Source organism: Cryptosporangium minutisporangium, from assembly GCF_039536245.1.
In the GTDB taxonomy this organism is placed as follows: Bacteria; Actinomycetota; Actinomycetes; order Mycobacteriales; family Cryptosporangiaceae; genus Cryptosporangium; species Cryptosporangium minutisporangium.
Genome location: NZ_BAAAYN010000044.1, coordinates 56,365 through 114,035 on the forward strand (window position 1 = coordinate 56,365; position 57,671 = coordinate 114,035).

Here is a 57,671-nt window from a genome sequence, read left to right on the forward strand (position 1 = left end):
ACCGCGGCGTAGCGGGGCGAACGGGCGACCAGCAGTTCGTCGATGAACCGACGACGCTCGGCCGGGTCGCCACGCACGAGTGCGAGGTCTTCGGGGGCGAACAGCACGGTCCGCAGCGCCCCGAGAACGTCCCGTGGCCGGGCGACCGGCGATCGATTGAGACGGGCGCGGTTGGCCTTGCCCGGCACGATCTCCAGCTCGACGAGCAGCTCGCGGGCGTCCCGGACGACGGCCGCGCGGATCACCGCCCGGGTGGCGCCCGCCCGCACCAGCGGTGCGTCCGTCGCCACCCGGTGACTCCCCAGGGTCGAGACGTAGCCGATCGCCTCGACCAGGTTGGTCTTGCCTTGGCCGTTCGGGCCGACGAACACGTTCGGGCCGGGCTCGAGATCGACCGACACCGCGGGATAGCTGCGGTAGTCGACCAGAGACAGGTGGCGGACGTGGGTGCCGCCCAACCGGTGGGGGTCCCCGGCCCGATCCGTGTTCATTTCCCCTTCATACAGTGAGAACGGCCGGTGCGATCAGGAGTCGACGGTTCCGCCAGGGCCACCGGCGCCGGCCTCGGCCGCCACCTTGGCCGCCTTGGTGACCGCGTGGCCACCGAACTGGTTCCGCAGCGCCGCGACGGCCTTCATCGCCGGCGAGTCGTCCTGCCGGGAGCTGAACCGAGCGAACAGCGCGGCGGTGATCACGGGCATCGGCACCGAGTGGTTGATCGCCTCTTCGACGGTCCACCGTCCCTCGCCGGAGTCGTTGACGTAGCCCTTGATCTCGTCGAGGTCGGGGTCTTCCTCCAGCGCGTTGACCAGCAGGTCGAGCAGCCAGGAGCGGACCACGGTGCCCTGCGTCCAGCTCTTCAGCACGCCCGGCACGTCCTCGACGACGTCGGTGGCGGCCAGCAGCTCGTAGCCCTCCGCGTAGGCCTGCATCATGCCGTACTCGATGCCGTTGTGAACCATCTTCGAGAAGTGGCCTGCACCGATCGGGCCGGCGTGCACGAACCCCGATTCGCCCTCCGGCTTGAGCGCATCGAAGAACGGCTGGACGACCGCGACGTGCTCGGCGGAGCCGCCGACCATCAGTGCGTAGCCGTTCTGCAGGCCCCAGACACCGCCGGAGACGCCGGCGTCGACGTAGCCGATGCCCTTCTCGGCGAGCAGGTCGGCATTGATCTTGTCGTCGGTGAAGCGGGAGTTACCACCGTCGACGACCACGTCACCGGCCGAAAGCAGCTGGCCCAGCTCCTTGACGGTGTCCCGGGTGGGCTCGCCCGCGGGCACCATGACCCAGACGACCCGCGGCGAGCTCGTGAACGCGTCCACGAGCTCGGTCAGGCTGCCGACGTCGGCGATCTCGTGGTTGCGGTCGTAACCGATGACGGTGTGACCAGCGCGGCGCAGGCGCTCGCGCATGTTGCCGCCCATTTTGCCGAGCCCGATGAGGCCGATCTCCATGCTGCTCTCCCCTGCGTTCTGATGGCCCAGTCTTCGCGTGGCGGTTGCCGGCCGGGTCGGTGTTCCACGAAGCGACCGGTCGTGGCCTAGGTGCCGCAGGCGCCCAGTTCGACAGCCGTGCCCCGGCCAGACCGTCTCCACACACCGGACGCTTCATGATCGATTCTTCCCCGTGCCCGGCAGGCAGATGTCAACCGGTCCCCGGCTATCTGTCGACGGGCCGGGGAACCGACACGGAACGACCCCTGCCGCGGGCCGCTGCTACTGGGAAACGCCGCCGTTACTGGGAGACCCGGACAGGCATCAGCAAGTACCGGTAGGCGCTCTCGTTGACCGGCTTGGACTCGGCGTCGGCCTCTTCGCCGGTCAGCACGGCCGGCTTGAGCGGGGTGGTGCAGGAGAGCACGGCGACCTCGGTGCCGAGCGCGTTCAAGCCGTCGAGCAGGAACTGCGGGTTGAACGCGATCTCGATGTCCTCGCCGTCGAACACCGCATCGGTGGACTCGGACGCCCGCGCGTCCTCGGTGCCGCCCGCCTCGACGGTGAGCGTCCCCGTGGTGAACGCGAGCCGCACCGGGGTGTTCCGCTCGGCGACCAGCGACACCCGCTTGACGACCTCGATCATCGTGGCGGTCGGGACCTTGGCCTGGATCGCGTGGGTGTCGGGGAAGAGCGACCGGACCGGCGGGAACTGACCGTCGAGCAGGCGGGTGGTGGTTCGCCGCCCAGCGCCGGAGAACCCGATCAGACCCTCGCCGGTGGTGCCCTGGCTCAGCGCGAGCGTGACTTCGGTGCCCGACGACATCGCGCGTGCGGTGTCGGAGAGCGTGCGGGCCGGCACCAGCGCGTGCTGGCTGACGTCCGGAGCGCCGGGACGCCAGGTGAGTTCGCGCACCGCCAATCGATACCGGTCGGTGGCGAGCATCGTCAGCCGGTCGCCTTCGAACTCCAGCCGGACGCCGGTGAGGACCGGGAGGGTGTCGTCCTTGCCTGCCGCGACGACGACCTGGGAGACCGCGCTGGCGAACTCGTCGGCATCGACGGCACCGGCGACCGTGGGCATCTCCGGCAGCGTCGGGTAGTCCTCCACCGGCATGGTCGGCAGCGTGAACCGGGCGGTGCCGCAGACGATCTCAGCGCGCGCCTCGTCGGCGTCGAGCTCGACCGGGTGGTTCGGGAGCGCCCGGGTGATCTCGGCGAGTAGACGGCCGGAGACCAGGACGCGGCCGGGCGTGTCGGTCTGGACGTCCACGCCCATCTGGCTGGAGACCTCGTAGTCGAAGCCCGAGACGGTCAACCGGTCGTTGTCAGTCTCCAGCAGAACGCCGGCCAGCACCGGCACCGGCGGCCGCGCCGGCAGGCTTTTCGCCGTCCACGCGACGGCGTCGGCAAGCGACTCGCGCTCGACCCGGAACTTCATTCCTCGCCTCCATCAAAACGCTGGCCCTGCTGCGGGTAGGGCAGGCCCTGTTGCTTCTCGGGATGGGCCTCGGTGCATCCGACGTCGATGGTGGCAGCACCGTCGATGTGATGCCGTCCTTCGCCGTGCTGGGGAGCCGACCGTACCCCGACCGTGCGACGAAACGGTGCGCCGGGCGGCGAAGGCGCGTCTGCAGCTTCCTTCTTCGGTGCCGTTGGTGTTCGGAGGCTCGGATCGGAGTTTTCCCCACAGTCCCCAGCACCTAAGAGCATGTGAGATCTCTCTAGATAACTGATTCATCGTCGTAGTAGGGGCTGTGGGAACTGTGGGAATCGAACGTTTTCGCAGCGTGCGACGTGAATGGGGGTGTGGAAAGGCAGTGGGGACATTGGGGATGACGGAAGGCCGGTTGTGGATGCCGCGCAGTTGTCCCCGGCTACCCACAGCGCACCCACATCTGGGCCCACAGGTTCCCCACATTCCGAAGCCCTTTCCACAGAGTTATCCCCAGCCTGTGCATGAGCGCAGATGAAACGGTGGATAGTCCTGGGGGCAGTGCGGTGGATGGGCGATGAGGTCACGGCTCCAGCCAGCGATCTCACTCGTACCCACCTGTGGGTAAAGAACGTCCACATGGTGTGGACCACCTGGGTGCACGGCCTGTGGATCGCGAGACTCGGTCCGAATACGCGTAGCTCGCAAATGGTGCATTTGGTGAGTGGCTAAAACCGCAGAGCGCCGGCTTCCGCGCGCGAACGACAACGGCCCGCGCCTCCCTTCGGGACGGCGCGGGCCGGAAACGGCGGCGGTTACTGCTGTGCGCGCTGCTTGATTCGGTTGGTCAGCTCGGCGATCTGGTTGTAGAGGGATCTCCGCTCGGCCATCATCTGGCGGATCTTGCGGTCGGCGTGCATGACCGTCGTGTGATCGCGGCCGCCGAATGCCTGGCCGATCCGGGGCAACGACAGGTCAGTCAGCTCGCGGCACAGGTACATGGCCACCTGGCGAGCGTTCACCAGTACCCGGGAGCGCGAGGAGCCGCAGAGGTCGTCCATCGAGACGCTGAAGTACTCGGCCGTCGCGGCCATGATCGTCGCCGCGGTGATCTCGGGACCGCCGCCCTCGGGGATCAGGTCCTTCAGCACCACCTCGGCGAGGCCCAAGTCGACCGGCTGTCGGTTCAGGCTGGCGAACGCGGTGACCCGGATCAGCGCACCCTCGAGCTCGCGGATGTTGGACTGGATCTTGCTGGCGATGAACTCCAGCACCTCCGGCGGCGCCGCCAACCGCTCCTGGGCCGCCTTCTTCCGGAGGATCGCGATCCGCGTCTCCAGGTCCGGCGGCTGGATGTCAGTGAGCAACCCCCACTCGAAGCGCGTACGCAGCCGCTCCTCCAGCGTCGACAGCTGCTTGGGCGAGCGGTCGGAGCTGATCACGATCTGCTTGTTCGCGTTGTGGAGCGTGTTGAAGGTGTGGAAGAACTCCTCCTGCGTCCGCTCCCGGCTCTCCAAGAACTGGATGTCGTCGACGAGCAGGATGTCGACGTCGCGGTAGCGGCGCTGGAACGCCTGCGTCTTGTCGTCCCTCAGCGAGTTGATGAAGTCGTTGGTGAACTCTTCGGTCGACACGTACCGCACCGCGCGGGCGTTGCCGAGCGACTGGGCGTAGTGGCCGATCGCGTGCAGCAGGTGGGTCTTGCCCAGCCCGGATCCGCCGTAGACGAACAGCGGGTTGTACGCCTTCGCCGGCGCTTCGGCCACCGCGACCGCGGCCGCGTGGGCGAACCGGTTCGACGAGCCGATGACGAACGTCTCGAAGGTGTACTTCGGGTTCAGCCGGGCCGGTTCGGTCGGCCGGGGTGGCTCGCTCCGTCGGATGCCGCGGTTGGCCGGCTCGCCGTGAAGCGGCGACTCCGGATGGTGCCGCCCGCGGTTGTCGAAACCGGACGAGTAGGCGGTTCCGTCGTACGGCTCGTAGCCGCCGGGCCGTGCGGCGCCGTACGGGCCCGGGGCGCGGTAGGCGGGCGGCGGGTAAGCGGGCACGCCGGCCGTACCGACGACGCTCGCGGCCCCGCTCGCGGGTGGCGCTCCGGTGCCCAGCGTCGGCGGAGCGGCCGCGTCGGGTACGTCCGCTCCGGCGTTCGGGTCGGTGGCGGCGTGCCGACCGCGTCCGCGCTCACCCGCCGCCAGCGGGTCGCCCGGATCCGCCGTCCCGGCCGCTGGAGCGTCGGCCGGCTCCGGCTCGTCGTCCGGGCGGTACCGGTCGGGGCCGACGCCGTAGGTGGTCGGTTGGGCGGGCGAGATCGGAGCCGGCGGTGCGCTCTCGCCGTACGGGCGGAACGCCTCCGGCCGGTAGCCGGCGGCCGGCTGCGCGGGGTACTCGGGGTGTCCCGGTGCCGCGGGATAGTCGCCACCCCGGACACCTGTCCGGTAGTCGCCGTCGGTGCCGCGGTCGAACGGCAACTGATCCTGGCCGGAGTGCGGACGGATGCCTCCGCGGTCGCCCTCGAAGCGACCAGGTGGATAGTTCTCCGGCCGCCAGTTGTCGACCGACGGCAGTTCCACGACTCGGAGCTCCATGGTCTGCTGCTCGACCGGGACGCGAACCGTGACCGCCACGTTGACCGTTCGGCCGAGCTGGCGCGAGATCGCATCGGTGATGACACCGCGTAGCCGACTCTCGAAGGCGTCCTTCGCGAACTGGTTGGGCGCCGCCAACAACGCGGTGTCTTCCACCAGCGCGAGCGGCCGGGTCAGTCTCAGCCAGGCGCGCTGTTGGGGACTGAGGTCCTGGTCGGCCAGGCTCTCCGTGGCCGCAGACCAGATGCCTTCGAGATTGACGCTCTCGTCGGTCACCGTTCCCCCTGGTAGATAGCGTCGCTCTCGGGCACCCGATGCACTGTCCACACCGGTTTCCACACCCTGTGTATAGTGCGCGGGCCCAGACGTGAACCGGACATTTCGCGCCCCGGCTCCGACGGCGTGTCGGACGGCTGCCCTTCGGCGGACCTACCAGGCCGAACGCCCCCGACTGCTCTGACGGGGATCCGACGAGATCAACCAGGACCGGCAAACGGGCAGGCTAACAGCGTCGTTGAGCACCCAACAAGGCGTTGTCCACAGGCCAGGTCGGCCGGTTGTCCCGCGCAGGGCCGTGGCCTGCGGGCATGCCTGATGTGCCACGTTGAATACGGGACGGAAGAGGCTGTCCGCGGCAGAACGCTCCGAGCGATGTCGGTCACTGGTTGTGGATGAGGCCGACCGCATTTGCTGGGCCTGTGATGGCTCACGTACGCTGGAAGCATCTATGGCTATGTCCGTGCCGCGAGGACGGACCGGTGACCGGCGAGAAGTCGGCCACCGGATTAGCCGAGCCGCCCGCAGTTCGACCTGATAGTACGCATCGGAGACCTCGACGTGAGCAAGCGCACCTACCAGCCGAACAACCGCCGCCGCGCGAAGACCCACGGCTTCCGGCTGCGCATGCGCACGCGTGCGGGGCGGGCCATCATCGCCGCCCGGCGCCTCAAGGGGCGCGCGCGCCTCTCCGCCTGATCCGGCAGGAGCGCGGCGTGCTGCCGGCGCACGCGCGGCTGCGGCGGCGCGAGGACTTCACCAGGGTGCTGCGCTCGGGCAATCGCGCAGGTCGTAGCACGCTCGTCGTCCACGCGGCGTTGGGGCCGACGGTTCCGGCCGACCCGGCACGCACCGGCAGTCTGACGAACGACGCCGGCCCGACGGAGAGCTCCGTCCGGGCCGGTTTCGTCGTCTCCAAAGCGGTCGGCAACGCTGTCGTGCGGCATCGCGTCGCACGACAGCTCCGCCACCTCGTTCGCGACCGGCTGCCGCAGCTACCCCCGGGTAGCGCGGTAGTCGTCCGTGCGCTGCCGGCCGCAGCGGACCAGTCATCCGAGACCCTGGGCCGCGACCTCGACGGCGCGTTCCGACGCATCTTGAAGGCCCGACGATGAGCGTGGCTCCCCGCCGTGTACGGGACGTCTCCGATGAGACGGTCCCGGACACGTCCGCGCCCGCCGAACTCGACGCGGGCTCGGCCGCCGCAGATCGTGAGCGCGACAGCGCGACGGAAGCGGCGGAAAAACCGGCCGGTCGGATGTCGCGGCTACTGCTCGCGGTGCTGATCGCGCCGATCCAGTTCTACCGCCGGTGGATCAGCCCGGCTCTTCCGCCTCGCTGTCGATTCCACCCCAGCTGCAGCGCCTACGCTCTCGAGGCTTTGCGGACTCACGGTCCGGTGGCGGGGATCCTGCTGGCAGGCTGGCGCGTGATGCGCTGCCACCCGTTCCACCCCGGCGGGTACGACCCGGTCCCCTCGGCGCGGCCCCGTTGGGCCCTCCGCCTCCGTCGTGCCCGTAACCGCCGTCTGTCGTCTGGAGCTTCTCGGTGAATCTGAACTGGATCTACACGGGCATCTCGTGGATCCTGCTGCGCTGGCACGACCTGTGGGGCGGCCTCCTCAACATGCCGTCCGGCCTCGCCTGGGTGCTCTCGATCGTCTTCCTCGTGCTGACCGTCCGGGTCGTGCTGTTCCCGGTCTTCGTCAAGCAGATCAAGTCGCAGCGAGCCATGCAGGCGCTCCAGCCGCAGATGAAGGAACTGCGCGACAAGTACAAGAACGACCAGCAGAAGCTCCAGCAGGAGATGATGGAGCTCTACCGGCGGGAGAAGGCCAACCCGCTGATGGGCTGCCTTCCGATCTTCCTGCAGATCCCGGTGTTCCTCGGTCTGTTCCACGTGCTGCGGCTGATCAACCCGGAGTCGGAATCCGCGTTCCGCGCGATGACGACTGAGTACGGCTGGACCGAGGAGCAGTTCAACAGCGCGTCCGAGGCGCGGATCTTCGGCGCGCCGATCGCGGCTGCCTTCCGGAACACCGCCGAGCAGCTCGAGCAGCTCGACGCGAGCCGACTCGCGGTCACGCTGGTCTCCGGCATCTTGATCCTGACGATGGTCGTGACGACCTACATCACCCAGCGCCAGATGATCGCCCGGAACGGCCCCGCCGCCGACCCGACGCAGGCGATGGTGCAGAAGCTGATGCTCTACGGCATCCCCGCCTCGCTGCTGATCTCCGGCGCCATCTTCCCGATCGGTGTCGTCATCTACTGGGTGACGCAGAACTTCTTCTCGATGGGCCAGCAGTTCTGGGTGCTGAGCAAGATGCCGCCGATCGGGGGTCCGAAGGTCGACCCCGAGACCGCGCGTGCGATGGCGCCGAAGCCGGGCGTCAAGCCGGTCAACCCGAAGAAGGGCGGCCGAGGCGCGACCGTCCGCCAGTCGTCGACCGGCGGCTCGGTCAAGTTCGACACGGCTCAAGCCCGGGCCGAGCGCGCGGAGAAGGCGAAGTCGGACGCTGCGGCCGACAGCGGGGACGACGGCACGGGCAGCGCCGACCAACCCGCACCGGCGCGTCGCCCGACCCCTCCCCGCGGTAGTGGCGGAAGACGTCCGCAGGACAACCGCAATCGCAAGCGGAAGGGCGGCCGGCGCTGAGCCAGCAGTTCAGGCACCCGGCCCCGACGGACCATTGGCGCCCCATCGCGGCGGCGCCGCAAGCCAGGGAGTAACGATGACGGAGACGCGTTCCACGGATACGGAGTCTGTGGAGGAGACGGGTACCGACCTTTTGGTGCGCGAGGGCGACATCGCCGGTGACTACATCGAGCGGCTGCTCGACATCCTCGACTTCGACGGGGACATCGACATGGACGTCGAGGGCGACCGGGCGGTCGTCGCGGTCATCGGTGATGAGCTCGACGCCCTGATCGGTCCGCGCGGCACCACGCTCGACGCGCTGCAGGAGCTGACCCGGTTGGCGGTGGTCCAGCAGACCGGCGTCCGCAGTCGGCTGATGCTGGACGTGGGCGGGTACCGCGCCAAGCGGCGGCAGGAGCTCGTGGCGATCGCGAAGAACGCGGTCGAGCAGGCTCGGTCGCTGGGCGAGCCGGTGAAGCTCAGTCCGATGAACCCGTTCGAGCGCAAGGTCGTGCACGACGCGATCAGCGCGATCGGCGACGTCCGGAGCGAGTCCGAGGGCGAAGAGCCGGAGCGCCGCGTGGTCGTCCATCTGCAGAACGCGTGACCGAGCGCTTGCGCGAGGTCGCCGCTAAGGGTGCCGAGGAGCTGTCGTGAGCGGCACACTTCCCGCGAGCCCCGCCGGTCCGCCGGCGGGGCTCGCTGCTGTTGCGGCCCAGATTTTCGGTGAGCGTCTTCCGGTGGCGATCCAGTACGCGGAGCTGCTCGGCACCGCGGGTGTCGAACGCGGGCTGATCGGTCCGCGCGAGGCACCTCGGCTGTGGGAGCGCCACCTACTCAACTGCGCAGTGGTCTCGGAGCTGTTCCCGGCCGACGCCTCGGTCGTGGACGTGGGGAGCGGCGCCGGGCTGCCCGGCCTCGTCCTCGCGATCGTCCGGCCGGACCTGCGGATCACGCTGCTGGAGCCGCTCTCTCGACGGGTGGCGTTCCTCGAGGAGACCGTCGCGGCGCTGGAACTGTCGTCGGTGACGGTGTTGCGCGGACGGGCCGAGGAGGTAGCCGGGCGAGTGGCGGCATCGATCGTGACGGCACGTGCGGTGGCGCCACTGGATCGGCTGGCGACCTGGTGTCTGCCGCTCTGCGAGGCCGACGGACGCATGCTCGCGCTCAAAGGATCGTCCGCGGCCGAGGAGATCAGCGAACACGCCGCCGCAGTAGCACGGGTTGGAGGCGTCTCCCCTCGTATCGTCGAGTGCGGAGGCGGTGTCGTCGACCCTCCGACGACCGTGGTCGAGATTCTCCGTGGTGGCTCCGTGGCCACCGGCCCTCGGCGTCCCGGCGCGCGAGACGTCAGGAACGGCGGTGATCCGTCCCGTCGACGGCGGCCGAATACGGCTGCTGCGAGTCGCCGGCGACGGAGAGGACCACACGGCCCATGACCGACAGCGCATCTCGGAAGCCCACCGCAGTGGGATGGCCGGACTCGAAACCGGCGGAGTCCGCGGTGATTCACCTTCCGGGACGCGGGAGCTCGGACCTCGGCTGGCCCGAGCTCACACCGGTCGACGAAGCAGTTGAGGACGTCGGGGCGCGGGGTCTGATCAGACGCCGCGCCCGTCGTCATTCGACCCGGACCGCTGAGCCGATCCGGCGGCTGCGCCGGATCGCCAACTCGGCGTCCCCGCTGCGGTTGATCCGCGGGGTCGGGACTTCCCTGCCCGGGGATTCGGCCTCGGGTTCGGTCTCTTCCGACGAGGTCGATGACGCGACCGCGGACCTGTGGGTCCGCGTTGAAGGCTTGGTGGACGCGGAGCCCCGGGGGGATTCGGGTGGCGTGCCGTCCGCCGGGGATGCGGCGGGGCCGTCCGACGCCCGTGCCGGCTATTCGGGGGAGACCTCCGGCGCCGGAGTGGGCGCCGGGAACGGTGAAGTCGCCGCGGGTGATTCCCAGGGCGGCCGGTCAGACGGTCCGCTGGACGGCGCTTCGGTTGCAGCTGCCCGGACTGAGAGCGCGGCCGCCGGAATCGAGAGCGCGGTCGTCGGCGAGGCTGGGCCCAGGGGTGACAGTGTGCCGGGTGAAAACGGCGCTTCGGCGGGCGACGACGCGTCCCGTCGCGAGGTCCTTCCGGCAGACGAGATCGCGCCGGCAGACGAGATCGCGCCGGGAGGTGAGGTCCGGTCGGGAGGTGAGGTCCGGTCGGGAGGTGAGGTCCGGTCGGGAGGTGAGGTCCGGTCGGGAGGTGAGGTCCGGTCGGGAGGTGAGGTCCGGTCGGGAGGTGAGGTCCGGTCGGGAGGTGAGGTCCGGTCGGGAGGCGAGGTCCGGTCGGGAGGCGGGGACGCGGCTGCTGGTTCCGGTGATGCCGCCGCCGATGTCGGTGGCCCGGTCGCTCGCGGGGACGCAGTTGATGCGTTCCGTTCCGCCGGAGGCGCCGATGCTGACGGGGGCGAGGTGCGCGCTCCGGCTGCCGCTCGTGCTGCCGACGACGGCGGCGCTACCGCTCCTCTGGGTGCCGCGGCCGCCGGGGACGGTGCGGTGGCCGGTGCCTCGGTTGCTGGAGTCGGCGGTGGGGACGCCCGGACTCCGGGGGCATCTGAGCACCCTGAGTCGACCCCTCGGCTGCGGTCGGTGGGGCCGAGCGAAGGGCTCAACGTCGAGGGCGGGCGACTGGAGATCGTCTCGGCGCCCTCGATCGAGGATTTGCTCGGCACCACCGCCAGCGAACGCCGCGCGGGCGAACTGAGCGAAGGAGTCAGTGATTCGCTTCGCGATCTCATCCACAGAGTTGTCAGTCGGGCAGAGGATCGTCACGCCGGGGCGGTACCGTCGGGAAGTGCCGGCGCGACCCTTGCCGAAGTTTCTCGCTTCGAGGCAGGCGCAGCGATTGCAGCGTCGGCGGACACTGCTGAGCCCATGGGGTCAGCTTCCCCCGAGTCCGGTACTGAACAGGTCCAGGAGATCGACGTGAGCGACCCCGCTCAGTCCGCCCCTCATAGCCTCACGAGCGCGGCCGGTGAGAGCCAGCAGCGCATTCGGGCGGTGTTGGACGACGCGACCGCCGTTCCACGTGAAACGGCACCCGCCCCCTTCGACGTTCCACGTGAAACAGATCCGTTGGCGATGGACGCTCGCGTCCTGCCGGGCGACGTTTCACGTGAAACAGAGGACGACGATCTTCCGATCGCCATCGAAGCCCGCCGCGCCGTCCAGGTACTCAACCCCGGGCACAACACGTTCCCCCGCCCCGCGAAGCGGCGCGTCATGTGTGTGGCCAACCAGAAGGGTGGCGTCGGCAAGACCACTACGACGGTCAACCTGGCGGTGGCGCTCGCGCTGCACGGCAGCCGCGTCATGGTGATCGACCTCGACCCGCAGGGGAATGCGTCGACGGGGCTGAGTGTCGACCACCGGGCCGGCGTCCCCAGCACCTACGACGTCCTTGTCGACGGCATTCCGCTCGCCGAGGCCACGGTGGCCGTCGACGGGGTGCCGAACCTCTACTGCGTGCCGGCGACGATCGACCTCGCCGGCGCGGAGATCGAGTTGGTGTCGGTGGTCGCCCGCGAGAACCGCCTGCGGCGAGCCATCGACGCCTTCCCTGCCGACATCGACTACATCTTCATCGACTGCCCGCCATCCCTCGGCCTGTTGACCGTCAACGCGCTCGTCGCGGCACGGGAGGTCCTCATCCCGATCCAGTGCGAGTACTACGCGCTGGAAGGGCTTGGGCAGCTGCTCCGCAACGTCGAGCTCGTCAAGGCGCACCTCAACAACGACGTCCAGATCACCACGATCCTGCTGACGATGTACGACGGCCGGACCAAGCTCGCCGACCAGGTCGCCGCGGAGGTCCGGGGGCACTTCGGCGACACGGTGCTGGAGGCCGTGATCCCGCGGAGTGTTCGCGTCTCGGAGGCGCCCGGCTTCGGGCAGTCGGTGATCACTTACGATCCTGGTTCGCGCGGATCGACGAGTTACCTTCAGGCGGCTCGGGAGATCGCGGAGCGCGGGGCCGCGGTCCCGGGCCATTGAATCCGTCAGAGCTCGTGCCCGTGATCACTGCGCAGGCAGCACGCTTCTGCGTCGGACAACTTGCGACGTGCCGCACTAGGGGAGGACACCAGTGAAGAACCGACGCGGACTGGGGCGAGGCCTCGGTGCGCTGATTCCGGCGGCACCGCTGCCGGGTGACGAGGAGGACGGCGCCCCGGTCGTCGTGCAGCGGACGCCGTTCGCCACCGGTGCGGCGAACGGGGCCGGCGGCCAGTCCGAGTTGGCGCCGGTTCCCGGGGCGCAGTTCCGCGAGGTTCCGGTCGACGCGATCGCGCCCAACCCCAAGCAGCCGCGCAAGGGCGAGTTCGACGAGGAACTGATGGAGGAGCTCAAGACCTCCATCAGTGAAGTCGGTGTACTCCAACCGGTCGTCGTGCGGGAGAAAGGGCCGGGGAGCTACGAGCTGATCATGGGGGAGCGCCGCTGGCGCGCCTCGAAAGCGATCGGCCGGGAGACCATCCCCGCGATCATCCGGGACACCAGTGACGACCACCTCCTACGGGACGCGCTGCTCGAGAACATCCACCGCTCCGACCTGAACCCGCTCGAGGAAGCGGCGGCCTATCAGCAGCTGCTCGCCGAGTTCGGCGTCACGCAGGAAGAGCTCAGCAAGCGCATCGGGCGGAGCCGTCCGCAGATCTCCAACACCATTCGGCTGCTGAACCTGCCGTCGGCCGTGCAGCGACGCGTCGCGGCCGGCGTCCTCAGCGCGGGTCACGCCCGAGCGCTTCTCTCGCTGGACGACAACGACGCTCAAGAGCGGCTGGCAACCCGGATCGTCGCGGAAGGGCTCTCGGTGCGGGCCACCGAGGAGATCGTCGCGTTGGGCGGTGACCCGGAGCCGCCGACGCGGGACGCTCCGGCGCGACGATCCCGGATGCGCTCCCCCGGGTTGGAGGAGTTGGCCGGGCGGCTGTCCGACCGGTTCGACACCCGCGTGAAGGTGGACCTGGGTAAGCGGAAGGGGCGCATCACGATCGAGTTCGCGACGATCGACGACCTCGAGCGCATCGCCGACGCGATGGGAGTGAGTGCTCCGGCCGATCCCAGCTGATCTCCGGACGCATCCGCGTTCCCTGGCTCCACCGAAACGGCCCCGGCGAACGTGCGGGGCCGTTTCGCGTCGCTGGCGCGGGCCAGTGGGCGCGAAAGAGGTGGGCACGGTGGAGGCGGTCGGGCAGGATGACGGACATGGGTACGTCTCTCCCCTGCGTCCGTCGGCTCGGTGTCCGCGCCCTGCGCGCCGCCCGACGACGCCGCGCGACCCGACGCTGAGGCTCGGGCGGGGACCGTCGCCTGGCACCGGGCGATCCGGGCGCGGGCTTGAGCGAGAACCGGCGTCGACGACCCACGGGCGCCTCGGAGCCCCGCCCCACTTGACGCACGGCGAGTCCACCGCCGAGAGCCGGGTACGTCACCGCTGCGGCGCGGTACTACCCACCCCGGCAGCGCGCGCCGACGTGCGGACCTGATTATCTGATCGAAGCGGAGTCGCGCCGAGCGGACCGCCCACCGGCTCCAGGTTGCCGGTGGGCGACCGACAGAGAGGTGAGCGGAGATGCCCGACGTGCGGGCTACGGCGTGGATCGAGAGACGGTGTCCGTTGGCGCTCCGCAGGCCTGCCAGTCGTCGTCGCGAGGACCGCGTCCGACGACGAAGGTGCGCGCACCTCCGTTGAGCGTCGCGAGACCGGCGAGTGATCGTCGGCAGCGGGGCAGCGCTGCCCCGACCCGGCACCCGCAACCCACTCGTCGCCGTCCAGGCGGGCGGTGGCGCGGATGAGCGTCGGGTCGGAGCCGGCGACCTCCGGTTCGGTCATCGCGACGCTCGGCACGGATGCCGACCATCGCCCGAATCGAATGGCGGTCCGACCGTCCGGGCGCGATCGAGCGCGACACGGGGTACCCACGGCAAGCCGTGGGCCGTGCCGGACAGCTTCGCTCTCGGAGCGACCGGCCCGACCCGGGAAGGGCCCGCACCGGCTCGGCCAGCCAGCGGAGAGCGAACAACAGAGGAGCGGCGTGATCGAGGCGTAGCGACCGGACCGACCTCGTCGTTGGACCGGACGCCGCACAGCGCGCCGAACGAAGCATCGAGCACACGAAGCCTGGAGAGACCGTGCACCACGAAGTAGGGCAGTCGGCCGCGGTAACCGTTCCGCGGGTGGTGGTGAATCCGACGTTGACCGAGGAGCTCCGCGCGCACCTCGTCGACATGTGGGCCCGCGTCACCAACGAGGGTGGGGCGGTCGGGTTCGTGCCACCGGTGACCGCCGACGACATTCGTCCGACGGCGGACCGGTCGTTCGAGCGGGTGCGCCAAGGCGCGGACGCGTTGATCTGCCTCGTCGCCCCGAATCATGAAAAAAACCGCGAATCAGTCCGAACCGACGACCGTCTCGGATCGACGGAGAGCGCCCAGTACGAGAGGGTTGGTGTCCCGGGTACCGATTCGGACAATCTCTCGTCTAGGGGCATCTCAGGGCCGCTAGCGGACGAACGCGTCGTGGCGTGGTTGCTGCTCGCCCAGAGCGAGAGCCTTCTCCGCCGGCACTGGCGGACGGTGTACCGCGTGCAGGTCGATCCGGAGTGGCAGGGGGTCGGACTCGGGACCTCGTTGATGGCGGCGGCGGCGACCTACGCCAAAGAGGTACTCGGGCTGGAGGCGCTGACACTGATGACGCGCAGCGGCACCGGAGCGGAGCGGTTCTACAAGCGGTGCGGCTACCGCGAGGTCGGTCGGATCCCTGGAGCGATTCGCGTCGGCCCCAACGACAACCGCGACGAAGTGCACTTCTGGCTCGATCTTTAGTGCACGGCCCGCCGAGAACGACGCTGGCAGGCGAGCGGACCTCCTTATGACGGGCCCCTAATGTCACGACGCAAACGGAATGGATCCGCTCGCGGGACATGTCCGCGACCAGTTAGGACTGGGGTTTGCGGTCCGCTCGACTGCCAGCGCCGCCCTCGGCGGGCTCCATGTCAGAGCAACAGCGCCTGCCGGCGCTGAAAAGTCGAACGGCCCCGCGCTCGCGCGGGGCCGTTCGTGGCTAAGACGTCAGTTGGCGCGCTTGATTGCTTGTTCCACCATGTCGGCGAGGACCGTGCCGAAATCGAGGCCGGCCGCCTGCACCGCGATCGGCAGCAGACTGGTCTCGGTCATGCCGGGTGACACGTTGACCTCCAGCACCTGGATGGCCCCCGCCTCGTCGACGAGCAGGTCGACCCGCGACAGGTCACGCAGTTCCAGGGCGTCGTGGGCCGCGACCGCCGTCTCCGCGACTCGTTCCGCGGTCTCCGGGTCGAGCCGAGCCGGTGCGTGCCACGTGGTCGTCCCAGCCGTGTACCGCGCGGTGTAGTCGTAGACCCCGTCCGCCGGGACGATCTCTACCGCTGGCAGCGCGGTGGGCCCGTCCGGTGACTCGACCACGCTGACCGCGATGTCGGCTCCGCTCGCGAACCGCTCGATCAACGCGGTGTCGCAGTAACCGAAGCAGCCCACCATCGCGCTGGGAAGTTCGTCCACCGTCCGCACTGCCTGCGCGCCGAGCCCGGATCCGCCCTCGGCCGGCTTGACCATCAGCGGCATGCCGAGCCGCTCGACGATGCGGTCGAGCAGCGCCTGGGCGCCCAACTCGCGGAACGTCTCGTGCGGCAGGGCGATCCAGTCCGGCGTCGGCAGCCCGACCTTCTGCAGCGTCGCCTTCGCTGCCGCCTTGTCCCACGCGACGCGGGACGGGTCGGCGCCCGCGCCGACGTACGGGATGCCGAGCAGGTCGAGCACTCCGCGGAGCGAACCGTCCTCACCGCTGGCGCCGTGCAACGCGATGAACACCGCGTCCGGCCGCTCCGTCTCCAGCACGGTCAGCAGCCCCGCGTCGACGTCGCGAATCGTGGCGTCCACGCCGCTGCGCCGCAGAGCGTCGGCGACGCGGCGGCCCGAGCGCAGCGAAACCTCGCGCTCGTACGACAGGCCACCGGCCAGGACGAGGACGTGCCTACTCATGCCAACTCCGGTCCGGGTGTGAACGAGGTACGGGACGCCGGGCCGCCGTGCGGGCCAGGACGTGTGGCGGACGGCGTGTTGAAGACCTGACGCAGCTCGGTCTCCTCCTCGACGACGCTCGCCAGGCGTCGGATGCCTTCCCGGATCCGATCCGGCGAAGCGGACGAGAAGCACAGCCGCATGTTCTGGCGACCGGTGCCGTCGGCGTAGAACCCGATCCCGGGCACGTAGGCGACCTTGTGCGCGAGCGCCCGCGGCTGCATGGCCTTGGTGTCCAGCCCGTCGCCGACGGTGGCCCAGACGAAGAACCCGCCGCGCGGATGCGTCCAGGTGACGCCGCTCGGCATCATCGTCGAGAGCGCGTCCAGCATGACGTCACGACGCTCGCGGTAGATCTCCCGGAACACCTTCAGCTGCTCGCGCCACGGGTACTTGCCGAGGTACTCCGAGGCGATCATCTGGGTGAGCATCGCCGGGCTGAGCAACTGCGACTCGTTGACCAGTACGAGCTTCTCGCGGACGGCCGGCGGCGCGAGTACCCAGCCGGTGCGCAGCCCCGCGCCGAACATCTTCGAGCACGAACCGAGGTAGATCACCCGGTCTTTCGAGCGGGCTCGGAGCGCCTGACCCGGCCCCTCCTCGAATCCCAGCAGGCCGTACGGGTTGTCCTCGATGATCAGCAGGTCGTAGCGCTCGGCGAGCTCCACGATCGCGTCCCGGCGCGGTTCGGTGAGCGTGACGCCGGTCGGGTTCTGGAAGTTCGGCACCGTGTAGAGGAACTTCACCGTGCGTCCCTCGGCGGACAGCCGCCGTAGCGTCGCGTCCAACTCGGCCGGGATCAGGCCTTCGCTGTCCATCGGGACGTGGACGACCTCGGCCTCCGCCGCGGCGAACGTCCCCAGCGCACCGACGTACGACGGGCCTTCGGCCAGTACGACGTCGCCCGGGTCGAGGAACAGGTGCGCGATCAGGTCGAGGCCCTGCTGGGAACCGACGGTGACGACGACGTCCTCGGCCGAGCCGATCACGCCCTCGACCGCCATCACGTCGCACACCAGCTCACGGAGCCGCAGATCACCCTGGCCGGTGCCGTACTGCAGGGCCTCCGCGCCACGATCGCGAATGAGCTCGGCGGTCATCTCGGCGATCTCGTCGAGCGGGAGTGCGGACACGAACGGCGACCCACCTGCGAGCGAAACGATCTCCGGCCGGCTTGCCATGGCGAAAAGTGCGCGGACCTCAGAAACGGTCATCCCACGCATCCGCCGGGCATAACGATCGGTGTAGTCGTCCAGGGTCGTGCCGCTCATACGCTCGCCTCTCGCGGTGGGCGTTGCTCTGCAACGCGGCCGCCATTCGGGTTCAGCGGTCATCGGTGTCCATGCCGCCGCACTGCATTGTCCGGCGAAGATGCCCCGCGTGACCAAGCCAATTCCTGGCCCACTGGCGAGTTGTCGGCGTCCGAAATCGCTGCACAGTGGGCCGATGCGTCGTGCGGTGGTTCACCTTCCAGGATAGCGACCGGCGAGTCGAACCCTTTCGCGCCACCGAGCGCGCCCTTACCATGGTCATTCGGGTGGAAATCAGCAGCCCCTTGCTTTGCGCCGGATCGGGTTCGGCCGGGGTTGCCAATGCCGGGCGGCCGGTTCCGGGCCTGTCCGATGCATTGCTGCCCAACGCAGGGCTGCGCAGTGCGGTGGTAACCAGTGGAGCACCGGCGTCGGTGCCGAGGGGCATCTTCGGGTGTTTCTGTGAGGTGCGAGGGAGGCCGGGTGTCGGTCGGGCCGCGTCGACGGAGTCGACCCGTGTCTCAGCGACGGAGTCGACCCGTGTCTCAGCGACGGAGTCGACCCGTGTCTCAGCGACGGAGTCGACCCGTGTCTCAGCGAAGGTCGATTCGCTGATGTCCCGTCGACTGGTCAGCCTCACTCTCGACACCCTGGAAGATCTTCCGACCCGGTGCCGCTCCTGCGTCTTCTGGGAACTGGACCCGGTGAGTCAGGATCGCGCGATCGAGTGCGGTGACCCCGCGCTGGAGAAGGAAGCCTGGATCTCCTCGACGCTGCTGGAGTGGGGCTCCTGCGGCAAGTTGGTCTACGTCGACGGGGTGCCCGCGGGATACGTGCTGTTCGCGCCGCCGGCGTACGTGCCTCGCTCGGTGGCCTTCCCGACCAGCCCGGTCAGCTCCGACGCGGCGTTGCTAATGACCGCGTACATCGTGCCTCAGTTCGTCGGAGGCGGCCTGGGACGCATGCTCGTGCAGGGCGTGGCCAAAGACCTCACGAAACGCGGTGTGAAGGCGATCGAGGCGTTCGCGGACGCGCGGTGGGACCAGCCGCAGTGCCTGGTCCCGGCCGACTATCTGCTCGCCGTCGGTTTCAAGACCGTCCGGCCGCACCCGCGGTGGCCCCGGCTCCGTCTGGATCTACGGACGGCGCTGTCGTGGAAGTCCGACGTCGAGTACGCGCTGGAGAAGTTGCTCGGCTCGATGAGCCCGTCCCTCGCGCTCGGGCCCGCCCACCGCTCCGGCGTCAGCTGAGCTTCTGCTTCAGCTGACGCCTGCGGCCAGCTGAACGGTTAGCTGAACTGCATCGCCTGGAGCGCGGACAGGTCCAGCGACCCGGTCTTCACGTCCGCCTCGGTCGGCAGGAACACCCGCTGCACCGCGATCAGGATCCCCTCGGCCACGGTGTCGCGGAACGCGGGATCGATCAGCCGCGGGCGGTCGATCGGCGAGCTCAAGTAGCCGAGCTCGACCTGGACCGCAGGCATGCGGGTCAGCCGCAGCATCTCCCAGGTCTTCGCGTGGGTGTGGCAGTCGAGCATCCCGGTACGCGCGACGATCTCCCGCTGCACCAGGCTGGCTAGCCGCTCGCCCACCGTCGAGCTGACGCCCGATCCGGTGCCGAAGTGATAGGTGGCCACGCCGTTCGCCAGCGGGTTGGGGTTGCTGTCGATGTGCAGGCTGATCAGCAGGTCGGCGCCGATCGTGTTGGCCAGCGCTGCGCGCTCGGCCGCGGAGCGCTCGTGGTCGCGACCGCGGGTGAGGTCGGCGCGGACACCGATCGCGGAGAACCGGCCTTCGAGGCGGCTCGCGAGGTCATAGGCGAGGTGTGACTCAGTCCAGGTCAGCAGACCGTCCTGGGCGATGACCCCGGTGTCGGAGCCGCCGTGACCCGGGTCGATCACGACCCGCTTGCCGGACAGCGCCGGCCCCGCGTGGTAGAGCATCGCCGACTCGCGGAGTAGTTGCGGCCGTCCCCCGACGACCTTCCGACCGAGCTGACGCAACGCCCGCATGGTCAGCGGCCCGACCGTGCCGTCGGCGGCCAGACCGACCTCTCGCTGGAAGCCCCGGAGCGCGGTTTCGGTGCGCTGACCGAAGATTCCGTCCGCCCGGCCTACGTCGTAACCCATCTCGAGCAGCCGCTCCTGCAGTTCGCGGACGTCGTCGCCGAGCATGGGTTCACTGACCGATCGGTGCAGCACACGGTCACCGAGACGCCAGCGGGCCGCAACCAGCGAGCGCCAGGTCTCCGGGCCGACGACACCGTCGACGACCAGCCCGCGAGCCTGCTGGAACTCGCGTAGCGCGAGTTCGCAGACCGCATCGAAGAGGACGTCTTCGGCGGATTCAGGAGCGGTGGTATCAGCGATCAACCCCAGGGTCACCAGCGTCGACTTGACCTCGGCGGCTGCCGGTCCGGTGGTGCCACGCTTGATGAACTGCATGGGGTCAGCTCGCTCCTTCCATCCGCGACCCTTCGGTCGGGGGAACCGAAAGGGGAACCGGCCGGAGAGCCTCCGGACCGGCGTTGAGGCCGCGATCATCGACCGTAACGCGTCGCGGCCACGACAGCGCACCGTAGCGTGCCCGGGCGCGTCGCGTGTCGGGTATGTGCCTCTTGATCGAGGCTCGACCCTCTCAGCGAAACGGTCTCATGAACCGAGCCCGCCGAGCGAATGCGCCAGTCACACCGGCGCACGCCGAGCGCGCCTGACGAACATGATCGCCGTTACGAAGAGGGCGAAAACATCGAACGGAGCTCCGGGCACAGTGGCCCGGAGCTCCGTCGAGTGTTCAGCGGCGCGGGTAACTTACAGCGCGCTCTCGATCATCTTCACGATCTGACCCTTCGGCTGAGCGCCGATGATGGTGTTCACCTGCTCGCCGCCCTTGAAGACCGTGATCGTCGGAATCGACATCACACCGTAGTCGCGCGCGGTGTTCGGGTTCTCGTCGATGTTGAGCTTGACGACCTGGATCTTGTCGCCCATCTCCGCAGCGATCTCGTCGAGCACGGGCGAGACCTTGCGGCACGGCCCGCACCACTCGGCCCAGAAGTCGACGACGACCGGCTTGTCGTTCTGCAGGACGTCGCTGGTCCAGCTGGCGTCGGTGACGGCCTTGGTGTTGGCGCCCATGGTTTCTCCTTCTTCAGGGGCGGTCCAGCCCGGCGAACCGGGCTGTTTACTGCAAAAGGGATGTTAGGGGGTGGGGGCGACTTACTCGGTCAGCGCGGCGACGTAACGCTCGGCGTCGAGCGCGGCGACACAGCCGGTGCCGGCCGCGGTGATGGCCTGCCGGTAGGTGTGGTCGACGAGGTCACCACAGGCGAACACCCCTGGCACGTTGGTGCGGCTACTCGGCGCGTCGACCCGGACGTAACCCTCGGGGTCCACCTCGACCTGGCCCTTGAACAACCCGCTCCGCGGGTCGTGCCCGATCGCGATGAAGACGCCTTCGGCGTCGAGCACCGACTCCTCGCCGGTGACGGTGTCCTTCAATCGGACGCCGGCCACCTTGCCGTCCTTGCCGAGGATCTCGACCGGGACGTTGTTGAGCCGGAAGTCGATCTTCTCGTTGGACTTCGCCCGGTCCACCATGATCTGCGACGCGCGGAACTCGTCCCGGCGGTGGACGATCGTCACGGTGTCGCCGAAGCGGGTGAGGAACGTGGCCTCCTCCATCGCGGAGTCGCCACCGCCGATGACCGCGATCTTCTTGTTCCGGAAGAAGAAGCCGTCACAGGTCGCGCAGGACGAGACGCCGTGTCCCAGCAGCTCCTGCTCGCCCGGGATGCCCAGCGGACGCCAGGCCGATCCGGTGGCGAGGATGACCGCGCGCGCCTTGTACTCTTTCTGCCCGACCTTGACGATCTTGACCGGCCCGGAGAGGTCGACCTCGGTGACGTCGTCGGTGACCAGCTCGGCGCCGAACGTCTCGGCCTGCTTGCGCATGTTGTCCATCAGGTCCGGACCATCGATGCCACCGGGGAAACCGGGGAAGTTCTCCACCTCGGTGGTGGTCATGAGCGCACCGCCGGACTGCACGCCCTCGAACACCAGCGGCTTGAGCGACGCCCGAGCGGTGTAGACGGCAGCGGTGTAGCCCGCCGGACCGGACCCGATGATGATCACGTTCCGGATGTCTTCGCTAGCCACGTCTTTCCTCCAGGTTCGCCCGGTCCGGGTGGGTGGCCCACCGCCGGCGAGGCTTTCTCACGGGACAGTCACGCAAACGCCATGGTAGGTGCCGACATTCCCGCCCGGGGGCGGGTGCCGGACGTCACGCTCAGCGGCTGACCGTGGTGCGTGTGCGCTCGTCCCCGAAGCCTTGGGCGCCGCAGTCCGGGCCAGCGGCGACGATGGTGAGCCGGTCGGAACCGGGGTTGTCCGCGACCACGATGATCGCGGGTGCGCCGTCCAGCGTCGCGTAGTCGACGGCTACCACCGGCGCGCCCAGGCCCAGAGCGGTGAGGCAGTTCTGGAGGTCGGCCGGGCCGAGCAGGCGCCGGAGCGCGGCCGGCACCGCCGCCTTGGGCGTGCCCGCAGCTGGTCGGTCGGCAGAGGAGCTGGCCTCTTGCCGCGGCGCGGATTCGTCGCGGTTCTCCAGCAGGGCACGGCTCTGGGTTCCGAGTTCAGCGGACGAGTACGACGTCCCCGAGACGTGAATGCTCGGCACCCCCGGCCCGCTCATGACTTTCGGCGTGGAGTTGCCGACGGCCGACGTCTCCGCCGAGTCGTCACTGCCCTGCAGGTCGAACGATTGGAACACGCCTACCCCGGCGATCGCGACGACCGCCGCGGCCGCGGCGGCCACCGCCCAGCCGCCGGCCCGTGCGGTACGAGATTTACGGGCGGCCCGTTCGCTACGGAGGCGGTCGAGGTCGTCGGTGGGCTGCGGAGCCACCCAGGGCTGCGCGGCGCCGTTGTCGTCGCCGTCGGACGGACGGGTCGCTGCCAGCGGTGGCTGCTCGGCGAGGGTCCGGTCGAGCGCGGCGGCGACGTCGGCGGGCATCGGGATCTCCGGCAGCGCACCGAGGTCAGCGCTGATACCCGGGAGGACCGCGGCGAGCTGGCGGTACGCGTCGGCCCATTCCTGGTCGGTCGCGATTCGTGCCGCGATCGCGTCGGCGTCCGGGGTGCCGTCGAGGAGGCCCTCCGCGTAATCCGCGAGCTGATCCAGATCAGACGGTTTCACCGGGCACCTCCTTCTGTGGCTTCGACGTCCTGGTCCGCGTCGGGGTTCCGCAGATGCCCGAGCATCACGGCCAACCGGGCCCTTCCCCGTGCGCACCTGCTCTTCACCGTGCCCACCGCCACACCGAGCATCTCGGCCGCGTCGGCCACGGGATGACCCTGCACGTCCACCAGGATCAGCGCAGCCCGCTGCTCCACCGGCAGCTCGGCGAGCGCTGCACGGACGTCGAGCGCGGTCTCGCGGGCGGCGATCAGATCGGTCGGTGCGGCCGGTGCTCGCCCGTCGTCGTCGGGGAGCGGCACGGTGGGACGCGCTTGTCGGCGGCGGACCCGGTCGAGGCACGCGTTGACGACGATTCGGTGCAGCCAGGTCGTCACCGCGGCATCGCCTCGGTAGGACCCGGCCGAGCGATACGCGGAGAGCAGCGCGTCCTGCAGTGCGTCGGCGGCGTCCTCGGAGTTGCCGATCGTCCGCACCGCGACGGCCCACAGGCGGTCGCGGTGCCTGCGCACCAGCTCGGCGAACGCATCCGCCTCACCAGCTACGTGCGCACGCAGAAGGCCACGGTCGTCGAGCTGGCCGAGCGGCGGTCGCATGGACCGAGAGAGTAGATGCTTCCCGCCACCTGGCGCCGGGAGGACTCAGCCCTTGACGCTGATCTCCGAGATCGCGACCTGGTACTTGCCGCTCGAGTTCGTCCCGGTGTCGGTCAGCCAGAGCACGAGGAACGGCGTGTTCACCGGCTTGTCGAAGGTCACCGTGGTGGCGTCGGACGACGCGGTCTGCGACGGGCTGACCACCTTGTACGGGTTGATGTCCCGCGGCTGGGAGGAAGGCTGGTCGGTGCCGGCCCGCAGCTCGAACGTCGCCCCCGGGTGATCGAACGCGATCGTGACGCTGGAGACCTGCTGGGCGCCACCCAGGTCGAGAACGAGACCCAGACCGGGCTTGAGCTGGGCGAACTGCGTCCCGTTGTATTGGTCGGTCTTCCAGATCGTGTCCGCTTTGCCGTCGATCGCGTTGTCGACGTTTCGGTCCTCGGCGAAGTCGCCGTTCGGCGGGTCGAGCAACGTCGCGCGGACGACCTTCACCGGACCGGCCTGCTGGGCGGGGGCAGACGAGGACGGGCCGGACGACGGGCCGGCGTCGCCGCCGCCGCCGAAGTCGGGCAGGCCCAGCGCTGCGACGCCGATGACCACGCCGAGGACGACCAGCACGCCGACGACCAGCACGCCGATCCGCGTCCACCGCGGGCCGCTGGTGGCCGGTTCCGGCGCGAGTACGGCCAGCGCGCTCAGCGCCGGGTCGGCGACGTCGTAGCGGCGCAGTTCGCTCGCGAGATCCGCGGCCGTGGGCGGCGGAACCGCGGGGTCGAGCAGGTCCATGGTCAGCGCGTCGAGGTAGCCGGGTATCCCGGCCCTGACCTGCCGCGGGGAGCACATCCGCCCGTCGACCCGGGTGGCGTCCGGCAGACCGGTGCGGTGGGGCGGCAGGACGTCGGGCCACTGACCGGTCAGGCCCGCGTAGAGCAGGCCACCGAGCGCCCGGATGTCGGCCGGCTGCTGGCCGGGCCCGCCCAGGTGCAGATCGACGAGCGTCACCCCGTCGTCGTTGCCGATCAGGACCGTCGACGGCGTGAGGTTGCCGTGGGCGTGACCGGTGGCGTGGATACCGGCGAGCGCGTCGGCGGTGTTCCGGACGAGCGCGGCGGCTCGCGCCGGGTGCAGCGGACCCTGGGCCAGCGTGTCGTAGAGAGTCTGTCCGTTGACCCACTCCCGGACGACGTAGGCGCGCGGCCCTTCGTCGACGGCGTCGTAGACCCCGATCACGGACGGGTGGACGATGCGGCCCGCGGCGACCGCCTCGGCGATCATCTGCTCGGCTGCTTCCCCGCCGGGGACCCGCAGCTCGATCGAGACCGTGCGGTTGAGCAGATTGTCGGTGCCTCGCCAGAGCGCGTGACCGGACGCCGCATCGGCGTACAGCGCTTCTTCCAGCCGATACCGGCCCGCCAGCACTTCACCCTGAACGGGCGCGCCGACCTGTGTCACAACCCGCCCTCCCGCAGTATCGACCGCTCCGTCCTCAGGGTAGGCCGTGCGGCGGCTACTGGGGACAGGTCCATCCTGCCTGTTCCGGCGCGTCGGACGCCACTGGATGAACAGCTCTCATAGGGAGCTAGTGGTCTCGGGCGTCAAGGTATCGCGGCGGCGCACGTTCGGCGCACCTGTGCCTGGCGTTCGCCAACCGGGTGTCGCAGCAGTTCACGAAGGTTTTGTGCGGCTGCCCGGCGTCCGAAGAAGTAGTTGTGGGGAACCGACGAGGGACGGTCAGGTGCGGCGCACCCAACCGTCCCTCGTAGTCGATCCGAGATTCAGCGTGTCATCCGACTCAGACGAGACGGCGGACGACGTACCGGTTGCTCCAGATCTTCCGCTTCGCCACCGGCTGCCCGGCGGTCGACGCGTCCCACATGTAGTTCCCGCCGGCGTAGATGCCGGCGTGCGAGTAGCGGCCACCGCCGCCGAACAGGATCAGGTCGCCGGGCTGCTTGGCCGACTTGCTGACCCCCCGGCCGTAGCGCGCCTGCTGCGTCGCGCTGTGCGGCAGGCTCTTGCCGAACTGACGGTAGACGTACTGCGTGAGGCCCGAGCAGTCGAACGAGTTCGGACCGGCCGCACCGAAGCGGTACGGCTTGCCTGCCTGCCGGGAGGCGGCCCTGACGACCGCTGACCCGTTGGACTTGGCACGGATGTGGTGGTTGGGCGAGAGCGTCTTCTGCGTGCCGTTCACGTAGAGCACGACGCGCCAGTTGGAGGTCCCGCCGATCGTGACGCGCCACTCCAACTGACCGGAGGGCCGCGCCTTCTTCGTGCTCACCGTCCGCCAGCCCTTGCTGGACTGGTACTGCAGGGAGAACGACTTGTAGGCGGCGGGCTTGCCGTTCACCGAACCGATCGCGTGCAGCGTGGCCTTCGATCCGGTGGTGACCGAGGTGGCGCCGGAGAGCTTGGCAGCTGCGGGAACAGCGGCTGCTGCCGGAGCGGCGACACCGATCAGTCCGGCGCCGAGCGACCCTGCGAGGACGCCGGCCAGTGCGGTGGTCCGCAGCGTCGCGCGTCGGGTGACAGCGCGGTGCTTCGGAGTTGAGGTTGCGCGGTGGCGAGCACCGCCGGTGTTTTTGCTCGCGTACGAACCGTTTTGAGACGTTGTCTCAGTACGTTCGTACTGGTTCGCGGGCAGGGCACACCGAGGGGAATGCACCGTATGCAAGGAGAGTCCTTCCATGCACGCCTACGAGGTGAGCTGTCGGGTTCGGGCGGGAAGGTTTAGTGCCCGGCCGCGCGCTGCGCGGCTTCACCCCAAGGGATCGCGCCGGATCTGATCTCCGGCGACCCCACGTACCTGTGGGTCCCCCGCCCCTGTCCAATTGGTTGGCTACTCGGAGGGACACCGCGGATGTCGTGGACAGGGCTCGGCGTGGCGAATCCTGCGGTGTGCGCGGCGTGGCTGCCGCGACAGTTGCCGCGAAGAACTGAACCTGCGCTCCGTGGGAGTTGCCAGTGCTTTGCGACGTGCATCACAGTCAAAGTGAGAAGTTTTTACCACTTCACACCGTTTTCACGCACGACCGGGTGGGTTCCTCGGCGCGTCGTGAGTCGGTCACATCCAGATGTTCAGGGTGTTGCGGGTTGGGAAATTGAACTGGACGAACAGCCGACAACCTCACTTGGCGTAGTCGCGCTTTCGGGGTGTGGAGTGACCGTGGATCGACCGTACCTGCGGCGTGGCCTTTCTCACGTTATTCCTCGGCGGATGTGGATAACCCTGCGTGATTGGCCGTCGAGCGCATTTTCGGGAAGATCGCCGCTGCGGAGCCCGTGCGAGGGCCGGGCGACGTGGTCTTCCCGAAAAACCGCCTGCGCGGGGCTCGTATGAGGTGGTCTTCCCGAAATCCGTGGGATGCGGGGCGGTCAGCGGCCGGGTAGGCGGCGCTTGACGGTGTTCGCGAACTCGACGACCTCGGGGACGCGCAAGCGGAGTGCCACCACGGCGTAGACACCGACCAGCACCAGGCCGCCGACGACGAGCGAGACGAACGCGCCGGCCTTACCGATGCCCAGCACGCTCTGAATGCCGTAGGCGACCGCCCAGCTGAGCAGACCGGCCACCACCGCGGCTACGCCCAGTCGAGTGATCGTCCGGGTCACCGAGAGCGTGTCGAGCCCGCCCAGGCGTCGCTTGAGCAGGCGCCCGGAGATCAGTACGGCGACGATGTACGAGACCGTGTTGCCGCACTGCAGTCCGACGACGATCCACTCGGTCGGCACCCAGAGGAATACGCCCAGGTCGAACAGCAGCTTCGCGACGACGACCGGGATGTTCAGCAGGGCCGGCGTCTTCGTGTCGCGCAGCGCGTAGAACGCGAAGATCTGCATCTGGCTGATCGCGAACGGCACCAGGCCGATCCCTGCGGCCATCGTCGCGTAGCCGGTGCTGATCGCCTCGTCCTGGGTGAAGTTGCCCCAGCGGAACGCGGTCACCGCCAGCGGGATACCGAGCACCAGGTACGCCGCGGTCGCCGGCACCAGGACCACCGAGGAGAGCCGGGCACCGAGCGAGAGGTTCCGGGTCACCTCGCCGAAGTCCCGGTCGGCGGCCGCCGCGCTCATCCGGGGCAGCAGGGCGGTCAGGATGCTCACCGCGACGATGCCGTGCACCATCATGAAGAGCAGGAAAGCGTTGTTGTGGATGATCGGTCCCGGGCCGCCGCGGTTACCGGCCCAGTTGGCGATCTTGATCACCGGGATCAGGCCCAGCTGGCTGACGCCGACGTAGACGAACATCCAGGCCCCGAGCCGCCTGGCCTCCCCGAGGCCCGATCCGCGCAGATCGAACCGCCACTTCCAGCGGAAGCCGACCTTGCGGAGCGACGGCCAGAGCGCGAAGGCCTGCAGGACGATGCCGAGGGTCGTGCCGATGCCGAGCACGGCCACCTGGGCGCCGGTGATCGTCGACGGGGTGAGCGTCGCCGGACCGGGCAGCAACAGGAACACCGCGGCAGTGACGATCACCGTGATGTTGTTGAGGATCGGCGCCCAGGCCGGGGCCGCGAACTCGTTACGGGTGTTGAGAACCGCGCCCAGCAGCGCGGACAGCCCGTAGAAGAAGATCTCGGGGAGAAGAAGGTAGGCCAGCGTCGTCGTGAGCTGCCGGCTGGCGGACGTCGTCTCCTCGTCGGCGAAGAACGCAGTCAGCAACGGCGCGGAGAGCAGCGCGAGCGCTGTCGCCGCGGCCAGTAGCAGGGTCGCGGCGGTCAGCAGCCGGTGCGTGAACGCCTCGCCGCCGTCGGCGTCCCGTTTCTTGGCGGCGACGAGCAGCGGAACGACGACGCTGGTGAGGATGCCGCCGAGCAGGAGCTCGTACAGCATGTTCGGCAGCGTGTTCGCGACCTGGTACGCGTTGCCGACCAGGCCGCCGCCGATCGCGGCACCGATCGCCGCGGTGCGGATGAAGCCGGTCGCCCGTGAGAGCAGGCTGAACATCGCCATGACGCCGCTGGAGCGAGCGACGCTCGGTGCGCCGTCGTCCCCGTTCGACGCGGGGGGAGGCGGCGGCCCGCCGGGTCCGGCCGGGCCGCCGGGACCAGCGTCGGCACCGGGAACACCGCTGGGGCCATTCGTCCCGCCGACGCGCGCCACGCCGCGGGGCGGCGGGAGGTTCGTCGGAGACGTCGTGGGGCCGCCGGGGAACGGGATCGAGCCGGTGTCGTCGAAGGACGGGACGCTCGGTCCGCCGGTCGGCGTCCCCAGGACCGGAGCGCCGACCGGAGGCAGCATCGCGGTCGGGTCGTCGGTCGGCATCACCACGGTGGCGTCCTGATCGAAGCGATCGGAGCGCGAACGCCGCAGATCGAAGTCAGGCTGCTCGGGCCGGGGCCCGGAGGGATGGGGGCGCGGGCGCCCGTGTTCGAAGTCGGGCGGCTCGGGCCGGGTCACGCGGGGTGCTCGAGCAGGTCGGGTACCCGCGCGATGAGCTTCCGCTCGTCCGGGTAGGCCAGCCGGTCGGGGATCTCGCTGAGCGGGACCCAGGCCACCTCGGTCACCTCCACGTCGGCGTCGGAAAGCACTCCGGCCACCGCATCCAGGAGGAAGTGATGCACGGTCTTGTGAATGCGACGGCCCTCGAACACGAACCAGTAGTCGACCGTACCGAGTGCCGCCAGCACGTCGCCGACGATGCCGGTCTCCTCGGCCACCTCGCGGGCTGCCGTCTGCTCGAGCGTCTCGCCGGCCTCGACGTGGCCCTTCGGCAGCGACCAGAGCAGGCGACCCCGACGGTCGAGCTTTCCGATCAGCGCACCCTCGAGGTGCCTGCCGTCGCCCTGGACGACGAGCCCGCCTGCGGAGACTTCTTCGACCCGTCGCAGCCGCCCGGGACCCCCGGGCCGACGCGGGGAGCTTCGGCGGGCCATGAAACTGACGATAGCGCCCGCGTCGGGTAAACGCCGTGAGGCCGTCCAGGGACCGGTTTGTTGCTCCTGGCGCCGGTGCAACACTCGGTGAGCGGGTGTGATAGAGGCGGCCATCGACGCCGGAAACGGGTGCGCCAACGCAACCGACCAGTGGATAGGGTTCACCTCCGTGGCCCACCGACCCACTGCCGGATCCTCGGGAGACGAGCGGGCGGCCACCGATCCCCCAACCGTCGCCTCCGATACTGGTCTTACTGTGTCTCCTATCGCACCTACTTCCCTGACCGCCGCGCAGCAGAGCGCCGTCGCCGAGTTGCTCCGGGTCTCCCCGGTCGCCGACGACCTGGGTCGCCGATTCCAAGCCGCCGGCCACGAGCTGTACCTCGTCGGTGGCTCGGTGCGGGACGCCCTGCTCGGCCGACTCGGGGACGACCTCGACTTCTGCACCGACGCCCGCCCCCAGCAGGTGCTGGACCTCCTCAAGGGCTGGGCGGAGGCAACCTGGACGACCGGGATCGAGTTCGGCACGGTCGGGGCAGCCCGCCGCGGCCTCCGCCTGGAGATCACCACCTACCGCGCCGAGGCCTACGACCGGCAGAGCCGCAACCCGGTGGTCCAGTACGGCGACACGCTCGCCGACGACTTGGTGCGGCGTGACTTCGCGGTCAACGCGATGGCGGTCGGCCTGCCCGGCCACCGGTTCGTCGACCTGCACGGCGGTCTGGAAGACCTGGCTTCCCGCACACTGCGGACGCCCGGCACGCCGCAGGACTCGTTCGCCGACGATCCGCTGCGGATGCTGCGCGCGGCACGGTTCGCGTCGCAGTTGCAGTTCGAGGTGGCGCCCGAGGTGGTCGCCGCGATGACCGAGATGGCCGACCAGATCACCCGGATCACGGCCGAGCGGGTCCGGGACGAGCTCACCAAGCTGATCTGCGGCGCCGACCCGGTCACCGGGCTCCGGCTGCTCGTCGATACCGGGTTGGCCACGCACGTGCTGCCCGAGCTGCCGAACATGCGGATGGAGATCGACGAGCACGCCCAGCACAAGGACGTCTACGAGCACACGCTGACCGTGCTGCGGCAGGCGATCGACCTGGAGACGGACGGGCCGGACTTCGTGCTGCGGATGGCCGCGCTCCTGCACGACATCGGCAAGCCCGCGACCCGGGAGATCCAGGCTGGCGGCGGAGTCAGCTTCCACCACCACGAGGTGGTGGGTGCCAAGATGACTCGCCGCCGGATGAAGGCGCTCCGGTACCCGAAGGACGTCACCGAGCAGGTCGCGACCCTGGTCTTCCTGCACCTGCGATTCCACGGCTACGGACGCGGCGAGTGGACCGACTCGGCCGTGCGGCGGTACGTCACCGACGCCGGCGACCTGCTCCCTCGCCTGCACCGCCTGGTCCGGTCGGACTGCACGACCCGGAACAAGCGGCGGGCGGCCGCACTGGCCCGCTCCTACGACACGCTGGAGGAGCGGATCGCCCGGCTGCAGGCCGAGGAGGATCTCGCGCGGATCCGTCCGGACCTGGACGGCAACGCGATCATGGAGCTGCTCGGCGTCCCGCCCGGCCCGATCGTGGGGAAGGCGTGGAAGCACCTCAAGGAGGTGCGCCTCGACCGTGGTCAGCTCAGCCGCGAAGACGCCGAAGCCGAGCTCTTCCGCTGGGCCGCCGAGAACGGGATTGATGCGGCTCGCCCAGAACAACGCTGAGGCCTCCGGGTCAGTGCGACGCGCTCAGATCGTGGCGGGGACCGGAGTCCGGCTTTCCGCTCGACGGCGTCGCGACGCTGACCACGGCCCAGCCGTAGCGCGTCGTCCACCGGGCGACCCAGGCGGCGAGCAGCAGGTGCCCGGCTGCGACGCCGAGGAAGACCGGCCAGGAGCGTCCGGAGGTGGGCAGCCCGAAGGCTCCGATCAGCAGCCCGCTGACCACGCAGACGTTGAACAGCATGTCGTAGAGGGCGAAGACCCGGCCTCGGTAGACGTCGTCGACGTCGGACTGCACACCGGCGTCCACCAGGATCTTCACGCCTTGGCTCGCGAGGCCGGCGACCAGCGCGACCGCGACCACGGCCGGCGTCTCCGGCACCGCGACGACGACCGGCCAGGCGACCGCGCTGACGACCAGTAGGCCGGTCATCCACGTGCGGCGGGAGATCCGGCGAACGATTCCCGGAGTGATCACCGCGGCCAGGAACGCCCCGAACCCGGTGGCGAGCACGACCTGGCCGAGCCCGGTGTCGCCGCCGGGAAACAGGTCCGAGCCGTCCAGGGTGTTCCGGTACAGCAGGAGCAGCGCCATCGTGGTGACGCCGAACGCGATACGTCCCAGGCCGACGGTGAGCAGCGCGTAGCCCGCCGCCCGACGCTCGGCGAGGTGCTGTGCGCCGGCGACCATCCCGCGCACCACCGACCGGAGTGTCTCCAGCCGTGCGGTCGGATCGTCGTGGTCCGGGCCCAGGGCGGGCACCGGGAAGCGGCCCGCCAGCACGCCGGAGACGAGGTACGCGCCGGCGGCGACGAGGACGATCACGGCGTAGCCGACGTCTCCCGAGTCAACGATCGTGCGAAGTCCCACGGCGGCGCCGACGCCGATCGTGAGGACGACCGTCCCGGCGGTGGGGGACAGCGCGTTGGCCGTCACCAGCTCGCGGTCGCGTGCGACGTGCGGCAGCCCGGCGGAGAGTCCGCCGAGGATGAACCGGTTGACCGCGACGGCGACCAGCGCGAGCAGGAGGAACGGCCAGGTGCGGCCGCCGGTCCAGAGCACGATGCTGACGCCGACCAACACCGCGGCTCGGGTGATGTTGGCCCAGAGCAGTACGTTCCGGCGCGGATGGCGGTCGATGAGGATTCCGGTGAACGGGCCGAGCAGTGAGTACGGCAGCAGCAGGATCGCGAAGCCCAGCGCGATCGCTACCGGTTCGGTCTGCCGGTCGGGGTTGAACAACACCGAGCCCGCGAGGGCGGCCTGAAAGACGCCGTCGCCGAACTGACCGGCGAGACGGACGCCGAACAGCCGCCGGAAGTCCGCTCGCCGCAGCAGTCCTCCGAGTTCCCGCCAGGCACTCGAGGACGGTGTGCTCACGCCGCAAGGGTAGGTGAGCAATGTTCGGTTCCGGCCTGGCCGGGCCGATGTGGAAGCATGAAAGGACCGTTTCAGGGAGGCTCTGTGGCCGGTGTGTCACCCATTGCCCCGACCCGCACCACTGCCGGTGCCGCGGTCCTCGTTCTCCACCACGACCGACTACTGATGATCCGGCAGGAGCGCCGCAGCGGCGTTCGCTGGGAGGTCCCCGGAGGTGGGCAGGAGGCCGGCGAAACCCTCGAAGCGGCCGCCGTCCGGGAAGCCCGCGAGGAAGCCGGCCTGGAGGTCTCCGTCGACCGCCTGATCTGCACGTACGCGTCCTACCGGCTGCACACCGGCACGGTGGTCCTCGGGGCTTTCTACCTCGGAACGGCCGCTGAGCCGGACGCTCTCCCGGTTCCGCAGCTCGACGAGGGCATCGTCGAGGCCGGCTGGCTCGATCCGCTCTCTCTGGGCGAGGGTGAGCTCGGCCCGCTCACCCAGCGAGTCCTCGACCGATGGTGGCCGGTCCGTGACCAGCCGGCCGCACCGTTCCACGTGGAACTATGGCGAAATCGCAGCGGTTACCTACCGCACTGACCGCACCGGCGACGTATGTGCAGGTGACGGGACCGCTGGCCGAGCGAATCGCCGGAAACCTGTACAGCGTCGTGGTTGCGGTGGTGAGCGGGGGTGGCGCGATCGGGTGGGTGAAGCCGCCGAGTCGGGCCGAGTTCGACGAGTGGCTGGACGACGTCGTGGCGGCCGCGCGCTCCGGTGACGCCGTCGCCGTCCTGGCGGGAGCGGCGGGTGGCGCGGTCGCCGGGTTCGGGTACTGGCGGCGGTACGAGCGGCCCACGCTGCGGGTGAACGCGGATCTGGAGAAGGTGTTCGTCGCGCCGGCCGATCGCGGCACCGGAGTCGGTGGACGGCTGGTCAGCCTGCTCACGGAGTCCGCGAGACAGTCCGGGATCGAGACGCTCACGCTGGACGTGCGAGGGGACAACGCCGGTGCGATCCGGCTGTACGAGCGGCTCGGCTTCACCGAGTACGGCCGCCGCCGAGGCTTCGTCGCGGTAGGCCCGTTCCGCTACGACCAAGTGCTGCTCGCCCAGCGTCTACAGACATGACAAGCGCGCCCGGCGGCGAAAGCGCCGCCAGGCGCGCTGTTCTTGCTCTAACGCGGGTCGTGCACCTCAGCGCTCGACGTCGCCTCGGATGAAGGCTTCGACCGCGTCGCGGGCCTGGTCGTCGCTGTACTGCTCCGGCGGGGACTTCATCAGGTAGGACGACGCCGACAGGATCGGGCCGCCGATACCGCGGTCCTTCGCGATCTTCGCGGCGCGGACCGCGTCGATGATGACGCCGGCGGAGTTCGGGGAGTCCCAGACCTCGAGCTTGTACTCCAGGTTCAGCGGGACGTCACCGAACGCCTTGCCCTCGAGCCGCACGTAGGCCCACTTGCGGTCGTCGAGCCACGGCACGTAGTCGGACGGGCCGATGTGGACGTCGGCCTTCTCCATCTCGTGCGGGATCTGCGAGGTGACCGACTGGGTCTTCGAGATCTTCTTCGACTGGAGGCGCTTGCGCTCCAGCATGTTCATGAAGTCCATGTTGCCGCCGAAGTTGAGCTGGTACGTACGCAGCAGCTCGACCCCGCGGTCCTCGAAGAGCTTGGCCATCACGCGGTGGGTGATGGTGGCGCCCACCTGCGACTTGATGTCGTCACCGACGATCGGCACGCCGGCGTCGGTGAACTTCTGCGCCCACTCCGGGTCGGAGGCGATGAACACCGGCAGCGCGTTGACGAACGCGACCTTGGCGTCGATCGCGGCCTGGGCGTAGAAGCGGTCGGCATCTTCGGAGCCCACCGGCAGGTACGAGACCAGGACGTCGACCTTCGCGTCCTTCAGCACCTGGACGACGTCGACCGGCTCGTCGTCGGACTCGGTGATCGTGTCGCGGTAGAACTCGCCCAGACCGTCGAACGTGTGGCCACGCTGCACGGTGACGCCGGTCGGCGGCACCTCGCAGATCTGGATGGTGTTGTTCTCGCTGGCCACGATCGCCTCGGAGAGGTCACGGCCGACCTTCTTGGCGTCCACGTCGAACGCGGCGACGAACTCGACGTCACGCACGTGGTAGTCACCGAACTGGACGTGCATGAGCCCGGGCACCCGCGTCGTGGGGTCAGCGTCACGGTAGTAGTGCACGCCCTGGACGAGCGACGCGGCGCAGTTGCCGACGCCGACGATGGCGACACGTACGGAGCCCATAGGGGCCTCCCTCTCTGTGTTTCAACTCACGGTTCAAAGGTGTGCGATCGCGGATCGGCTCCGGGAGGCGACCGGTGACCAAACGAGGTCCCCGGGGGCCGATCACGCGGGCCACCTGGCTATCCGGCCGCCGTCGGGCTGCCGGGGATCTCCTCGTCCGGCCGGTCACCCGGCGGCGGGGAGTCAACTGAACTGTTCGACGTCGCGGGACGCCCGACACGTGGTGACGGCGTGCGGCCCGCTTGCTCCTTGGCGATCAGTTCGTTGATCCAGCGGACCTCCCGGTCGGCTGATTCCAATCCATGGCGCTGGAGTTCGAGCGTGTAGGCGTCCAGCCGCTCACCAGCCCTGGTGAGCATCTGGGACAACCCGTCCCGACGTTCCTCCACCCGTCGCCGGCGCCCTTCCAGGATCCGGAGTCGGGTGGCCGCGTCGGTGCGGCTGAAGAACGCGAAGTGGACACCGAAGCCCTCGTCGTCGTAGGTCTCCGGCCCTGATCCGGCGAGCAGGGCGGCGAACCGCTCCTTGCCGTCGGCGGTCAGTTTGTACACCACGCGACCGCGTCGCCCGGTCAGCGGCGGTGCGGTGACCACGTCGTCGGGGTCAGGCTCGACCTCGGTGATCCAGCCCCCCGCTTGGAGCCGCCGGAGGGTCGGATAGAGCGATCCATAGGAAATGGCTGCACGAAACGCCCCGAGCAGGGTCGTGAGCCGCTTCCGCAGCTCGTACCCGTGCATCGGACCTTCGTGCAGGAGTCCCAGGATCGCGAACTCGAGCACCGCCGGGCCTCCTTTCGTCCACCTGGCGTTGGCTCGCGCCGATGTATCGAGACGATACATCGATCCGACGCCTCGGTGCACAGGGACACGGAGGTAATCCCGTCGGAGGCGCCTCCGACGCCGAAAGCAACCCACAGCCGGGGCCGCCTCGCGCGCGTACTCTTCGCGTGTGCGGACCCAACGGCAGGTCGTCGACTACACGCTGAAGCGCCGTGCGCTACTGCGTGAGGTCTTCGCGGGCCGGGTCGGCGCGCTGGAGGTCTGCGACGCCTCTCCGTACCTGATCAGGGCGTCGAAATTCTTCGGCGAGGCCACCGAGACGCAGTGTCCGGTCTGCCGGCGGGAACCGGTGTGGCACGTCCACTACATCTACGGTGACGAGCTCCGGGCGTCCGCGGGGCAGGCTCGCCCGCGCGCCGAACTGGCGATGCTCGCGATGGAGTACCGCGCGTTCGACGTCTACGTGGTCGAGGTCTGCCGCGGCTGCGGTTGGAACCACCTGGTGGAGAAGTTCACCCTGGGCCGCGACGGCCTCTCCCACGACGACGCGAACCGGCGTCGGCGTACGGCCGACTGATCCGCCGTCCGGCTCGATTTCGGGCCCCCGCCGCTCGCTCCTTGCGATGACAGGGTGTACTGACAGATGCAGGGCGTGTGCGCGTTAGATCCGATAGTGGGCGATTGAATCGCTTTCGGTGGGCGCCGTCGCTGACGATTGGATTAAAGCTGGTTAAGGAAGTGACCGGGTTGGCCCATGAGGCCGATGCCATAGGAGAGGATCGCGGACGGTGAGCTGTCACGCGGCTGGCCGATCGGTTCCAGGAGGGCTCGTGACCAACGAGGCCCCAACCCTGCAAGGCGTGGGAAATGGTGATTGCTCTGTGAGCGGCATGTCACAGGAGCGGGTGGCTGTTTTGATCGCTTGGTGCTTCCGGGGCATGGTGGGCGCATGAGTTACGGCCACACCCCGGGCGGTGACGGGACTCCAGAAGTGCCTGCGCGTCCGTCGAGCGGTGGAACGGTGTACGGCGGATCGTCGACGCCTCGCGAGGGCGGGACCGTCTACGGCGGCTCGTCGTCGGGCACCGGCGGCACCACCTACGGGTCGGGTGCCGCCTCGTCCGGCACCACCTACGGCTCCTCGGCGAGCCGGGGCACCACTTACGGGTCCGGCGCCGCGTCCAGCGGTAGCCGCGGGACGACGTACGGCAGCGGGGGCACCACCTACGGGTCGAGTGCCGCGTCCGCCCCGGTCTCCTCCGGCACGACCTACGGCTCCTCAGCCGCCACCGGCACCACCTACGGCAGCAACACCGCCGTGGGCGACCGGCCAGCCGGTCTGGGCCCGCGCAGCCGGGCGGCGGCGCTCGAGGACGACCAGGACCACCTCTACCCCGAGATCGGCGGCTCCCCGTCGAACAACCCGAAGGTCAAGCGGCCGGGGCGTCGGAAGAAGATTCTGATCGGCATCGGGGTCGCGACCGCGGTCTGCATGCTGCTCGGCCTGACCGGCGGTGGCGTCGCCTACGCCAGCGTCGACCTGCCCTCCTTCCCGGAGAGCAGCGGCACGACGCAGATCCAGTACGCCGACGGCGGCACGTTCGCGACGTTCGCGCTGGAGAACCGAGTGGAGGTTCCGCTCGCCAAGGTGCCGAAGTACGTCCAGGAAGCGGTCATCGCGGTCGAGGACCCGGACTTCAAGGAGAACAGCGGCGTCTCCTTCCGGGGTACTGCCCGTGCCGTCTGGGGTCTTGTCTCGGGCGACGACGATGCCGGTGGTGGCTCGACCATCACCCAGCAGTACATCCGGAACGCGCTGAACCTCACCAAGAGCCGCAGCTACTCCCGGAAGGTCAAGGAGATCATCCTCGCCCGGAAGCTCTCGAGCAGCTGGTCGAAGGAGCAGATCCTCAAGGGTTACCTCAACACGATCTACTTCGGCCGTGGCGCGTGGGGCATCCAGTCCGCGTCGCAGGCGTACTTCGGGAAGGACGTCGACAAGCTGACGCCTGCCGAGGGCGCGGTGCTGGCCGCGGTGATCAAGGACCCGACCAACTTCGACCCGTCGAACAAGCTGGCCAGCGCCCAGGGCCGATGGGGCTACGTCCTCGACCAGATGGTCAAGAAGGACTTCATCGGGCAGTCCGAGCGCGATGCGATGACTTATCCGAAGGTCGTCGACAAGAAGGACGTCAAGCGCGCCGGCGCCTGGCGGAGCGGCTCGACCGGCATCCTCGGCCAGAAGATCGAGGCCGAGCTGAAAAAGATCGGGATCAAAGAGCAGGACATCAACACCGGTGGCCTGACCGTGAAGACGACGATCAGCAGCCGGGCCCAGCAAGCCGCGAAGAAGGCGTCCGAGAAGTACGTCAACGACCAAACCCAGGGCAAGGAGATGGCGACCGCGATGGTCTCCATCGATCCGAAGACCGGCGCGGTCAAGGCGTACTACGGCGGTGACCGGGGGTACGGAAACCTCGACCTGGCCTCCACCGCGGCGCCGCACCCGGCAGGGTCGTCCTACAAGCCGTACGTTCTGGCGAAGGCTATCGAAGAGGGCTACAGCATCGACTCGCTGTGGGACGGCACCTCGGGGCAGAAGTTCGAGGACCGCGACAGCCCGCTGAAGAACTCCGAGGACGACAACAGCTGCGGCAAGCAGTGCTCGCTCATCAACGCCACGGTCAAGTCGCTCAACACGGTCTACTGGGCGCTCACGCTCGAGCTCGGGGCGAAGAACGTCGCGAAGCTGGCCGAGAAAGCCGGCGTGAAAACGCTGGACGGCAAGAAGGTCGACGACATCGCCGCCGAGCTCAACTCGGGTCTCGGTATCGGTCAGTACCAGGTTTCGGTACTCGAACAGGCCGCCGGGTACGCGACGTTCGCCAACTACGGCACCTACCACGAGCCGTACTTCATCGAGGAGGTCAAGGACTCCGACGGCACCGTCATGTGGGACCGCTCGATGAAGGCCGGTCAGACGGTTCAGGCGTTCTCCCGGGACGTCGGCAAGGACGTCTCGTACGTGATGCAGCAGGTCTACGACTCGACCGACAAGAAGATCTCCGACGGTCGGGAAGCCGCGATCAAGACCGGCACGCAGCAGTACCGGGAGACCGACGACAACGCGCACGCGTGGATGTGCGGCTACACGCCGAATCTGGCGACCGCGGTCTGGGTCGGTAGTGGTACCGACAAGGACATCAGGCTGATCGACAAGACCACCGGCAAACGGGTCTACGGGTCCGGCATTCCGGGCAAGATCTGGCGCGACTACATGAGTACCGCGCTCCAGAAGGTGGACAAGGAAGACTTCGAGTCGGCGCCGCACCGCGGTGACAAGGCCGGTAACGCACCGACCGCGGAGCCGACGCCCACCCCGAGCGAGAACCCGGACGGCGAAAACCCGGACGGCGGCAACGGCGAAACGCCGCCCTGGTACGAGGGTGGCACGCCGAACCCCGACCTGCCCTCGGACGACGGCAACGGTGACCAGGGTCAGACCGATAATCCGGACACCGGAGACGGTGGGTACTTCAACAACCAAGGCGGTTAGGTAGCCGCACCCTTCGGCCGAGCGGCACCGCGTGGAAACCACCGGTGCCGCTCGGTTTTGCGCCCCTGCGGTCGGACGTTCCGGTGTCGAGCCCGAGCGATTTCCCCTCGTACGGCAGGATCGGTGCGTGACCCAGCAAACGACTGAGCGCACCGACGTCGACATCGTGATCCCGAGCCACAGCGATCGGGTCGTGGCCGGCCTGTCCGAGGCGGTCGGCGGCCCGCTGGGTCGACATGCGAGCCTGCGCAAGAGGTTCTGGACTCCGCTCCAGGTCGCCCTGCTGTTGACCACGTTGGTCTTCGCGTTCAACTGGGTCCAGAAGTCCCCGTGCCGGGACGGCGCCTGGGAGAACTACGACCAGTACCGCAACGCCTGCTACACCGACGTCCTCGCGCTCTACTACGCCGAGGAGCTCAACAAGGGGTACATCCCCTACCTCGATCACGAGGTCGAGTACCCGGTGCTGACCGGCATCATGATGGGCGTCATCGGCCTGCCGGTGCACGCGCTGGTCTCCAGCGGCGCGGTGGACTTCCTGACGCCGGGCAACCCGAACGAAGGCACGGTCTTCTACGACCTCACGGCCCTGGCACTAGCCGCGTTCGGCCTGGTGACGACCTGGGCGGTGGTCCGATCCCGGGCACGACGGCCCTGGGACGGCGTGATCGTCGCGCTGGCGCCTGCCGTCTTCGTCACGGCGACAGTCAACTGGGACTACCTGGCGATCGCCCTCACGGCGCTGGCGATTCTCGCTTGGTCACGGCAGCGACCGGGTTGGGCCGGCGTGTTCTTCGGTCTGGCGACCGCGGCGAAGTTCTATCCACTGCTGATCCTGGGCCCGTTGGTGCTGCTCTGTCTCCGCCGACGGACGACGGAGGCGCGGCTCTCCGCACTGGTCACCGTCAGCAGCGGTGTCTTCACCTGGCTCGTGATCAACGTGCCGTTCGCGATCATGGCGCCGAACGGGTGGTCGAGGTTCTTCCGGCTCTCCTCTGAGCGCCCGATCGACTGGGGCACGTTCTGGTACATCGGCACCCACATCCCGGTCGGACGTACCGCGGACGGCAAGCCGGACCTCGGCCTGCCGCCGTTCGTCTGGCTCGGTGACCACATCCCGGCGCTGAACGCGTCCGCGTGGGTGCTCTATGCCCTGTGCTGCATCGGCATCGCCGCGCTGATCATGTTCGCTCCGCGTCGGCCCCGCCTGGGCGCGATGGCGTTCCTGGTCGTCGCGACGTTCCTGTTGACGAACAAGGTGTGGTCGCAGCAGTTCGTGCTCTGGCTGGTGCCACTGGCGGTGCTGGCCAGGCCGAAGTGGCGGGCGATCCTGATCTGGCAGGCCTGCGAGCTGGCCTACTTCTTCTCCTTCTACCAGATCCTGATCCGGGTCTCCGGTGGCAAGAGCGCGGTCCTCCCCGAGGCGGCGTTCACGCTGGCCAGCATCGCCCGCTGGCTCAGCGTCGCGGTGCTCTGCGGCCTGGTGGTGCGGGAGGCGCTGCGTCCGGAGTTGGACGTCGTCCGGCAGGACGGTGTCGACGATCCGGAGGGTGGGGTGCTGGACGAGACGCCCCCACCCCCACCCCGCTCACCGGAGCTCGAAAAGCACCCCGTCGCCGCGGTCGATACGTGACACCGGCAGTCCGTCCACACTGGCCGTCAGCACGTGCTCGTAGTCGGTGCCGACCGCGCTGTAATCGCCCTCGCGGAGGACGAGCACGGTTTTGATGCCCAGCTCGCGGAAGTACTGGATGCTCTCCGCGGACGGGAAGACGGTGGCCGCCTGGCGGATCATCTCCTGCGACTGCGGGGTGAATCCGGAGACGCCGTTGACGATCTTCGGGAACCCGTCCGTCGACCAGAGCATCGGCCACTGGTCGCGGGTGTCGCTGGGCAGCACCAGGACGGGGCCGGTGATGCCCTTGAACGACTGGGGCTCGGCGGGCGCGGTGGGGTGCGGCGTGGTGTTCAGGCCTTCCGCGCCGACCAGGAACGCCGGAATCAGCGCTGCGGCCACGACCAGCCGCGGCCAGCGTCGGCCATCCCGTCCGGACGGCGTCCGCCGGGACGGCGTCCGCGAAGCCAACCGATCGCCGAACGCGGTGATCGCGCCCGCGGCGAGCAACGCGAGCAGCAACGTGGTCCAGACGACCAGCCGGCCGGGCGTGCGAATCGCGTCCCAGCCGGGCAGGTACCGGTAGAGCAGCAGATAACCGGGTTCGCCACCGAAGAACGTGGTGCCCATCCCCAGGACGACGCTGACCACGGTGGCGACCGCCAGGTAGACCCGCTGCCGGATCGTCCAGACGCTCACGAGCAGGCCGACCAGCGCGCAGGCGGCGAGGAAGAGGCCGGGCAGCATCGTCATCTCGGGGGCCCAGAGCAGCGTGCTCCGCGCGCGGGCGGACGATTCGCCCCACAGCCAGGACGTCTCCGGTGCGGTGAAGAAGCCCCGTAGCGGTGGGGAGAACAGCGTGAGGTCGCTCTCGGTCCGCCGGGCGTACGGGTGCGCCTCGACCACTCGAAGGTAGGGCCGCGCCATCAGTGCGGTGGTCGCGAGGAAGGCCACCATGCCGAGGCCGTCGGCGACCAGGAGGCGGCGCGGTAGCCGCGGCCGTCCGGTGACGAGCCACCCGATCGCCGAGGCGACACAGACACCGCCGAGCACGTAGCCGAACGGCAGCCCGATCCCGAACCCGATCGTGATCTGCCAGCAGGCCAGGCCCCAGCCCGCGGCAGCCCAGCCCGGGCGTACCTCCTCCGGTCGGTAGCCGCGGGTGAGTGACCACCCGTGGCCCTTCGCCAGCGCCGCGAGCGCCAGCGCGATACCGCCGGTCGAGAGCACGTGCAGGTGACCGGCCTGCCCGAGCCGCCAGGGCGCGTAGCCGATCGCCAGGCCGGCCAGCACCGCGCCGGGCCAGGCGGAGCCGAGCCGCTTGGCCAGCGCGTAGCCGCCGACCGAGGCGAGGTAGAACGCGAGGACGTACGCGATGTTGTAGCGGACCAGCGCGGCGGCGGGCCCTTCGCCGAAGAAGCCGAGCGGCGCGTAGCCGAGCAGGCTGTCGGTGAACGCGAACGAGTCCGCCTCGGGGTAGAGCGCGTTCGATTGCCAGAGCGCCCAGGGCTGGGTCAGCAGGGCGTGGCCGCCCCAGGCGATCTCCCAGGTGATGAGCAACGGGTCGAACACGTCCTGCGGCACGGTGCTGGCCGGATGCTTCAGCGTCGGCCAGGTCAGGATCGCAGCGACCACCGCGAACCCGACTCCGACCAGGGTGAATTCACTGGTCGTGAGTCGGTGCAGGGTGCGGCGCCACTTCGGTGTCGCCCGCCGAACGTCTGCGTTCGGCCGTCCCCTGCTCTCTTTCGGGACGCCGGACCGCGCGCCGTCGTGATGGCGGATGCCGTCGTCGTCGGGCCGCGCGGCGTCGTCGGGGTGGGTGCCGTCGTCGTCAGGGCGCGTGCTGTCGCGGGCGGAGCCGTCGGGCGGAGCGCCACCCTCGAGCGAACCGCTCACTTGGCCAGCCGATCCCGCAGACCGAGTTTTTCTCGGAGATAGGCGATGTCGGCGGTCTGCCCGTCGTCGCCGCCAGGGGTCTCGCAGATCGCCGGCGCACCGGCTGCGGCGACGGTGGCCACCAGCAGGTCGGCGTCGATCTGACCGCTGCCGAGGTTCTCGTGCCGGTCGCGTCCGGAGTCGAACGGATCCTTCGAGTCGTTGACGTGCACCAGGTCGATCCGGCCGGTGATCGCCTTCACCCGATCGACGACGCCGAGCAGGTCCTCGCCGCCGGCGTGGGCGTGGCAGGTGTCCAGGCAGAAGCCGGGCTCGTACTCGCCGATCGCGTCCCAGAGCCGCGCGAGGCGGTCGAACCGGCGGGCCATCGCGTTGTCGCCCCCGGCGGTGTTCTCGACCAGGATCGGCAGCGGGAAGCCACCGGACTCCGCAACCTGGGTGAACGCCTTTCGCCAGTTGTCGAAGCCGACCTCGGCGTCGTCGCCCTTGCCGACGTGACCGCCGTGCACGATCAGCCCCTTGGCACCCACCGCCGCGGCCGCCTCGGCGTGCTGTCCGAGCAGCTTCCGGGACGGGATGCGGATCCGGTTGTTCGTGCTCGCCAGGTTGATGACGTACGGCGAGTGGATGTAAACGTCCACGTCGCTGGCGCGCAAGGCCTCGGTGTCCTCGCGCGGCACCGGTTTCTTCCAGCCCTGCGGGTCACCGAGGAAGAACTGGACCACGTCGGCGCTGCGAACGGACGCGGCGGCCAGCGGGTCGGCGGGGTCGACATGGGCACCGATTCGCATGGCGCGAGCCTAGTGCGCGGGGGGAAGCGCGGTCGGGTCCCCGCCGACCCCGAACGGCGGGCCTGGACCGCGTCACTGCCGCGGTGGGGTCTCGTTGTGCGTAGCGAACACGAAGGCCGCCACCGCGGTACGGGCACGGGAGGGCCGGTGTCGAGACGGCAGCAGCGCACGACCACCCTGCTCCTGGCCGTGCTGGTGGCGCTAACGGGGTTCGGTCCCGCTCCGGCGCGCGCGGCCCAGGCGACCATGACCTTCAACGGCGTGTTGAACGTCGCGGGGCTGCTCAGTTCGGTCACCGTCACGCCGGCCGTCGTGACGGTTCCGGCCGGTAGCGAGGTCCGGTTCGTCAACGCCACCTCTTCCGCGCTCACCGTCACCGTCGGGGGCGAATCCACCCGGTTGGATCCGGGTAGATCGGCGCCGATGCTGTTCACCGGTGCTGAGCGCATCGAGACGTTCAGTGCGGCGGCGACCGCGGTCAATGTGCCGCTGGTGGGGTCGCTGACCTCGTCGGTCGGACGGATCACCGTGCTGGCGATGCCGTCGGACGCCACCGAGCCGAAGCCGACGATCGGGCCGGACGCGGGCGGATCGCCGGACTCCGCGCCGCGGAGCGCCGACGATCGACACCCGACGCGCGAGCCGGCCGACGCCACGGATGGTCCGGGGGCCCGGAGCACTCAGAGCGGTGCGGTGATCCCGCTCCCGCCGGGTGCATCGTCCTCCGTGCGACCCGGCGCGTCGTCCACGACCAGGCCGTCCGATGGCCGGGACGGGCCCGGCGGCCCCGAAGACTTCGAGGACTCGGACGGTGCGGGCGTTCCGGGTGATGATCGGCCGGACTCGTCCGACGCGAAGGCGGCCGACACGGAGGTGTCACCGGTGCTACCGCCGTTTCCGGGTTTCTCCAGCACTCACGACCAACTCGGTCTGATGGTGCTGCTCTCCGCCGTGGTGCTGGTGGGCTTGGGTGCGGCCGCGTTCCGCACGGTGCTCGCGTACCGGCCGGTGGTCGAGGTCGGCGCCCATTCGCAGGCGGCCAGACAGGCGGCCCGGAAGGCGCGGACGATGCGGCGGAAGCGGAGCTGACCGCCCGCCGTCCACAGGCGGCTCGTCGCGGTCGGTAGCACTCCGTCTCCGCTGGTAAGGTGGTCGGGATTGCATGACGCGATCGACCCTCCTGTCACGGAACGACCGTGGCCGCCTGAGTCCAAAGGAGGTGGGTTCTACCTTGCGTCATTACGAAGTCATGGTCATCCTCGACCCGGATCTCGAGGAGCGCACCGTTGCTCCTTCGCTCGACACGTTCCTCAACGTCATCCGCACCGCGGGTGGAAGCGTCGAGAAGGTCGACGTCTGGGGCCGGCGTCGGCTCTCCTACGAGATCAACAAGAAGGTCGAGGGCATCTACGCCATCGTCGACCTGAACTCGGAGCCTCCGGCCGTCGCGGAGCTCGACCGTCAGCTGAACCTCAACGAGTCCGTTCTTCGGACCAAGGTCATCCGACCCGACCAGCGCTGAGACGCTGCATCCGGCCGGTTTCGTCGTACCCCTCGGGCAGTCTGAGGATCTCGTAGCTGTTCGGTACGGCGACGAACGGTCGGTTGAGGAGGATCGCACCCCATGGCAGGCGAAACCGTCATCACCCTGGTCGGCAACCTGGTTGACGACCCCGAGTTGCGCTTCACCCCTAGTGGCGCAGCTGTGGCGAAATTCCGGCTCGCTTCGACGCCGCGCACCTACGACCGGCAGAGCGGGGAGTGGAAGGACGGCGAAAGCCTCTTCCTCACCTGCAACGTCTGGCGTCAGGCGGCCGAGAACGTGGCCGAGTCGCTGCAGCGCGGCATGCGAGTCATCGTGCAGGGCCGGCTTCGGCAGCGGTCGTACGAGACCCGCGAGGGTGAGAAGCGCACCGTGTTCGAGGTCGAGGTCGACGAGGTCGGCCCGTCGCTCCGGAGCGCCACCGCGCGGGTCAACAAGACCAGCCGCAGTGGCGGAGGCAGCAGCGGCGGCGGCTTCGGCGCGTCCGGCGGCGGCAACTCCGGCGGCGGCAACTCCGGCGGTGGGGCGCCTGCGGACGATCCCTGGGCCGTGGCGACGCCGACCGGCGGGGGCGGTGGCTCGTTCAGCGACGAGCCTCCGTTCTAGCGGTCGCGCCGGCCACAGCCGCGTAGAGCCACCGATCGCCCTCACTCGTGCTCGAAGCAGAGTGAAGCAGAGTAAGGAAGCCCCATGGCCAAGCCGCCCGTGCGGAAGCCCAAGAAGAAGATCAACCCGCTCGACAAAGACAAGATCACCTACATCGACTACAAGGACACGGCGCTGCTGCGGAAGTTCATCTCCGACCGCGGCAAGATCCGGGCCCGTCGAGTGACCGGTGTGTCGAGCCAGCAGCAGCGGCAGATCGCCCGCGCGATCAAGAACGCCCGCGAGATGGCGCTGCTGCCCTACACCAGCACCGCGCGCTGAGAGAGGCGAGGAAATGAAGATCATCCTCACCTCTGAGGTCAGCGGTCTTGGTTCGCCCGGCGACATCGTCGAGGTGAAGGACGGCTACGGCCGCAACTACCTCCTGCCGCAGGGCAAGGCGATCGCTGCCACCCGTGGCCAGGAGAAGCAGGTCGCGCAGATCAAGCGGGCGCGCGACGCCCGTCAGGTGCGCGACCTCGGCCACGCCCAGGAGATCAAGGGGCAGGTCGAGAAGCTGAAGGTGCAGCTGGCGACCCGCGCCGGCGAGGGCGGCCGGCTGTTCGGCTCGGTCACCGCTGCGGACGTCGTCGCGGCCGTGGTCCGTGCCGGTGGGCCGGAGCTCGACCGGCGTCGGCTGGAGCTGCCCGGTCACATCAAGACGACCGGGTCGCACAAGGTCGCGGTGCGGCTGCACCCCGACGTGTCGGCGCAGATCTCGCTCGACGTCGTCGCCGAGAAGAAGTAAGCCCCGCTCGTCCCGATGGCCGGCCCGGATGTCCGGGCCGGCCATCGGCGTGTCCGGGCCCTCAGGTGTTCAGAGCGCGCGATCAGGACGGTGCGCTGAATTACGTGAAATCCGCTTCCACGGACGCTCTGGAGGCGGATTTGACGTAGATCCGTGTCGGGCGCTCGCGGGTGGGGTGGGTGTCGGGCATAGGTGGGCTGAGTAACCTGCTCCGGTGAGCGTGCGGACGATACTGGCCCCCGCTCGGCCGGCGGAGCCAGCTGTGGTGACCGACCCCGTCGAGCGGCGTGCCCTCACGGCCGAGGTGTTCCTGGTCTTCGCGCTGACGCTGGGGCTCTCCGGCGTCCGGAGCCTGCTGTCGCTGCTCGACTCGCTGCTGCAGCCCGAGCCGCTGTCCGACCAGACCGTGGCGCTCAACGTGCCGCGCGCTGCGGCGAACCTCATCGACCTGGCCTACCAGTTGGTGTCGGCGGGGCAGCTCGGCGTCTGGGGTGGTCTCGGGCTCTACCTGCTCTGGCGCTCGGGCATCGGGCCGCGGATGATCGGGCTCGGCCGGGATCGGATCGGCGGCGATCTCGCGGGCGGCGCCGGGCTGGCCGCGCTGATCGGGCTTCCCGGCTTGGCGTTTTACCTGGTTACCCGGGCGATCGGGATCAACCTGACGGTCGTGCCCGCCGCGCTGAACGACGTCTGGTGGCGTGCGCCGGTGCTGATCATCGCCGCGATCGCCAACGCCTGGGCCGAAGAGGTGCTGGTCGTCGGGTACTTCATCACCCGGCTACGACAGCTCGGCTGGCGGGAGAACACCTCCCTCCTCGCTGCCGCCGTACTCCGCGGCTTGTACCACCTGTACCAGGGCTTCGGCGGCTTCATCGGCAACCTGATCATGGGCCTGGTGTACGGACGCTTCTGGCAGCGCACCAACCGGCTGTGGTCGCTCGTCATCGGCCACGCGCTGATCGACCTCGTCGCCTTTGTCGGCTACACGTTGCTCCGCGACCACGTGTCGTGGCTTCCATAGTGCTGTTGGTCACTGTGGGTGCTGAGAGTGTCCGAGTGGCGACTGGACACAGGCAATTCTTGCGTGGACGTGTGCACACTGAAGCATGAGAGTCGGGACTGCCGTTCTTTCATCCGCCCTCTTCTTCGCCCCTCCGACCCCCACCGCGGACCTCGCCGGTCCACCGGAGCCGCTGCCGGCCGCCGCTCGTGCGCCGCGCGGTGGGTCCGCTCCGCGGGGTGAGCCCGCTCGCCTCGATCCGGCCGAGCCCGACCCCACCCGGGTGCCCCACCTCGCGCTGCCCCGCCGCGCGTTCGTGGTGGTCGGTGGTGTCCCTGGCGCCGGCAAGAGCACGTTGTTGCACCGGCTCCGGGTCACTTCGCCGCGGGGCGTGTTCAGCGTGCGCGATCCCGAAGACATTCGGACGCGGTGGGAGCGCCTGCTCGGCGGTCGGCGCGCCTACCGGGTCTGGCGTCCGCTGGTCTACGCCGAGCACTACCTCCGCTTGCTGCTCGCGTTACCCGGCCGGAAGACGATCGTGCTGCACGACACCGCGACGCGTGGCTGGGCCAGGCGGCTCCTGAGCATCATCGCGCGGCTGTCCCGCCGACCGGCCATCCTGCTGTGGCTGAACGTCTCGCTCGAAGAGTCGCTGGACGGTCAGCGGATCCGCGGCCGCAAAGTCCCGGAGAAGACCGTGCAGCAGCACTGGCGGCGCTGGTCGCGCTTACGGCCGCGCACCGAAGACGGCGAGCGGGGATACGTCGCCGTCCACACGATCACGCGCGACATCGCGCGCCGCATCGTCGTGGAGCCCGCCACCCGCCGACGCTGAGCCCCGAGACGCGCCCTCGCGGAGGCGAGGGCGCGCTGCGTTGTGGACAGAACTTGTACGCAGCGGTGTGAATCGCTACTCAATGTCACCATTGTCGGCGGCATTGTGGTGACTAATTCCCGTCCACACCCGGTGGACTACTCTTTGTGCAGGTCAGGCCCCCTGTCGGTGGCCAAGATTCGCGTGAGTTCACACGTTCCTGCACAGGCACCACACAGAGTTACCCCCACTCTTCCACAGGGTTGTCCACAGGCCTGTGCACAGGCTGGTTTGTCCGCTACGGCCCCGGCTTTCTATCGTCGACACACCCGGCTCACCGGGAACTGTCGGACCCCTGCGGTACGACAAGGGTGAACGTGCTCCAGGCGGGGCGCTACAGGGCCGGGGAGGGGACACGCGTGGCCGTCAGCGACGAAGTCGAGGCCTATGCGCCTCCGAACGACTTCGATCGCACGCCTCCGCAAGACCTGGCCGCCGAGCAGAGCGTGCTGGGCGGAATGCTGCTCTCCAAGGACGCCATCGCCGACGTCGTGGAGATCGTCCGCTCCAACGACTTCTACAAGCCCGCACACGCCCTCGTCTTCGACACGATCCTCGACCTGTACGGCCGCGGTGAGCCCGCCGACCCGGTCACGGTCGTGGCCGCGCTGGCCGACCGCGCCGAGCTGGCCCGCGTCGGTGGCGCGCCCTACGTCCACACGCTGATCCAGCAGGTGCCGACGGCGGCGAACGCCGCGTACTACGCCCGCATCGTCGCCGAGCGCGCGATCCTGCGCCGGTTGGTCGAGGCGGGCACCCGGATCGTTCAGCTCGGGTACGGCTCGGCCGCCGGCGCCGGACGCGAGGTGGACGACGTCGTCGACATGGCTCAGCAGGCCATCTACGACGTCACCGAGAAGCGCACCAGCGACGACTACACGGTCCTCGAAGAGCTGCTCCAGCCGACGATGGACGAGATCGAGGCGATCGGCGCCACCGGCGGGATCATGAGCGGCGTCCCGACCGGGTTCGCCGACCTCGACCGCCTGACGAACGGCCTGCACCCCGGTCAGCTGATCATCGTCGCGGCCCGCCCCGGTCTGGGTAAGAGCACCTTCGGCCTCGACGTCGCGCGCTCGGCGTCGATCCGGCACGGGCTCACGTCGGCGGTGTTCAGCCTGGAGATGTCCAAGATCGAGATCACCATGCGGTTGCTCTCGGCCGAGGCACGCGTCCCGCTGCACCACCTGCGGTCGGGCCAGCTCTCCGAGGACGACTGGACGAAGCTGGCCCGCCGTATCGGCGAGGTCAGCGAGGCGCCGCTGTTCATCGACGACTCGCCGAACATGACGATGATGGAGATCCGGGCCAAAGCGCGGCGGCTCAAGCAGCGTCACGACCTGCGCCTCGTCGTCATCGACTATCTGCAGCTGATGACCGGCAACAAGCGAGTCGAGTCCCGCCAGCAGGAGGTCGCGGAGCTCTCCCGTGGCCTCAAGCTGCTGGCGAAGGAGCTCGAGGTGCCGGTGATCGCGGCCTCGCAGCTCAACCGTGGCCCGGAGCAGCGCACCGACAAGCGTCCGCAACTGTCCGACCTGCGTGAGTCCGGCTCGATCGAGCAGGACGCGGACATGGTGCTTCTCCTGCACCGCGAGGACTACTACGAGAAGGAGTCCCCGCGCGCGGGCGAAGCGGACTTCATCCTGGCGAAGCACCGTAACGGCCCGACCGACACGGTGACCGTGGCGTTCCAGGGCCACTTCAGTCGATTTGTCGACATGAGCACGGGCGTCTGAGACGGCGTAGGACCCGCGCCCAACCAGCAGACCACTAATTCTTTTTGAGACGCCCGACCTCGGTGCCGGCCGCGTCGAGCAGGACCAAAGCCTCGTTCGCGAACCCTGCCATCGCCGTGCGAGAGAGCCAGGCGGCCACTCGCGGGCCGTCGCACCCGATCATCGTGCTTGCGCGACTGGTGGCCAGCATCGATTGGGAGGTCACGATCCACCGGCCTCCGTTGCCGTTGCAGCCGTCCGAGCCCGCCCAGGTGCCGTCGCCTCTGAACTCGACGAACGCCTCCCCGCCATCCTTGACCGGCACCCACCGGCCCACGATCATCCGAGGTTCGACCCGGGTCAGCGTGGTCGGCAGTGCGGTGGTCCGCGTGAGTTCGGCCCGGTCCTGGTCGGTGATCACCGGCGGTTCCGCCTCGGACGCGGCGACGTCCGGCCCGACCTTCGGCTTCCCACCGGGAAGGAGGCGGGCCACCGGCTCTTCGGACCGGTCGACCAACTCCAGGCTGCCGTCAGCGAAGGATCGGTAGCCGGTGGCCGTCCGTAGCCAGGACGGCGTGCTATCGGACGGCCTCCCCTCCGTGGGAAAGCACTTCGAGCTGCCGCCGCTCACATCGCCGATGAACGCGTCCTGGCTACCGGCCCAGGCACCGAAGAGCGTGCCGCACGTGCGCCACAGCGACAGGTCCCGGTTCGGGGCGATCCGTAGGACGGTGCCGGGCTCCTCGCCGGTGTCGGCCACCGTCCACAGGCCGATCAACGAAATCGGCCCGCGCCCGGCGGTCGGCGACGGAGGCGGGGACGGACCGGGGCTGTCCGCCGTGACCGGGCTTTCGTCGGCACAGCTGGCGAGGACGAGCATGAGTACCGTTGCGACCGCGATCCGGAGTCTCATACCGCCTAGGACGCAGCGCGGTCACGCGTTGGTTCCGTTTAGCCGAAGGCGATCGTGCCGTCGGCGCCGAACGTGATGCCGGGGTTGTGGGCCACCTCCCAGCGGAAGCCATCGGGGTCGGTGAAGTAACCGGAAACACCGCCCCAGTCCCGGCGTTCGGCCGGACGGATGACGGTTCCCCCGGCTGCAGTGGCACGATCGAGTACGGCGGCCACCTCGTCGGCGGACGACACGGGATGCCCCAGCGTGATCGGGGCCGCGTCGTCGCCACGATGGACCTCGCCGGCTTCGGCCGCCATCGCCTCGCGATCCCAGAGCGAGAGGAGCGTTCCATGGCTCACCTGGAAGAAGATGACCTCGCCCGGGACGTCGAGGTGCGGTTTCCAGCCGAGGCCGTCGACGTAGAAGCGGCGGCTCGCGTCCAGGTCCCGGACGCCGAGCGTGATGACGTTGAGTGTCTGTTCCATGCCGACCACACTGCCGTGCCGGCCGCGGCCGGTCTTGAACGAACCGGCCACGACTGGCCGGCTCGGTGGGGCTGGTACCGGGAGCGTGTGGTCACCGGCCTGGAGCGCCTCGTGCGATGCGCGTGGGAACAGCACATCACCGCTGCTCCGCTCACCCACCGGGTCATTCCGGACAACTGCGCCGACATCCTGGTGGGCGCAGACGGGAACGCCCAGCTCGTCGGTCCGGCGACCGGCGTCGACCTGCCGCACTTCCCGTCCGGCACGCTGATCCGTGGCCTCCGGTTCGAGCCGTTCGCGATCCGGACCGCCTTCGGAGTGGAGGCCGACGAGTTGACGAACCGCACGATCCCGCTCGACGCCGTGCTCGACGGCCGGTCCGCCCGACTCGTGGCCGAAGCGGTGTGGCTCGGCGTGGGTGCCGCCCGGCCCGGGCCTGCGCGGGCCATCCGACCCGAACTCACGGCGGACCGCCGCGAGTCCGCCGCCGCGTTCGCCCGGTTGGGCGTCCGGTGGCGGGACGCCCGACCGGAGCGGGCCACCGTGGGCATCGTGCGCGAGCTGACCACGGCAGGAACGCCGTCGGTGGATGCGGTGGCCGATCGCTCGGGCTACTCCCCGCGACACCTCCGCCGCCTGGTGCGTGCCGAGACCGGCTTGACCCCGAAGACGCTGCACCGGGTCGCTCGAGTGCACGCGTTCCTCCGGTGGGCCGAGGAGGGCGGCCTCCCGGTCGGAGCCGCCGCGGCCGCTGCCGGCTACGCCGACCAGCCGCACGCGTCGCGGGAGATCCGTGCGCTGACCGGGCTCACGCCCCGCGGGCTGCTCGCCGAACGAGCGGCGCCCGTGGCGGCGTTGCGCTCACCGGCCTCGTAGACGACGAAGCCCTGCTCCCGGTGGGGCAGGGCTTCGTGGCGTCGGAGCGTCAGTGCTGCGGCTTCTGCACGGGCTGGGCGGGAGCGCCGGCCAGGATCGGCCCGCCGGAGAGAACCGGCATCGGAGCGCCGGTGGCCGTGTGGTGCACGACGCCCGCCATGTTGTGCGGGTCGGCGCCGCGGTCACCGTCGGTGGCGGCACCCAGCCCCGCCTCCGCCTCCAGGTCCTCGCCCTCCTGGACCTCCGGCGGCAGGCCGTGCCGCTCGCGCCAGTAGGGGTTGTCCGGCGGCAGCGTGCCGCTGACCCGCCCGTACATGCCGAACGTGATCAGCGTGACGCCGACGACGAACGAGAAGATGACGTTGCTCATCCGGAACGCCAGGAAATTCAGGTCGGTCCGCATGATCGTCATGTTGACCAGGCCGCTGAGGATGAACGCCCATCCGAAGAGCGCGTTCGCCCAGGACGCGGTGTTGCCGCCCACGATGGCGCAGCCGATCAAGCAGAGACCGACCACCACGGAGATCAACGACAAGGCGCCGTTGGACGAGAGACCAGCGACCTCTTTCCCATCGGTGGAGAAGAAAGCCAGCTGGTTGACGAAGCCCAGAATTCCGAACGCCAGCAGCACCAACCCGGTGAATGCGCCGCCGTACCGGTAGACCTTCCCCAACTTATGGTCTTTCGGTAGTCCGGACATCTTTCCGCCCCTCTGACCTCGACAGTCTGGCTCGCGAGCGTTTCGACCTGTTAAGGATACGTATGCCACGTCCTGACCAGGCCAAACGCAGGGTCGAGTTTCGGAGGCAGATCGGGGACTTCCTGCGGCCGACAGGCGCGTCACGGCGATTACGCCACTGACTGATGGTGTTGACACAACCCTGTCACAGTCTGGTGCAGTGGTCCGCCATGATGGTTCCGCCACGGAGAGCCGAGTAACCCGGCGGCGACCTGCAGGGCAACCAGGCCAGTCCAGAGAGTCCGGCACCGGCCGATAAACCTTAATAAGGCCTAAAGCTGAGGAATGTTCAAAGCGGGACTTAATGGAGCATTATTCGGACGGTTGCCAAACGTACGGCAATGTTTAACAGAATCCCCTCCCGCAACGCCGGTACAAACGCTACCGTGAAGCGCTCGTCCAATACGCTCTGTCTACTTCCGGTAGGGGATGCGTTACGGACGTATGCGACGTCAGGGTCGAGGCAACCCGAAGAGGTTCCATGGCAGACACCGCTCCGGTCGAGCCCGCGCTCATCGCCTGTCCGGCGTGCGACGGTCTCGGGTTCAGGATCGCTCCGTGCGCCTGTAGGCACAACGGCACCGAATTCCTGGTGAGCGGCCGTCTCCTCCTCTCCGACTCCGACCCGTACCCGGACTGTGAGATCTGCCGGGGTACCGGCGAGACCACCGTGATGTGTTTCCCCTGTCGGCAGGGCGGATCGCTGCGGGCGCAGGGCGTCGTCACGGTCGTCAACGCGGTCACCGGCCAGACCGGCTCGGTCCAGGTCGTCCCCGGCGCCTTCGAGCCGGTCCCGTGGGAGTCGCGCCCCGGCCGCTGGATGATCGACCTCTCGGCGATCGTCCGGGAACTCGCCGCACGGGTCGGCGCGGACACGCTCTACGACATGCTCGATCGGCCGCTGGCCAGCGCCGACCTGGCCACCCCGATCTACCTCCCCGACACCTGGACGCTGACCGCGCCGGAGGCCGAGAAGGCCGCCGCCGAACAGGCCGCGATCGCCGAGTGGGCCGGGCGCCGCCGCTGGCACCTCTACGTCGGGTATCCGGCGGGCGTCCGGGCGCAGGTCGACCCGGAGCAGCGCCTGGCGGAGCTGCGCCGGGCCGCCGACGCCGGTCGCTTGGACCTCGTCGTCCGCTTCCTGGACGGCTTCTGGTCGGTGGCCTACGAAGTTCCCGGAGCCCAGCCCCGCCAAGGACAGGCCTGGTACCCCGGCACCGCGACGCTCGCCGAGTCCTTACTCGCGCACACGCCGTCCGATCTGGTCGAACAGGCAAAGGGCATGACGACCGCCGCCGGCCACTGGGTGGTCGGCTCTCCACCGCCTGCCGGTGACGGCACCTCCGCGTGGACGGTCGAGGACCTGGTCACAGCGGTAACGATCACCGCCTCCGGCGCGGACGGTGGCAGCGCGACCTGGCGGGACGGCCGTTGGCAGCTCTCCGCGCTCACGGTCGTCGAGGAGCGGGAACTGCTCGCCGCCCAGCAGACCGGGCAGGTGCGGTCCACGGTGGAGCGAGTGGTCGGGCGGGTCGACGACCTGCGGACCCCGCCGTGGCTGGGCCCGTCGATCCCCACCCAGCGCTGCGTCCGGTGCATCTCCGGGGTCGCCTGGCGCGAGTGCTCGTGCACCTACCTCGACGACGTCGCCACCCCGGACTGCCCGCGCTGCGCCGGGGTCGGCCGGGCGCCGGACCCGTACTGCTCGGGGTGCGACGACACCCGCCTGGTGCACCTCGGTGCGGTGGTCACGCTGATCGGGCCGGACGGTCGTGGGCAGACCACGAACCTCCGGATCGGCAAGACGCCGGACGTCGAGTTCTTCGTCAACGACCAGGGTGTGCGGTGTGCCAGGGTGCCGCGGGAGCTGACCGCGGTGGCCTGGGCCGAGGCCTACGGCACCGATGTGGACTGGCTCTGCAGCCACGGCATCCGGTCGATCGGTGCGCTCGCGCGCGACGGCGTCCTCGCCACCGACCTGACCGACCCCCGCGAGGTCGTCGCCGAATACCTCGCGCGGCTCACCGCCGGGCGTCCGGGCGGTCGCCTCGTCTACTTCGTCCGCCCGCCGGGTGACGTACCGGTCGAGTCCCTGCTGCGGCCGGTGCTCGGAGTGGACGCCCGGGCGGAGTTCGCGATCGCGGCCGATCCGCGCGGGCGGCTGCGGTGGGGCCTTGCGGTCACGCACCGGGGTGCGCAGAGCCGGTACGCCCCGCCGGAGATCGACCTGACGCTCGGCGACGCGGTCGGCCGGGTGCTCTCGGCGTTACCGCAGCGACTCGGCGGCATCGAGCACGACGTCGCCCGCACCGAGCCGTTGATCCCGGCGCAGCACGGCCGGGCGGTCGACGTGGAGACCGGGATCCCGACGTTGCTGCAGGAGGTCGCCCAGCGCTATGGGCGAGTGCTCGCCGCGGTTACCCGCGAAGGGTGGACGCTGCACGCCTGGACCCAGCGCCGCTGGCAGCGGATCGGCACCGGCACTTCCTTACGAGAAGTAGTAACCCAGATGAGATCGGCCGGTTGAGTACGACGCTCACGGGCTCCAGGTCAGAACACAGCACCGCGGGCTGTCAGTGGTCTACGGCGGCGGTGACTCGGCGGCGGGCGTCTTGGGCGGACGCCGCGCGGGTGGCCAGTTCGGCGTAGCGCAAGCAGTCGCTGAACGTGTGCCGGGCCAGCTCCGCCCGCACCGGCGCCAACCGGTCGACGGGTAGCACCAGGCTGGTGACGCCCAGACCGATGAGGACGCACGCGAGCAGCGGGTCGGCGGCGCCGGCGCCCCGGGCACTGATGTCCTTACCTGCCAGGGATCCCGAGGCCCCCACCAACTCGGCCAACCGGAGCGTCGCCGGTTGCCACGGGTCGTCCCAGCGACCGGTCCCCGCGGTTCGGTCGGCGGCGACCGCGTAACGCGTCAACCCGTCGGTGTCGATCGTCGCGAACGACGCCGCGCGCAGGATCGTCCCGGCGAGTACCGCAGCGGCGGGCAGATCAACGAGCACACCCGCCGTCGCGATGCCCCCGAACCGGGCTTCCTCCAGGAACCACGTCACCTCGTCCGGCTCGGTGACCGTCGCGGTCACGATCCCGACGTCCACCTGTTCGGCGCCGGTCTCCCGGGCGGCACCGGAGAGCGCGTCCAACTGTGCGGAGAGGACGTCGGGACGGGCCTGCAACGCGCGCACTCCGCGGATGCCGAACGCGCCCTGGCGCTCGCCGGGATCGAGGGCTTCGACGGCAACCCGAGCGCCCGGGAACGTCCGCAGCACCCGTCGATAGCCGGCCTGTTGGTCGGCGACCGGAAGGGGCGCACCGTCGCGTCGGACCGCGAACCAACTCCGCAGTAGTCCCACGCCCTCCGCACCACCCGCCGCCGCGGACTCGGCCTCGGCCGGATCGACCAATTCGGCGAGCAGCGACACCGGCTGACCGTCGGCGAGCCGTCCCCGGTCGGAGGACGGTGTGGAGAACGCGGACGGCATGGACCGGACATTATCGAACTGAGACGACCGCTGCCCGAACGGAGTCGGGACGGACAGTAAGCTCTGGAGCCATGCCGGAGCTCAGTCACGTCGACGCGGCCGGGACGGCCCGGATGGTCGACGTATCCGCGAAGTCCGCGTCGGTCCGCACTGCGGTCGCGACCGGCCTGCTACGGACGACGACCGAGGTCATCGGCCTTCTCCGCCGCGATGGGCTACCGAAGGGCGACGCGCTCGCGGTCGCCCGGATCGCCGGCATCATGGGCGCCAAACGGACGCCCGACCTGGTGCCGCTGTGCCATCCGATCGCGTTGCACGGCGTTACGGTCGACTTCGAGCTCCGGGACAGCGACATCGCGATCACCGCGACCACCCGCACCGCGGATCGGACCGGCGTCGAGATGGAGGCGCTCACTGCGGTCGCGGCCGCTGGATTGGCGCTGATCGACATGGTGAAGGCCGTCGATCCGGCCGCCTCACTGGACGCGGTGCGCTGCGAGGCGAAGGACGGCGGCAAGACCGGCTCGTGGCGTCGGCCGGCCGACCGATGAGCACCGAGGCCGGCCAACCGGTGAGCGCAGAGGCCGACCGACCGGTGAGCGCAGAGGCCGGCCAACCGGTGGGCCACTCGCGCACTGCCCGTGTCGTGGTCGCGTCGAACCGCGCTGCCGCAGGCGTCTACGCCGACGAGAGTGGACCGTTGCTGGTCGAGGGCTTGCGCGCGCTCGGCTTCGAGGTGGGTGACCCGGTCGTGGTGCCGGATGGCGAGCCGGTCGGCGACGCACTGCGCGCCGCGGTGGCCGACGGCGTCGACGCGGTCCTCACCAGCGGCGGAACGGGCATCAACCCGACCGACCGCACGCCCGACGTCACCGCGGCGGTCCTCGACTACCAGGTCCCGGGCATCGCCGAGGCGCTCCGGGCCTACGCCGTTCCGCGCATTCCGACCGCCATGCTGTCCCGCGGCCTCGCCGGGGTGGCCGGGCGGACGTTGATCGTCAACCTGCCAGGCTCCCGTGGCGGCGCCAAGGACGGACTGGCGGTGCTCGGCCCGATCCTCGGGCACGCGGTCGACCAGCTCCGTGGCGGCGACCACCCGCGTAGTGACCCCGGAGGGCACGCGTGACCGACCCGATCAGCTGGGACGACGCCAGAGCGGCCGTGCACGCGGCAGCCACACCGCTACCGGGGCGCCCGGTACCACTGCCGGAGGCCGACGGAGCGGTCCTGGCGACGCCGCTGGTCACGCTCACCGCGCTGCCGGCGTTCGACACGTCCAGCGTGGACGG

52 protein-coding genes, 1 pseudogene and 1 riboswitch (2 of these 54 only partly in view) are annotated in these 57,671 nt (G+C 69.5%); of the genes and pseudogenes, 29 read left to right on the forward strand and 24 right to left on the reverse strand.

Features of this window, described 5'->3' with window-relative positions; translation table 11 throughout:
* The 4 genes from recF to dnaA all read right to left on the reverse strand — a co-directional run.
* Window positions 1–491, reverse strand: partial view of a DNA replication/repair protein RecF gene (gene recF / locus ABEB28_RS30575; protein WP_345731714.1) — the beginning only. The gene continues 718 nt to the left of window position 1, outside the view; only the first 491 of its 1,209 coding nucleotides appear in the window; it begins with the start codon at window positions 489–491; its stop codon lies off the left edge, out of view.
* A gap of 33 nt (window positions 492–524) precedes the next feature.
* Window positions 525–1,457: a phosphogluconate dehydrogenase (NAD(+)-dependent, decarboxylating) gene (gene gnd, locus ABEB28_RS30580; RefSeq protein WP_345731715.1), complete on the reverse strand. Its 933-nt coding sequence runs from the start codon at window positions 1,455–1,457 to the stop codon at window positions 525–527.
* Between the two features lie 280 nt (window positions 1,458–1,737).
* Entirely contained in the window at window positions 1,738–2,877 is a 1,140-nt protein-coding gene (gene dnaN, locus ABEB28_RS30585) for a DNA polymerase III subunit beta (protein ID WP_345731716.1), read from the reverse strand.
* Window positions 2,878–3,686: 809 nt separating this feature from the next.
* On the reverse strand, window positions 3,687–5,795 hold the full coding sequence (dnaA, locus tag ABEB28_RS30590; protein WP_425559012.1) for a chromosomal replication initiator protein DnaA: 2,109 nt from the start codon (window positions 5,793–5,795) through the stop codon (window positions 3,687–3,689).
* Window positions 5,796–6,293: 498 nt separating this feature from the next.
* Between dnaA and rpmH the strand changes: the two genes are divergently transcribed.
* The 9 genes from rpmH (at window position 6,294) to ABEB28_RS30635 (ending at window position 15,234) form a co-directional block, all read left to right on the forward strand.
* Window positions 6,294–6,431: a 50S ribosomal protein L34 gene (gene rpmH, locus ABEB28_RS30595; RefSeq protein WP_035859730.1), complete on the forward strand. Its 138-nt coding sequence runs from the start codon at window positions 6,294–6,296 to the stop codon at window positions 6,429–6,431.
* 17 nt (window positions 6,432–6,448) lie between these two features.
* Window positions 6,449–6,847, forward strand: a complete 399-nt coding sequence (gene rnpA, locus ABEB28_RS30600; RefSeq protein ID WP_345731718.1) for a ribonuclease P protein component — start codon at window positions 6,449–6,451, stop codon at window positions 6,845–6,847.
* Window positions 6,848–7,011: 164 nt separating this feature from the next.
* Window positions 7,012–7,284, forward strand: a complete 273-nt coding sequence (gene yidD, locus ABEB28_RS30605) for a membrane protein insertion efficiency factor YidD (RefSeq protein ID WP_345732036.1) — start codon at window positions 7,012–7,014, stop codon at window positions 7,282–7,284.
* On the forward strand, window positions 7,281–8,390 hold the full coding sequence (gene yidC / locus ABEB28_RS30610) for a membrane protein insertase YidC (protein ID WP_345731719.1): 1,110 nt from the start codon (window positions 7,281–7,283) through the stop codon (window positions 8,388–8,390). The genes yidD and yidC overlap by 4 nt, the downstream gene beginning before the upstream one ends.
* A gap of 76 nt (window positions 8,391–8,466) precedes the next feature.
* Window positions 8,467–8,979: a Jag family protein gene (locus tag ABEB28_RS30615; protein WP_345731720.1), complete on the forward strand. Its 513-nt coding sequence runs from the start codon at window positions 8,467–8,469 to the stop codon at window positions 8,977–8,979.
* 46 nt (window positions 8,980–9,025) lie between these two features.
* Window positions 9,026–9,811 (forward strand): 16S rRNA (guanine(527)-N(7))-methyltransferase RsmG, encoded by a 786-nt coding sequence (gene rsmG / locus ABEB28_RS30620; RefSeq protein ID WP_376980793.1) that lies wholly within the window; start codon window positions 9,026–9,028, stop codon window positions 9,809–9,811.
* Between the two features lie 1,472 nt (window positions 9,812–11,283).
* Entirely contained in the window at window positions 11,284–12,402 is a 1,119-nt protein-coding gene (locus tag ABEB28_RS30625) for a ParA family protein (RefSeq protein ID WP_376980802.1), read from the forward strand.
* Between the two features lie 91 nt (window positions 12,403–12,493).
* Window positions 12,494–13,477, forward strand: coding sequence for a ParB/RepB/Spo0J family partition protein (locus tag ABEB28_RS30630; protein ID WP_345731721.1), 984 nt, complete (start codon window positions 12,494–12,496; stop codon window positions 13,475–13,477).
* Window positions 13,478–14,688: 1,211 nt separating this feature from the next.
* The gene (locus ABEB28_RS30635) at window positions 14,689–15,234 is read left to right on the forward strand and encodes a GNAT family N-acetyltransferase (protein WP_376980789.1); all 546 of its coding nucleotides are present in this window, start codon (window positions 14,689–14,691) and stop codon (window positions 15,232–15,234) included.
* 246 nt (window positions 15,235–15,480) lie between these two features.
* Here ABEB28_RS30635 and ABEB28_RS30640 read toward each other — a convergent pair whose 3' ends face one another.
* Both ABEB28_RS30640 and ABEB28_RS30645 read right to left on the reverse strand, forming a co-directional pair.
* Window positions 15,481–16,428: a D-alanine--D-alanine ligase family protein gene (locus ABEB28_RS30640; protein WP_345731722.1), complete on the reverse strand. Its 948-nt coding sequence runs from the start codon at window positions 16,426–16,428 to the stop codon at window positions 15,481–15,483.
* Window positions 16,425–17,738, reverse strand: a complete 1,314-nt coding sequence (locus ABEB28_RS30645) for an aminotransferase-like domain-containing protein (RefSeq protein ID WP_345731723.1) — start codon at window positions 17,736–17,738, stop codon at window positions 16,425–16,427. The genes ABEB28_RS30640 and ABEB28_RS30645 overlap by 4 nt, the downstream gene beginning before the upstream one ends.
* Window positions 17,739–18,331: 593 nt before the next feature.
* On the opposite strand from ABEB28_RS30645, the gene ABEB28_RS30650 reads away from it, so the two are divergent.
* Window positions 18,332–18,967, forward strand: coding sequence for a GNAT family N-acetyltransferase (locus tag ABEB28_RS30650; RefSeq protein WP_345731724.1), 636 nt, complete (start codon window positions 18,332–18,334; stop codon window positions 18,965–18,967).
* 38 nt (window positions 18,968–19,005) lie between these two features.
* Here the strand turns inward: ABEB28_RS30650 and ABEB28_RS30655 are convergent, their stop codons facing one another.
* The 9 genes and pseudogenes from ABEB28_RS30655 to ABEB28_RS30695 form a co-directional block, all read right to left on the reverse strand.
* Window positions 19,006–20,160 carry an N-acetylmuramoyl-L-alanine amidase gene (locus ABEB28_RS30655; RefSeq protein ID WP_345731725.1) on the reverse strand — a complete coding sequence of 385 codons (1,155 nt, stop codon included), beginning with the start codon at window positions 20,158–20,160 and terminating at the stop codon, window positions 19,006–19,008.
* Between the two features lie 366 nt (window positions 20,161–20,526).
* Entirely contained in the window at window positions 20,527–20,853 is a 327-nt protein-coding gene (trxA, locus tag ABEB28_RS30660) for a thioredoxin (protein ID WP_345731726.1), read from the reverse strand.
* Window positions 20,854–20,934: 81 nt separating this feature from the next.
* Window positions 20,935–21,873: a thioredoxin-disulfide reductase gene (trxB, locus tag ABEB28_RS30665; RefSeq protein ID WP_345731727.1), complete on the reverse strand. Its 939-nt coding sequence runs from the start codon at window positions 21,871–21,873 to the stop codon at window positions 20,935–20,937.
* A gap of 130 nt (window positions 21,874–22,003) precedes the next feature.
* Window positions 22,004–22,912, reverse strand: a complete 909-nt coding sequence (locus tag ABEB28_RS30670) for a hypothetical protein (protein WP_345731728.1) — start codon at window positions 22,910–22,912, stop codon at window positions 22,004–22,006.
* Entirely contained in the window at window positions 22,909–23,508 is a 600-nt protein-coding gene (gene sigM, locus ABEB28_RS30675) for an RNA polymerase sigma factor SigM (protein ID WP_345731729.1), read from the reverse strand. The genes ABEB28_RS30670 and sigM overlap by 4 nt, the downstream gene beginning before the upstream one ends.
* A 45-nt stretch (window positions 23,509–23,553) precedes the next feature.
* Window positions 23,554–24,963 (reverse strand): protein kinase family protein, encoded by a 1,410-nt coding sequence (locus tag ABEB28_RS30680; RefSeq protein WP_345731730.1) that lies wholly within the window; start codon window positions 24,961–24,963, stop codon window positions 23,554–23,556.
* A 340-nt stretch (window positions 24,964–25,303) separates the two neighbouring features.
* Complete coding sequence (locus ABEB28_RS30685) at window positions 25,304–26,176, reverse strand: C40 family peptidase (protein WP_345731731.1); 873 nt, start codon at window positions 26,174–26,176, stop codon at window positions 25,304–25,306.
* Between the two features lie 12 nt (window positions 26,177–26,188).
* Window positions 26,189–26,362, reverse strand: a riboswitch (cyclic di-AMP (ydaO/yuaA leader).
* Between the two features lie 524 nt (window positions 26,363–26,886).
* The gene (gene murJ / locus ABEB28_RS30690; protein WP_345732040.1) at window positions 26,887–28,776 is read right to left on the reverse strand and encodes a murein biosynthesis integral membrane protein MurJ; all 1,890 of its coding nucleotides are present in this window, start codon (window positions 28,774–28,776) and stop codon (window positions 26,887–26,889) included.
* Between the two features lie 143 nt (window positions 28,777–28,919).
* A pseudogene (locus ABEB28_RS30695) lies at window positions 28,920–29,381 on the reverse strand (NUDIX hydrolase); the annotation flags it as partial.
* Window positions 29,382–29,643: 262 nt separating this feature from the next.
* Here ABEB28_RS30695 and ABEB28_RS30700 point away from each other — a divergent pair.
* On the forward strand, window positions 29,644–31,104 hold the full coding sequence (locus ABEB28_RS30700) for a CCA tRNA nucleotidyltransferase (protein ID WP_345731733.1): 1,461 nt from the start codon (window positions 29,644–29,646) through the stop codon (window positions 31,102–31,104).
* 10 nt (window positions 31,105–31,114) lie between these two features.
* Here ABEB28_RS30700 and ABEB28_RS30705 read toward each other — a convergent pair whose 3' ends face one another.
* Entirely contained in the window at window positions 31,115–32,482 is a 1,368-nt protein-coding gene (locus tag ABEB28_RS30705; RefSeq protein ID WP_345731734.1) for an MFS transporter, read from the reverse strand.
* A gap of 93 nt (window positions 32,483–32,575) precedes the next feature.
* On the opposite strand from ABEB28_RS30705, the gene ABEB28_RS30710 reads away from it, so the two are divergent.
* On the forward strand, window positions 32,576–33,061 hold the full coding sequence (locus ABEB28_RS30710) for an NUDIX hydrolase (RefSeq protein WP_345731735.1): 486 nt from the start codon (window positions 32,576–32,578) through the stop codon (window positions 33,059–33,061).
* A 23-nt stretch (window positions 33,062–33,084) separates the two neighbouring features.
* Entirely contained in the window at window positions 33,085–33,591 is a 507-nt protein-coding gene (locus ABEB28_RS30715) for a GNAT family N-acetyltransferase (protein ID WP_345731736.1), read from the forward strand.
* A 66-nt stretch (window positions 33,592–33,657) separates the two neighbouring features.
* Here the strand turns inward: ABEB28_RS30715 and ABEB28_RS30720 are convergent, their stop codons facing one another.
* Both ABEB28_RS30720 and ABEB28_RS30725 read right to left on the reverse strand, forming a co-directional pair.
* Window positions 33,658–34,737: an inositol-3-phosphate synthase gene (locus tag ABEB28_RS30720; RefSeq protein ID WP_345731737.1), complete on the reverse strand. Its 1,080-nt coding sequence runs from the start codon at window positions 34,735–34,737 to the stop codon at window positions 33,658–33,660.
* Window positions 34,738–34,856: 119 nt separating this feature from the next.
* Window positions 34,857–35,516 (reverse strand): PadR family transcriptional regulator, encoded by a 660-nt coding sequence (locus ABEB28_RS30725; protein WP_345731738.1) that lies wholly within the window; start codon window positions 35,514–35,516, stop codon window positions 34,857–34,859.
* Window positions 35,517–35,685: 169 nt separating this feature from the next.
* On the opposite strand from ABEB28_RS30725, the gene ABEB28_RS30730 reads away from it, so the two are divergent.
* The 3 genes from ABEB28_RS30730 to ABEB28_RS30740 all read left to right on the forward strand — a co-directional run bounded on the left by ABEB28_RS30730 (window position 35,686) and on the right by ABEB28_RS30740 (window position 40,705).
* Entirely contained in the window at window positions 35,686–36,093 is a 408-nt protein-coding gene (locus ABEB28_RS30730; RefSeq protein WP_345731739.1) for a DUF5318 family protein, read from the forward strand.
* Between the two features lie 372 nt (window positions 36,094–36,465).
* On the forward strand, window positions 36,466–39,072 hold the full coding sequence (locus ABEB28_RS30735; RefSeq protein ID WP_345731740.1) for a transglycosylase domain-containing protein: 2,607 nt from the start codon (window positions 36,466–36,468) through the stop codon (window positions 39,070–39,072).
* A gap of 127 nt (window positions 39,073–39,199) precedes the next feature.
* Window positions 39,200–40,705, forward strand: coding sequence for a glycosyltransferase family 87 protein (locus ABEB28_RS30740; protein ID WP_345731741.1), 1,506 nt, complete (start codon window positions 39,200–39,202; stop codon window positions 40,703–40,705).
* Here ABEB28_RS30740 and ABEB28_RS30745 read toward each other — a convergent pair.
* A complete protein-coding gene (locus ABEB28_RS30745) occupies window positions 40,661–42,586 on the reverse strand; it encodes a hypothetical protein (RefSeq protein ID WP_345731742.1) in 1,926 nt (641 codons plus the stop codon). The two genes, ABEB28_RS30740 and ABEB28_RS30745, sit on opposite strands and share 45 nt — an antisense overlap.
* A complete protein-coding gene (locus ABEB28_RS30750; protein ID WP_345731743.1) occupies window positions 42,583–43,377 on the reverse strand; it encodes a deoxyribonuclease IV in 795 nt (264 codons plus the stop codon). The genes ABEB28_RS30745 and ABEB28_RS30750 overlap by 4 nt, the downstream gene beginning before the upstream one ends.
* Before the next feature lie 147 nt (window positions 43,378–43,524).
* Between ABEB28_RS30750 and ABEB28_RS30755 the strand changes: the two genes are divergently transcribed.
* The 8 genes from ABEB28_RS30755 to dnaB all read left to right on the forward strand — a co-directional run bounded on the left by ABEB28_RS30755 (window position 43,525) and on the right by dnaB (window position 49,923).
* Window positions 43,525–44,466, forward strand: a complete 942-nt coding sequence (locus tag ABEB28_RS30755; RefSeq protein ID WP_345731744.1) for a hypothetical protein — start codon at window positions 43,525–43,527, stop codon at window positions 44,464–44,466.
* 142 nt (window positions 44,467–44,608) lie between these two features.
* The gene (rpsF, locus tag ABEB28_RS30760; protein WP_345731745.1) at window positions 44,609–44,899 is read left to right on the forward strand and encodes a 30S ribosomal protein S6; all 291 of its coding nucleotides are present in this window, start codon (window positions 44,609–44,611) and stop codon (window positions 44,897–44,899) included.
* Between the two features lie 102 nt (window positions 44,900–45,001).
* Window positions 45,002–45,526, forward strand: coding sequence for a single-stranded DNA-binding protein (locus tag ABEB28_RS30765; RefSeq protein ID WP_345731746.1), 525 nt, complete (start codon window positions 45,002–45,004; stop codon window positions 45,524–45,526).
* Window positions 45,527–45,610: 84 nt separating this feature from the next.
* Window positions 45,611–45,847: a 30S ribosomal protein S18 gene (rpsR, locus tag ABEB28_RS30770; RefSeq protein WP_035859653.1), complete on the forward strand. Its 237-nt coding sequence runs from the start codon at window positions 45,611–45,613 to the stop codon at window positions 45,845–45,847.
* 13 nt (window positions 45,848–45,860) lie between these two features.
* On the forward strand, window positions 45,861–46,313 hold the full coding sequence (gene rplI, locus ABEB28_RS30775) for a 50S ribosomal protein L9 (RefSeq protein ID WP_345731747.1): 453 nt from the start codon (window positions 45,861–45,863) through the stop codon (window positions 46,311–46,313).
* A 262-nt stretch (window positions 46,314–46,575) separates the two neighbouring features.
* Complete coding sequence (locus ABEB28_RS30780) at window positions 46,576–47,334, forward strand: CPBP family intramembrane glutamic endopeptidase (RefSeq protein WP_345731748.1); 759 nt, start codon at window positions 46,576–46,578, stop codon at window positions 47,332–47,334.
* Window positions 47,335–47,419: 85 nt separating this feature from the next.
* Window positions 47,420–48,148: an AAA family ATPase gene (locus ABEB28_RS30785; RefSeq protein WP_345731749.1), complete on the forward strand. Its 729-nt coding sequence runs from the start codon at window positions 47,420–47,422 to the stop codon at window positions 48,146–48,148.
* 350 nt (window positions 48,149–48,498) lie between these two features.
* Window positions 48,499–49,923, forward strand: coding sequence for a replicative DNA helicase (gene dnaB / locus ABEB28_RS30790; protein WP_486323383.1), 1,425 nt, complete (start codon window positions 48,499–48,501; stop codon window positions 49,921–49,923).
* A 34-nt stretch (window positions 49,924–49,957) separates the two neighbouring features.
* Here dnaB and ABEB28_RS30795 read toward each other — a convergent pair whose 3' ends face one another.
* On the reverse strand, window positions 49,958–50,815 hold the full coding sequence (locus tag ABEB28_RS30795; protein WP_345731751.1) for an META domain-containing protein: 858 nt from the start codon (window positions 50,813–50,815) through the stop codon (window positions 49,958–49,960).
* Window positions 50,816–50,853: 38 nt separating this feature from the next.
* Complete coding sequence (locus ABEB28_RS30800; protein ID WP_345731752.1) at window positions 50,854–51,282, reverse strand: VOC family protein; 429 nt, start codon at window positions 51,280–51,282, stop codon at window positions 50,854–50,856.
* Window positions 51,283–51,369: 87 nt separating this feature from the next.
* Here ABEB28_RS30800 and ABEB28_RS30805 point away from each other — a divergent pair, with 87 nt between their 5' ends.
* Window positions 51,370–52,158 carry a helix-turn-helix domain-containing protein gene (locus ABEB28_RS30805; protein ID WP_345731753.1) on the forward strand — a complete coding sequence of 263 codons (789 nt, stop codon included), beginning with the start codon at window positions 51,370–51,372 and terminating at the stop codon, window positions 52,156–52,158.
* A 49-nt stretch (window positions 52,159–52,207) separates the two neighbouring features.
* Here ABEB28_RS30805 and ABEB28_RS30810 read toward each other — a convergent pair whose 3' ends face one another.
* The gene (locus tag ABEB28_RS30810; RefSeq protein ID WP_345731754.1) at window positions 52,208–52,831 is read right to left on the reverse strand and encodes a DUF4383 domain-containing protein; all 624 of its coding nucleotides are present in this window, start codon (window positions 52,829–52,831) and stop codon (window positions 52,208–52,210) included.
* Between the two features lie 658 nt (window positions 52,832–53,489).
* Here ABEB28_RS30810 and ABEB28_RS30815 point away from each other — a divergent pair.
* Entirely contained in the window at window positions 53,490–55,424 is a 1,935-nt protein-coding gene (locus ABEB28_RS30815; RefSeq protein WP_345731755.1) for a hypothetical protein, read from the forward strand.
* Window positions 55,425–55,470: 46 nt separating this feature from the next.
* On the opposite strand, the gene ABEB28_RS30820 is transcribed toward ABEB28_RS30815, so the two are convergent.
* Window positions 55,471–56,382, reverse strand: coding sequence for a putative PEP-binding protein (locus tag ABEB28_RS30820; RefSeq protein ID WP_345731756.1), 912 nt, complete (start codon window positions 56,380–56,382; stop codon window positions 55,471–55,473).
* A gap of 71 nt (window positions 56,383–56,453) precedes the next feature.
* Between ABEB28_RS30820 and moaC the strand changes: the two genes are divergently transcribed.
* The 3 genes in view from moaC to ABEB28_RS30835 are tightly spaced (each overlapping or abutting the next) and all read left to right on the forward strand, a layout consistent with a single transcriptional unit that may run on beyond the window.
* The gene (gene moaC / locus ABEB28_RS30825) at window positions 56,454–56,933 is read left to right on the forward strand and encodes a cyclic pyranopterin monophosphate synthase MoaC (protein WP_345731757.1); all 480 of its coding nucleotides are present in this window, start codon (window positions 56,454–56,456) and stop codon (window positions 56,931–56,933) included.
* Entirely contained in the window at window positions 56,930–57,508 is a 579-nt protein-coding gene (locus ABEB28_RS30830; RefSeq protein WP_345731758.1) for a MogA/MoaB family molybdenum cofactor biosynthesis protein, read from the forward strand. The genes moaC and ABEB28_RS30830 overlap by 4 nt, the downstream gene beginning before the upstream one ends.
* On the forward strand, window positions 57,505–57,671 hold the 5' portion of the coding sequence (locus ABEB28_RS30835) for a molybdopterin molybdotransferase MoeA (protein ID WP_345731759.1). Its footprint extends 1,006 nt past the window's final position; only the first 167 of its 1,173 coding nucleotides appear in the window; its start codon is at window positions 57,505–57,507; its stop codon lies beyond the right edge, outside the window. Before ABEB28_RS30830 ends, ABEB28_RS30835 begins: the two co-directional genes overlap by 4 nt.

What these genes read in the sequence shown, in the direction of transcription:
- ABEB28_RS30765 (WP_345731746.1), top strand. Translation starts at nt 45,002, where the DNA reads ATGGCAGGCGAAACCGTCATCACCCTGGTCGGCAACCTGGTTGACGAC.
- ABEB28_RS30625 (WP_376980802.1), top strand. Translation starts at nt 11,284, where the DNA reads ATGGGGTCAGCTTCCCCCGAGTCCGGTACTGAACAGGTCCAGGAGATC.
- ABEB28_RS30615 (WP_345731720.1), top strand. Translation starts at nt 8,467, where the DNA reads ATGACGGAGACGCGTTCCACGGATACGGAGTCTGTGGAGGAGACGGGT.
- trxA (WP_345731726.1), bottom strand. Translation starts at nt 20,853, where the DNA reads ATGGGCGCCAACACCAAGGCCGTCACCGACGCCAGCTGGACCAGCGAC.
- ABEB28_RS30645 (WP_345731723.1), bottom strand. Translation starts at nt 17,738, where the DNA reads ATGAGCGGCACGACCCTGGACGACTACACCGATCGTTATGCCCGGCGG.
- ABEB28_RS30800 (WP_345731752.1), bottom strand. Translation starts at nt 51,282, where the DNA reads ATGGAACAGACACTCAACGTCATCACGCTCGGCGTCCGGGACCTGGAC.
- ABEB28_RS30795 (WP_345731751.1), bottom strand. Translation starts at nt 50,815, where the DNA reads ATGAGACTCCGGATCGCGGTCGCAACGGTACTCATGCTCGTCCTCGCC.
- ABEB28_RS30735 (WP_345731740.1), top strand. Translation starts at nt 36,466, where the DNA reads ATGAGTTACGGCCACACCCCGGGCGGTGACGGGACTCCAGAAGTGCCT.
- ABEB28_RS30785 (WP_345731749.1), top strand. Translation starts at nt 47,420, where the DNA reads ATGAGAGTCGGGACTGCCGTTCTTTCATCCGCCCTCTTCTTCGCCCCT.
- ABEB28_RS30655 (WP_345731725.1), bottom strand. Translation starts at nt 20,160, where the DNA reads ATGCAGTTCATCAAGCGTGGCACCACCGGACCGGCAGCCGCCGAGGTC.
- ABEB28_RS30640 (WP_345731722.1), bottom strand. Translation starts at nt 16,428, where the DNA reads ATGAGTAGGCACGTCCTCGTCCTGGCCGGTGGCCTGTCGTACGAGCGC.
- rplI (WP_345731747.1), top strand. Translation starts at nt 45,861, where the DNA reads ATGAAGATCATCCTCACCTCTGAGGTCAGCGGTCTTGGTTCGCCCGGC.
- ABEB28_RS30650 (WP_345731724.1), top strand. Translation starts at nt 18,332, where the DNA reads ATGTCCCGTCGACTGGTCAGCCTCACTCTCGACACCCTGGAAGATCTT.
- moaC (WP_345731757.1), top strand. Translation starts at nt 56,454, where the DNA reads ATGCCGGAGCTCAGTCACGTCGACGCGGCCGGGACGGCCCGGATGGTC.
- ABEB28_RS30750 (WP_345731743.1), bottom strand. Translation starts at nt 43,377, where the DNA reads ATGCGAATCGGTGCCCATGTCGACCCCGCCGACCCGCTGGCCGCCGCG.
- ABEB28_RS30820 (WP_345731756.1), bottom strand. Translation starts at nt 56,382, where the DNA reads ATGCCGTCCGCGTTCTCCACACCGTCCTCCGACCGGGGACGGCTCGCC.
- ABEB28_RS30720 (WP_345731737.1), bottom strand. Translation starts at nt 34,737, where the DNA reads ATGGGCTCCGTACGTGTCGCCATCGTCGGCGTCGGCAACTGCGCCGCG.
- ABEB28_RS30830 (WP_345731758.1), top strand. Translation starts at nt 56,930, where the DNA reads ATGAGCACCGAGGCCGGCCAACCGGTGAGCGCAGAGGCCGACCGACCG.
- sigM (WP_345731729.1), bottom strand. Translation starts at nt 23,508, where the DNA reads ATGCGACCGCCGCTCGGCCAGCTCGACGACCGTGGCCTTCTGCGTGCG.
- gnd (WP_345731715.1), bottom strand. Translation starts at nt 1,457, where the DNA reads ATGGAGATCGGCCTCATCGGGCTCGGCAAAATGGGCGGCAACATGCGC.
- dnaN (WP_345731716.1), bottom strand. Translation starts at nt 2,877, where the DNA reads ATGAAGTTCCGGGTCGAGCGCGAGTCGCTTGCCGACGCCGTCGCGTGG.
- rpsR (WP_035859653.1), top strand. Translation starts at nt 45,611, where the DNA reads ATGGCCAAGCCGCCCGTGCGGAAGCCCAAGAAGAAGATCAACCCGCTC.
- murJ (WP_345732040.1), bottom strand. Translation starts at nt 28,776, where the DNA reads ATGCCGACCGACGACCCGACCGCGATGCTGCCTCCGGTCGGCGCTCCG.